This window comes from Variovorax sp. 01N425, from assembly GCF_056399465.1.
On the sequence record NZ_JBFTRJ010000015.1, the window covers coordinates 55,288 to 108,920 of the forward strand.

The following is a 53,633-nucleotide window of genomic DNA, read 5'->3' on the forward strand; positions in this document are numbered from 1 at the left end:
ACCTCGCCCGCCTCGGCCGCCAGGCGCGCCTCGGCCAGCGCGAGCGCCATCCAGTGCGCGTCGTCCATGGGCTTGGCAGCGGGCTCAGTTGTCATCCGGCATCTTGCGCGCCTGCGCCGCGGCGTCGAGCGCTTCCTTGACCTGCTTTTGCACCTGCTGGACCTGCGTGCGGGGATCGGCGGGCGCCTCGCCGGATGCGGGCGCGGCCACGCTGGTGAGCTGCTTCTTCGCCACCACCCCGGCGATCACGAGCGCCAGCAGCAGGCCGACCAGTCCGAACATGCGCATCTCAGCTTCCTTCCGCCACCGGTGCTTCGGCCGTCATGCCCAGGCGTTCCATCCACCCGGCCAGCGCCTTCTCGTCGGGCGTGCCGGCGCTGTAGATGGCATGCATGGCGGCGTGCGATTCGCGCCGGTGCTGGTTCAGCTTGACCTTGCATTGCAGTGCGCTCACGCGCAGCTCGAACCCGACGATGCCGGCCAGCATCTTGAGCTGGAACTCCTCGCCCAGGTCGCGCCATTGCTGCGCGTAGCCGGGCTCATGCTCGCCGATGAGCTTCTTGAGCAGCGCGTCCTTGGCCGCGGGCTCCTCGATCAGCCGGGCTTCGACGGTGCAGTGCACCACCAGGTAGTTCCAGGTCGGCACGCGCGCGAGGTCCGGATAGACCGAGGGCGACAGGTAGGCATGCGGACCGAGAAAAGTGGCCACCGCCTGCGGCCGCGCCTGCAAGTAGCGCCAATGCGGATTGGGCTTGGCGCAGTGGCCCAGCAGCACCAGCTGGCCGCCCTCCTGCTGCTCGGCCACCAGCGGCAGGTGCGTGACGTAAGGCAGGCCCTCGTCGTCGTTCGAGATCAGGCTGGCGAAGGGATGTGCACGCATCAGCTCCAGCGCGATGGCCGGGTCCTTGGCGTTGAATTGCGGCGGCATGTACATGGGGCAATTTCCTCGTGGTGAGGCTCCGATTGTCCCCGAGCCGTCCTATCTTGCGCGCGGCGCTTCCAGCAGCTTCACCATGGCCGTGTAGCCGCGGGCCCGCGCCAGCTGCAGCGGCGTGTTGCCCTGCCGGTCGGCCAGCGCAAGGTTGGCGCCGGCGTCGACCAGCGCGGCCAGCGTGCGCTGGTGGCGCGGGCCGCCGTCGCCCAGCACGATCGATTCGATCACCGCGGTCCAGTGCAGGTTGTTGACGTGGTCGAGCGGCGCGCCGGCCGCGATCAGCTGGCGCACCACTTCGTCATGGCCCAGGTGCGCCGCGGCAATGAGCGCGGTGCCGTCGTAGCGGCTGGTCACCTGCCCGGCCTTCGCGCCGAGCGACAGCAGCAGCGCGAGCGTCGCGGCATCGTCGGCCACCGCGGCGATGGTGACCGCGTCGTAGCGGTCGTCGTCGAGCAGGTCGAGGTTCGCGCCGGCCTTGGCAAGCAGCTTCACCGCCTCGCGCTGCCGTGCATGGGTGGCGACGTGCAAGGGCGTGCGGCCCCGCGGATCGCGCGCATCCAGATTGGCGCCCGAGGCGATCAAGCCCTTCAGCTTGACCAGGTCGCCCTGCCAGGCCGCCCGGTGCAGTCCTTCATAGGCCAGCAGCTCGGCAGCCTGCGGCGGCACCTGGGCCGACACGCCGGCCGATGCGCCCAGTCCAAGCGCAACCGCCAGCAGCCCGGACCCGATGCCGCGCTTCATCATCAGCCCAGCTGGCCCTTGACCTTCTCGATGGCCGCGTTGGCGCACTGGTCGTCCAGGTGGCCGCCCGGCGCACCGCCGACGCCCACGGCGCCGATCACTTCGTTGCCCGACTTCACCGGCACGCCGCCGCCCAGCAGCAGGAAGCCCGGCAGGTACACCAGGTTGGCGGCGCCGGGGTTCTTCTGCGCGCCTTCCATCATGGCCTGCGTCGCGCTCTTGGCCGATGCCGAGGTCCATGCCTTGCGCTCGCTCGAAGCCAGCGTGTGCGGGCCGGCGTTGTCGGCGCGCTGCACGGCGCGCACGGTGCCGGCGCGGTCGACCACGGTGGCGGCCACGTTGTAGCCGTTGGCTGCGCAGGCGGCCACGGCTTCGGCCGCGATCTGGTTGGCCAGCGCGAGCGAGATGTTCTTCTCGGTGCGCACCGCGGGTGCAGGCGTCTGGGCCTGGACGGCCGATGCGGCAAGCAGGATGGCGAGAGCGCCGAGGCGAAGGTTGGAACGCATTTTTCGTTTTCTCCAGTGGATGCAGGGTGATGGCACCGGCTGTCTGCCGGCGGCTGCGCCACTGTAGGAAACACCGTCCGCCAAGGCCATTCGTACGGCTACGCCCGGTGCTCCGTAGTTCTACGGAGCGCCCGCTTTCAGTCTTGCCCCGCGACCAGCACCGCGTAGCGCCGGATCAACTGCGCGAGCGAAACGCAGTCGAGCTTGGCGAACAGGTTGGCGCGGTGCGTCTCGACCGTTCGCGGCGACAGCGCGAGCGTGCGCGCGATCTCCTTGTTGGTGAGGCCCTGCACGATGAAGGCAAGCACCTCGCGCTCGCGCTCCGACAGCTGCGCCACGCGCTCGCGCGCCGCGTTGTCGGCCTGCGAGCGTTCGCGCGAGCGCACATGCTGGCGCACCGCCTGCTGCAGGGCCTCGAGCAGCTGCTCGTCGTCCACCGGTTTCTCCAGGAACTCGGCCGCGCCGGCCTTGAAGGCGCGGCGGCACATCTCGACCGTGCCGTGGCCGGTGAGCATGATCACCGGCTGGTCGACGCCCTGCGCCATGAGCCGGTCGAGCACCGTGAGGCCGCTGATGCCGGGCATGCGCACGTCGAGCACGATGGCGCCGACGCTCGCGCGGTCGAAGCCGTCGATGAAGGCCTGCGGATCGGCCCAGCCCTGCACCCGCAGGCCGACCGTGCCGATCAGGAGCGACAGGCTGTCGCGCACCGCCTGGTCGTCGTCGATGAGATGGATCAGCGGCGATTGCGGCTGGTGGGTGCCAGAGGCGGTGTTCATGCCATGCGCTCCGTGGACGCCGCCACCAACGGCAGCAGCAGCGTGAAGCGCGCGCCGCGCGGCGCCGCATTGGCTGCGGTGAGGCTGCCGCCCATGCCGCTCGCCAGCGTTTCGCTGAGGCTCAGGCCAAGGCCCAGGCCGCCCTCGCGCGTGCTGAAGAAAGGTTCGAAGAGGCGCGGCATGGCCTCGGGCGCGATGCCGCGTCCGTTGTCGGTCACGGTCAGCACGCCCTCCTGCCCATTGCGGCCGACCGAAACGGAAAGGCGGCGTTCGGACGCGGGCACCAGGTCGAGCGCCTGCAAGGCGTTCATCAGCAGGTTGTGCACGATCTGCTCGAGCGCCACCGCCTCGGCCTGCACGCGCACCGGCGCCTGCGCGGTGGCGTCGAACTGCGCCGCCACGCCGCGCTGCGCGAACTCGGGTGCCAGCAGGTGCATGGCGCTGCGCACCACCTCCTGCAGCACCAGCGGCTTCACGTCGCCGCCGGCTTCGGGGCGTTCGATGACACGGCGCAGCCGGCCGACCACGCCGGCCGCGCGGCGCGCCTGCTCCACGGCCTGGCCCATGGCATTGCGCGCCGTCGCCAGGTCGGGCGGATCCTCGTCGAGCAGCCGGCGCGCGGCCTGCGCATTGGCCAGCACGGCCGTGAGCGGCTGGTTCAGCTCGTGCGCCAGCCCTGCCGAAAGCTCGCCCAGGGCATTGAGCCGCGCCACCTGGCCGAGACGCAGCAGCTCCTCGGCCCGGCGCCGCGCGATGCGCTGGCGCTGCGCGGTCCACAGGCCGGACAGCAGCAGCGCCGCCGCCACGGCCCAGCCGGCGATGCCGCGCCACGGCAGTTCACCCCAGCCCACATGGCGCTCGGCCATCAGGTCGAAAGGCTGGCTCGGCGAGGCCAGGGCCTTGGTGAGGCCGAAGCGCCAGCCGCCCGCGTCCGATTGCGCCGTCCGCCCCGGCTGCAGCACGAACTGCTGCGCGCCGCGCTGCAGGCTCACGCGCACCGGGCTTTGCTTCGGGTCCATCGGCCAGTCGCGCCACGGCACCGAGCCGGCCAGGTCGATCTCGAGGGCGTAGCTGACGGGCGTCGCGCCCATCACGAGCTCGTAGCGGCCCTGCGCGAGGTCCAGTCCCGCCAGTTCGGCGCGGCGCTCGCTGCGCGAGCGCGCTTCCGCAGCGGCCAAGGCGCCGGCCTGCTTCTCGTCGGGCCAGGCCTGGTCGCGTTCGCGCCGCTGCACGCGCAGGATCGACGGATAGACCGATGGCAGGCGCTGCTCCGGGCGGTCCGCGCCGTCGCCGGGTTCGAGCAGCGCGAGCGTGGCCAGCACCGCGTCGTACTGCACCACCTGCTGGCTCATGAGCCGGTGCGCGATGCGCGCGTCGGTCTCGAAATCCTGCTGCAGCTGCGCGAGCTCGGCGCGCGCGAGCCACACCGCGCCCACGGCCGTGAGGGCCAGCCATGCCAGCCACCAGCCACCCTGCGTGCGCAACCACTGTTTCATGGCGCGGATTGTGCCCGTCGCGGCGCGGCCGCCCGATGTTGGTTGAGAATGCGGCCCCAACATGGCTGATGAAGTGCAGGACTCCCTTTTTCCCGATCTTCCGCGCCCGACCGAGGCTCCCTCCACTGTGCCGCCGGAGGCCGAGGCCGAGCCGCCCGCGAAGAAGAAGCCGCGCGGCGCCATCGTGGCGTCGGCGCCCGCCGGCCCGGCGCTGGTCGAACTGGCCGCGGCGCTCCCTCCCGGGCTGCGGCTCGGCACCTCTTCGTGGAGCTATCCGGGCTGGGCCAACCTCGTTTGGGATGGCGAATACGCCGAGGCGGTGCTGTCGAAGAGCGGCCTCGCCGCCCTCGCCCGCCATCCGCTCTTTCGCACCGTGAGCCTGGACCGCAACTTCTACCGCGCGCTCACGGCCAGCCAGTACGCGCGCTACGCGGCCATGGTGCCCGACGACTTCCGCTTCGTGGTGAAGGCGCCGAGCCTCGTGACCGACGCCACCGTGCGCGACGAAAGCGGCCGCGGCACGCAGGCCAATCCGGTGTTCCTGAACAGCGAGATCGCGATCCAGGAATTCGTGCAGCCGGCGCTCGAAGGGTTGGGCCACCGCATCGGCGCGCTGGTGTTTCAGCTGAGCCCGATCCCTGCGCAACTGCTGGCCGACCAGCCCGCGCTGCTCGCACGTATCGGCGAGATGCTCGAGGCCTTGCCCGGCCTGAAGCCGACCGCGCCCGATGCCGTGATCGCCGTCGAGGTGCGCGACCCGCAGCTGCTCTGCCCCGCCTTCGCCGACATGCTGCGCAGCGTGGGCGCCACCTTCTGCATGGGCCTGCACGCCAAGATGCCGCCGATCGAGGACCAGCTGCCGATGCTGCGCGCGCTCTGGCCCGGGCCGCTGGTGTGCCGCTGGAACCTGCACCGCCGCCACGGCCGCTTCGGCTATGAAGATGCGGAAAAGCTCTACGGCCCGTTCGACAGGATCGTCGATCCCGACCCCGAGACCCGCGAGGCCCTGGCCCGCGTGATCGCGGGCACCACCGGCGCGGGCCAGCTGGCCTACGTCACGGTGAGCAACAACGCCGAAGGCTGCGCGCCGCTGACGATCGCCTCGCTTGCGCGGGACATCGCCGGGCTGCCAAAGCGCTAACCTGCGTTGTCCTTGGCCGCCACCGTCATCTCCAGCTCCACGCTCGCATTCTTCGGCAGCGCAAAGACGCCGACGGCCGTGCGCACATGCACGCCGGCCTCGCCGAACACGCGGTGCAGCAGCTCGGAGGCCGCATCGGCCACTTCGCTCTGCTGCGCGAATTCGGCCGTGCACTGCACGAAGACGCCAACGCGCAGCACCTTCTCGATGCCGTCGAGCGAGCCGAGCTCGCGGCGCAGCAGCGCGAGGCAGCGCAAGGCGCAGATCTGCGCGGCCTCGCGGGCCTTGCCGAGCGGCACCTGGTCGCCCACGCGGCCGGTGACGACCACCGTGGTGCCCACGCGCGGCACCTGGCCGCTGGTGTAGAGCGTGCGGCCGTCGCGCACGACGGGGATGTAGTTGCCGCCGGCGACGAGCTCGCCCTCGAAGCTGTGGCCCAGCTCGGCGGCGATGCGGTCGGCAATCTGGTCTCGGGTCTGCGACGTCATCTTTGTTGGCTTCCGTTTAGTGAAGCCTCATTGTCGCCAGCCGCTCTTCGGCGAACAGATACAGATCGCACAAGCGCGATGCACAACAGACGATGCGTCACGCCTCAGGCCACCGCCCCAGCACCTCGTGGATGCCTTCGCCGACGTGGCTTTCGATCAGCGAGAACGAGTCGGCCATCCACCGGACCGGCTCGACCAGATGCGGCTCGATCTTGCGCGGCGTGTAGGCCAGCGTCATGTGGGGCGTGAAGCCGCGCTCGGGCTTGAAGCCCGCATCCGCCAGCGCCTCGCCCAGGCGCTGCCTGAATGCCGCAAGCGCCGAGGTGCCGCTGCCGCACAGCACAAAGGCCTTGCTCTGCTCGAAGCGCATGGCCTCGTCGAACACCACCTCGAACGACGGCGGCGCCACGGCGGCCGCGGCCTGCAGGGCGGCTTGCAGCTTCTCGCGCGGCACTGCCGGAAAATGCCCGAGGTGATGCAGCGTGACGTGCAGGCGATGCGCCTCGGTCAGCTTGCCTTTGAGCGCGTGCCGGTCCTTGAGGCGCGCCGCCAGCGCGGCAATCGATGCGGCATCTTCGGGGCGTGGAAAGATCGCGAAGAACAGCGAGCGCGGCAGGCGCTCCTTGGGTGGTACGGTGCGGCGCGGGCGGCGCAACGGCGGCGGCGCGGGATCGATGCCTGGGAGCAGCAGTTGTTCGGGCATGGGAGATATCGGATTCACCGGTGCATTCAAACACGGCCGGAGACCGTCGGTTGACCCGCACCCGGAACTCGGCGCATGCTGCACGGCTCTGACCTGCCATGAACGCCCTATCCGCACCCGGCCTTCCCCGGCGCACCGTCGCCGCAGCGCTCGTTGCCATGCCCGCGCTCTGGCTGGGCGCCCGCGCGCAGCCGGCGGCAAGCCGGCTCGCCACCCCTTCGCAGACCGAGGGGCCGTTCTACCCCGTGCGCCTGCCGCAGGATTCCGACGGCGATCTGCTGCGCAACGGCACGCTGGACTACCGCGGCGGCCAGCCGGCCTGGGTCGATGGCACGGTGACCGACCTGGGCGGCAGGCCGCTGCGCGGCGCGCAGGTCGAGATCTGGCAATGCGATCAGAACGGCCACTACCACCACCCCGGCGACGGCGACCGCGCCGACGCCGCCTTCCAGGGCTTTGGCCGCGTCACGGTCGGCGAAGACGGCAGCTACCGCTTCCGCACCATCCGCCCGGTGCCCTACAGCGGCCGCACGCCGCACATCCACGTCAAGGTGAAGCTCGGCACGCGCGAGCTGCTGACTACGCAGCTCTACGTGGCCGGCGACCCGGGCAATGCGCGCGACTTCATCTGGCGCAATCTTCCGCAGGCCGCAAGGGAGGCTGTCACAGTGCCTTTCGAGCGCGGGCCGGATGGCCTGCAGGCGCGCTTTCCGATTGCCGTTGCGGCCTGAAGGCGCTCAACCACGGACGCGCGGGGAATCAGGTCCGGCCTGCAAGGACGGCTTACGGCGCCGGCGCCAGGCATTGTTCGAGTCCCTGCACCAGCACATCCCTGGGCAGCTGCTTGCCGATGAAGACGATGCGGCTGTGGCGCAGCTCGCCCTCTTTCCAGCTGGAGCCGGCCTCGGTGCCCATCAGCATGTGAACGCCCTGCAGCACCACGCGGGTGTCCAGCCCGGACACTGCGATCACGCCCTTGTAGCGCATCAGGTGGGTGCCGTAGATGCGCAGGATGGCGCCGAAAAAGTCCTCCAGCCGCGCCGCATCGAAGGGCCGTTCGGCGCGAAACACGAAGCTGGAAACGTCGTCATCGTGTTCGTGGTCCACATCGGTCAGGAAGTCGGGTTCGATCTCCAGGATCGCATTCAGGTTGAACCCGCGGATGTCGAGCAGCTGGTCGATCGGCGCCTGGCCGAAATGCGCTGCGGTGATCGGCGCGCGCGCATTCATGCGCAGCAGGCGCTGCTCGAGCGCCTTCACCTCGTCGACTGGCACCAGGTCGGTCTTCGAAAGCAGGATGCGGTCCGCAAAGCCCACCTGCTCCTGGGCCTCATGGTGCTCGTCCAGCTGCGCCATCGCATGCTTGGCGTCGACCAGCGTCACGATCGCATCGAGCAAATAGGTCTGGCTGATCTCTTCATCGACGAAGAACGTCTGCGCCACGGGCGCGGGGTCGGCCAGCCCGGTGGTCTCGATGATCACGCGATCGAAGCTCGCGCTGCCGTTCTTGCGGCGCGCCGCAAGCTCGCCGAGGATGCGCACCAGATCGCCGCGCACGGTGCAGCAGATGCAGCCGTTGTTCATCTCGATGATCTGCTCGCCCTCGTCCTGCACCAGCAGTTCGTTGTCGATGCCGGCTTCGCCGAACTCGTTTTCGATCACGGCAACCTTGTGGCCGTGCTGCTCCTTCAGGATGCGGTTCAGCAGCGTGGTCTTGCCGCTGCCGAGGAAGCCGGTGAGGATGGTGACGGGAATGAGGCTCATGGATGACTTTGAGTGAAGATTGATCGGGCGCTCGGCAAGCTCAGCGCTTTGCCGAGAGCGCCGAGGCAATGGTTGTGGCGTTGTGCGCGAACAGCTTCAGGTAGGTGTCCGCCTCGGTCCCCGGTGCCGACAGCGCGTCGGAATAAAGCCGGCCGCCGACGATGCCCCCGCCCTCACGCGCAATGCGCTGGACCAGGCGCGGGTCGGAGATATTCTCGACGAACACCGCGCGCACATCCTCGCGCCGGATCTGGCCGATCAGGCGCGCAACCGAGGCGGCCGAGGCTTCGCTGTCGGTGTTCATGCCCTGCGGCGCAAGAAACTCGATGCCGTAGGCCGCGCCGAAATAGCCGAATGCATCGTGCGAGCTGATCACGCGGCGATGCTGGCGAGGCACCGCGTCGAAACGCGCGCGAATCTCGCGGTCGAGCGCCTGGAGCCGCTCGATGTAGCTCGCGCAGTGCTGCCCGATCTCGCCCGCGAATGCCGGCCGTGCCCGCGTCATTGCATCGCGCAGGTTAGCCGCATAGCGCTGCGCGTTCGCAAGGTCCTGCCATGCATGCGGATCGGGCTCGCGGCCCATGCGGCGCACCGGCACGCCCTCGCTGGCCACGGCGACGGGACCGCGGTAGCCGGATGAGCGCACCAGGCGGTCCATCCAGCCTTCGAACCCCAGTCCGTTGACGACGACCAGTTCGGCATTGGCGAGGCGCCGCGCATCGGCCGGGCTCGGCTGGAAGACGTGCGCGTCGGAGTCCGGACCGACCAGGGCCGCGACTTCGACGGCGCTGCCGCCGATCTCGCGCGCCATGTCGGCAAGGATCGAGAAGCTCGCGACGACGCGCAGCGGCCGTGGTGCGGTGGATTGCGCAAGCACTGGCAGCGGCAGCGCAACGAGCGACGCGGCGAAGAACCGGCGGCGCGCGGGGTTCGATGGAAAGTTCATGTCAGGTCTCCCGCTGGGCCGCCCCAAGGGAGGCCTGCGCCCCCTCGGGGGGCAGCGAATACACGAAGTGATGAGCGTGGGGGTTCATGTCAGGCATTTCGATGAGAACGTGGGCGCAGGAGCCGGGCGAGCAGTCCGCCGTGCGGTCCGAACACGAGCGACAGCAGGTAGGCCGCGCCCGCCACCAGCACGATCGCGGGGCCCGAGGGCCACTGCGCATGGAAGGACAGCAGCAGCCCGGCAAAGCCGGACAGCAGCGCCATGCCGGCTGCAACCAGCGCAAGGCTCCAGACTTCGGCGGCCCAGAAGCGCGCCGCGGTGGCCGGCAACATCATCAAGCCGACCGCCATCAGCGTGCCCAGCGCCTGGAAGCCCGCCACAAGATTGGCAACCGTAAGAACCAGAAAGATGCCGTGCACCAGCGAACCGGGCCCGCCCACATTTCGCAGGAAGCCCGGGTCGAGGCATTCCACGAGCAGCGGCCGGTAGATCACCGCCAACACGACCAAGGTCAGGCTCGCGACGCCGGCCATCAGCAGCAGCGCCGCGTCGTCCACCGCAAGGATGGTGCCGAAAAGCATGTGCATCAGGTCGACGCTGCTGCCGTGGGTCGACACCAGCAGCACACCCAGCGCGAGCGCGATCAGGTAGAAGGCCGCAAAGCTCGCGTCTTCGCGCTGCGAGGTGACGCGAGTGACGAAACCCGCCGCCAGCGCCACCGCGAGCGCCGCGAAGAATCCGCCCACGCTCATCGCGGCCAGCGAGAAGCCGGCAAACAGAAAGCCGAGCGCCGCGCCCGGCAGCAGCGCGTGCCCCATCGCATCGCCCATCAGGCTCATGCGCCGCAACACCAGCAAGGTGCCGATCGGCGCACTGCCCAGGCCGAGCGCCAGCGTGGCCACCAGCGCGCGGCGCATGAAGCCGTACTCCACGAAGGGCTGGACCAGCAAGGCACCTGCGGTCATGCAGCTTCCTTGCAGACAGGCGCATCCTCGTCCCACGCCTCGGCCATCTGGCGCGCGCGGAACAGGTTCTCGGCATGCAGCACTTCGGCCGTCGGCCCCCAAGCCACGCAGCGCCGTGCCATGAGCAGGGTGCGGTCGAAATGAAGGCGCACCTGCTCGAGGTCGTGCAGCACGGCAATCACGGTGCGCGCCTCCGCATGCCAGCGCGCGACCACGGCCAGCAGGTCGGCAGTGGTGCGCGCATCGATCGCGTTGAAAGGTTCGTCCAGCAGGATCACCGGTGCGTCCTGCAGCAGCACGCGCGCAAAGAGCACGCGCTGGAACTGCCCTGCCGACAGCTCGGCGATGCCGCGGCGCTGGAAGCCAAGGCCGACGGCCTCGAGCGCCGCCCCCACGGCATCGCGCTGCCGCGCGGCGATGCCCTTGAAGCAGCCGAGCCGTCCCCAGTGTCCGAGCGCCACCAGGTCGAACACCCGGATCGGAAAGCTCCGGTCGATCTCGGCCTGCTGCGGCAGCCACGCGATGCGGTCGCGCGAGGCGCCATCGAAAGAGACCCCGCCCTCGGCCGCCCGGATGCGTCCCATGATTGCGGCGAGCAAGCTGGTCTTGCCCGCACCGTTCGGCCCGACGATGGCAGTGAGCGAGCCCGGCGCAAACTCTCCCGACAGGTGATGCACGGCCGGGTGGCCGCGATAGGCCACCGTGAGGTTGTTCAACCGGATGGCGGGAGGAGGCATCGGCGCCCCGCTCATTTCAGCGCCCAGCCAACAGCCAGCCACAGTGCCGCGGCAAGCATCAGCGCGCCCGCCACACGCACCCATGCGCTGGCCATCAGCAGGCTCGGCGGGCTTTGCGGCCAGGCATTGGGCGCGGCTTCAGTTTGGCGGGCTGGGTGTTTCATGCCCTGACTATATATTGCAATTGCGAATGCATTAGCAATAACTACTTTGATCCTCTCGCAATCTTGATGTCAAAGATGGTTTCGCCTTAGACTGGATCGAAGCCTTGAATGGAGTTGAGTGATGCCTGAAACAAAAACGTGGCGAGACGGTGTAACGGTCGTGCGGGGACGGAAACTGGACCTGGTCTTGCGTGACCCATCGGGAACTGGACGTGCAACAGCGCTCGATTTCGCCGGAACCGGGGGGCAAAAGACCTGGATTGGCACAGTGACTGTCCAACCCAGTGTGAAGACGGGGCTGCACCATCACGGTCGCCATGAGGTCGCCATCTATGTGCTCAAAGGCCGCAGTGAAATACGGTGGGGCGACAGGCTCGAATTTGCGGCTGAGGTGTCTGATGGTGACTTTGTCTACTTCGCCCCCTATGTGCCACACCAGGAGTTGAACCTCAGCGACCGCGAGGCCGTTGATTTCTTGGTTGTGCGCAGCGATAACGAAAGAATCGCCATCAAAATCGACGGCGTGCCCGTCGATCGGCCGGAGATGGTGTTTTAGCGGTTCGAGAGGATCAAGAACCCGGCATCGGATCATCGCTATGCGCGCTTTTGTGGGGATGACTTTTCCGCCGCGTCCTCTTGGGTCACTGACACAGTGACCACGGCTTAGTGGACGCTGTTGGTGACTCGGACGATCGTTTGTTCCCCGTCACGATCTACGCCCGCTTGATCGAAGGCGAGGATGACACGCATCGTCTGATCTGGTTACGCAGCACTACTGACTGATCTTCGTCCTCGTCGCCCTGCCCCGAGTCGAGAGATGTGAGCATATTCGCAATAACATCTTCCAATCTCTCGCCTTCTTGCGATGTCGACGATATGATTAGCCACCATACAATATGGTGACTATGAAAAAGCTAGAACAGAAGTACCTTGCCCTTCTGGGTGAAGCCGAGCGGCGCCAGTTGCCCGATCTGGACAGCATCCGGCTTTGCTTTCAGGTGCTGTCGCTCGCCTCGTCCATCGACCGCGACTGCGCCGCGCTGCTGGCCCCGTTCGGCCTGTCCGAAGGCCGCTTCGTGCTGTTGTTCGTGCTCGATGCGGCCGACGACGGACTGGCTCCCAATGCACTGGCCGAGCGGGCAGGCGTCACGCGCGCCACCGTCACCGGCCTGCTCGATGGGCTGGAGCGCGAGTCGCTGATCGAGCGGCATGCCGATGGCAACGATCGGCGCTCCTTGACCATTCGACTCACGCGCAAGGGCAAGCAGATGGCCAGGAAGGCGTTCGATCAACATGGCCGCTGGATTGCCAGCCTGTTCCTCCATCTGTCCGCGCAGGAGCGAAAGACGCTCGGCGGCCTGCTGCAGAAAGTAGCGGCAGGCATGGCCGACCGCAGTGATGCGGCGGGAGGCCCGCCATGACCAACAACACCGCGCATCACACAACCTCGAGCAAAGGAGCTTCCATGTCCCACTACCTCGTTGAACTCTATTCGCCCAAGCCCGGCTGGCTGGCGTTGCCGGCGGTGCAGCGCAGCCAGTTCCTGGACGGAATCAAGGCAGGCATGGGCGGCCTGGGCGAACTCGGCGTCGAAATCCTGATGCTGGGCCAGACCGAGCCAGGCATCGACCAGGCCAGCGGCCACCGCTTCCTCGGCATCTGGCGCTTTCCCGATGCCAGGGCCCGCGATGCCCTGCTCGCAGGCATCAAGGCATCGGGTTGGTACGACCATTTCGAGCATGTGAATGCCGCTGGTGCCGGGAGCGACTTTTCAAGCCATCTTGCCGAGTTGGCGAATGCTTGACGCCTGCCCTACCGGCGGCGACAAGAGCTCGCGAGGCAATAGCCGATCTCCGTTGGCTTGATCGCCAGGGCGCCGCCGATGCCCCGCCTCAATCAATCTTGATCCCGGCCGCCTTCACTACATCCGCGTACTTCTTCAAATCCGCCTGGATCTGTTGCCCGAACTCCGCCGACGTATTGCCCACCGACGTGATGCCGAGCTTGGCCAGGCGCTCCTTGACCGCAGGCTCGTTCACCACGGCATGCAACTCGCGCTGAATGCGGTCGATGATGGGCGTGGGGGTCTTGGCGGGCGCGAGGATGCCGATCCAGGAACTCGCTTCGAAGCCCGACACGGTTTCGCCCACGGTGGGCACGTCGGGGAGCGATGGCAGTCGCTGCGCGCTCGAAATCGCGATGGCGTGCACCTGCCCTCTCTCGATGAAGGGCAGCGCGCCGGCCACGGCGGTGTAGAGCATCGGCAGCTGGCCGCCGACCACGTCGGTCATGGCCTGGCCGCCGCCCTTGTAGGGCACATGGACGAAGTTGGCGCCGGTCTTCACCTTGAGCATTTCAGCGGCGACGTGGGGCGTGCCACCCGTGCCAGAGCTGCCGTAGGACAAGCCGCCCGGGTTGCTCTTCGAGTACGCAATCAGCTCGGGCAAGGTCTTCGCGGGCACCGACGGATGCGTGACGATGACGAGCACTGCATCGCCGATCTTGCTGACGGGCACGAAGTCTTTCACGGTGTCGAACGGCACTTTCGCGAACACGTGCGGATTGATGACCAGCGTGCCGTCGAAGCCCAGCACCAACGTGTAGCCGTCGGGCGCGGCGGCAGCGACCATCTGCGTGCCGATGTTGCCGGAGGCGCCGGGCCGGTTGTCGACCACCACCTGCTGACCCAGCCGGGCCCCGAGGCGCTCGGCCACGACGCGCGCGCCGGTGTCCGTCACGCCGCCGGGTGTGAAAGGCACGATGAGGCGAATCGGCTTGTTCGGGTAGTCCTGCTGAGCGTGCGCCGGCGTTGCTGCGATGGCGAGCGCACTGGTAGTGGCTATTGCCAGCGCCAGCAAGCGGCGGCGCGAAGCGTTGTAGGTGTTCGTCATGGGTTTTGTCTCCGTCCTTTTGTTGATTGAATCTTCAGCGCGCCCAGCGCTTGTCGAAATCCCACACTTCTTGAAAGCCGATGAGACCGCAGAACTCGTTGAAGTCGAACAGCGGCACCTCGGGCGCCTGGCTCAGGCCGCTGTCCTTGAGGTGGCTCAGCGCGCGCTCCATCGCGGCTGCGGCCGACAGGCTGGTGAGCGAGGGGTAGATGGCCAGCGCAAAGCCGATCTCCTCCAACACCTTCGCGGGCAGGATCGGCGTCGTGCCGCCATCGGCCATGTTGGCCAGCATCGGCGTGTCGAATGCGGCGCAGGCCCTGCGCATCTCTTCTTCGGACTGCGGCGCCTCGAAGAACAGGATGTCGGCCCCGGCCTCGGCATACGCCTCCAGGCGGCGCATCGCCTCGTCGACGCCTAGCGATGCGCGCGCATCGGTGCGGGCGATGATGAGGAAGTTGTCCTTGTCCTCGCGCGCCTCGGCGGCCACCTTGATCTTCTCGACCATGTCCTGCATGGGCACGCAGCGCTTGTTGGGCGTGTGGCCGCACTTCTTTGGAAACTCCTGGTCCTCGAGCTGGATGGCCGTGACGCCGGCCGCCTCGTAGCCGCGCACCGTGTGGTGCACGTTCAGCAGCCCGCCGTAGCCGGTGTCGGCATCGGCGATGACTGCCCCCTTGCTCGTGCGCACCAGCGTCGCCATGCGGTCGAGCATCTGCGTGTAGGTGGCGATGCCCGCGTCGGGCAGGCCCAGGCTGGAGGCGGTGAGCCAGTAGCCCGTGCCGTAGACGATGTCGAAGCCGACCTTGTTCGCCACCGTGGCGGCAATCATGTCGTGCAGGCCGGGCGCGACGATGAATTCACCGCGGTCGAGCTTCTGCCGGAGGATGGGATTCGCCATGCCCGCTTACTCCGCCGTGATGCCGCCGCGCTGCGCGACGAGCGACCACTTCTTCGTCTCGCTCGCCAGGAAGGTGCGGAACTCGGCCGGTGGCGTGAGCGTGATGTCGGCGCCCTGGTCGTGCATCTGTTTTTGCACAGTGGGATCGGCCGTGACTTTCTTCAGGTCCTGGTTGATCTGCGCAACGATCGGGGCCGGCAGGCCGGCCGGTCCGAACAGGCCATACCAGCTCAGCGACTCGACACCGTTCAAGCCCGCCTCCTTGAAGGTCATCGCATCGGGGAACAGCGGCATGCGGCGATCGGCCGCAACGCCCACCACGCGCAGCGCGCCCGAGCGCACGTGCGGCAGCGCGGTGAGCACGCTGGTCACGCCCATCGGCAGGTGGCCGCCGATGATGTCGACCATGATCGGCGCGCCGCCCTTGTAGGGCACGCCGGTCAGCTTGAGGTGGCCGACCTGGCGGATCAGTTCGCCGGTCAGGCGCGTCTGCCCTTCCGAGTAGCCGCAGCCCAGCTCTTCCTTGCGTGCCGCGGTCAGCAGGTCGGCCAGCGTCTTGTAGGGGCCGTTGGCCTGCACGACCAGCACCGACGGCGAGCTCGCGATGTTGGTGATGGGCGTGAAGGCCTTGTCGGTGTCGTAGGGCAGCGACTTCATCAGCACCGGGTTGACCGCATGCGAGCCCACCACCAGCAGCAGCGTGTGGCCATCGGGCGCCGAGCGTGCCACGGTGCTGGAGCCGATCACGCCGTTGGCGCCAGTGCGGTTGTCGACCACCACCGACTGGCCCCACAGCTCCGACAGGCGCTGCGCCATGAGGCGGCCCACGATGTCGGTGCCGCCGCCGGCCGAGTAAGGCACCACGAGCGTGACGGCCTTGCTCGGGTACTTGGCGCCTTGCGCGAAGGCAGTGCCGGCCGTGCCGACGGCCGCGAGCGAGGCGAGGCCGGCGAGCATCTGGCGGCGGTTGGGATGAGGAAGGGTGAAGGTCGGGTTCATGCAAGTCTCCTGGTGTTGTCTTGTGTGTCCTTGTCACGCTGGCGGCGCAGCCAGGTGATGGCGCGGCCGCCAAGCGGCCGTTGCAATTCGTCCTGCGCGAAGTCCACCGCCGCGAGTAGGCCGGCGAGCGAGATGCCGGTGGCGAAGCCGCTGCGCTCGGCCACGAGCACGAGGTCTTCCGTCGCCACGTTGCCTGCAGCGCCGGGCGCGAACGGGCAGCCGCCGATGCCGCCGACGCTCGCATCGAAGCGGCGCACGCCGGCTTCGAGCGCCGCCCATGCATTGGCCACGCCCATGCCGCGCGTGTCGTGCAGGTGCACCGCGAGGCGCTCGATGGGCACCACGCCGCGCAACGCCAAAATGCGCTCCTTCACCTGGCCCGGCGAGGCCGAGCCGATGGTGTCGGCGATGACGATCTCGTCGGCCGCGGCGGCGTGCATGCGGGCCGACAGGCGCAGCACCTCGTCGAGTGGCGTCTCGCCCTCGAAGGGGCAGTCGAAGGCCACGGCCACGTAGGCGCGCGTGCGCAAGCCCAGCGCGCGCGCGGCGGCGATCGTCTGCTCGCTCACTTCGGTCGCCTGGTCCAGGCCCATGTTGATGTTCTTGCGGTTCATGGTCTCGGTGGCCGAAAGCACGACGGCGATCTCCTTCGCGCCGGCCGCGTGCGCGCGCTCCAGCCCCTTGAGGTTGGGCACCAGCACCGAGGTGCGCAGCGCCGCAAAGCGCGCCTGCACCTGCGGCAGGAGTTCGCCGGCGTCAGCCATCTGCGGCACGGCCTTCGGCGAGACAAAACTGGCCGCCTCGATGCTGCGCAGGCCGGCCTCGGCCAGCAGTTCGATCAGGCGCAGCTTGCCCTCGGTGCCGACGCGGATCGCCTGGTTCTGCAAGCCGTCGCGCGGTGCGACGTCGGTGATGTGGATCGCTTCCCTCGCGCTCATGCAATCGCCCCTTCGGCACGCAGCGCTTCGAGCTTGTCGGGTGCGTAGCCGACAAGCTCGCCGAGCACCTGGCGCGTGTTTTCGCCGAGCGCCGGCGGACAGGTGAACGCCCTGCCCTTGTCGGCTGCCGACAGCTTGATCGGGTTGCCCGGCATGCGCACGCGTTCGCCGGTCTTCAGCGGCACCTCGACCACCATGTCGCGCGCCAGCACCTGTGCATCGCTCAGCGCCTGCTCGAAGTTGTTGACCGGGCCGCACGGAATGCGCGCCTCGCGCAGACGCTCGAGCCAATGGGCGGTCGGTTGCTTGCGCATCGCTTCGCCGACCACCGCATCGATCTCGGCCTTGGCCGCGAAGCGCACCGGCTGCTGGCGGTACTCGGGCTTGCGCAGCGCCGGCAGGTCGATGAACTCGACGAAGCGGTCGAAGAACGGGTCGCCGATGCACGCGATGATCACGTGGCCGTCGGCCGTCGGGTAGCTGTTGTACGGCACATGCACGAAGTGCCCGTTGCCGATGCCTTCGGGCACGTGGCCCGACAGCAGATGCATCGTCGCCATGTAGTTGAGCAGCGATATCTGCGCGTCGAGCATCGAAATGTCGACATGCTGGCCCACGCCGGTATGGTCGCGCTGCACCAGCGCGGCCAGTACGCCCATTGCGCCGAACATGCCGCCGCCGAGGTCACCGATCGGGATGCCGCTGCGCGTCGGGCCCGTCTCGGGCGTGCCGGTGATCGACATGCCGCCACCCATCGCCTGCACCACCTGGTCGAAGGCCGGGCGCTGCGTCTGCGGGCCGGTCTGGCCGAAGCCGGTGACCGAGCAGGTGACGATGCGCGGGTTCACCTCGGCAAGCGAGGCGTAGTCGATACCGAGCCGCCCGGTCACGCCGACGCTGAAGTTGTCGAACACCACGTCGGCCTTGCGCACGAGGTCCAGAAACACCGCCTTGCCGGCCGGCGTCTTGAGGTCGACGCACACGCTCTCCTTGTTGCGGTTGAGCGTGAGGTAGTACGCCCCCATGCCGTCGCGCGAATAGTGCGGGTCGTTCTCCAGCAGCCGGCGGGTGCCTTCGCCGCTGCCGGGCGGCTCGACCTTGATGGTGCGTGCGCCGAGGTCGGCCAGCAGCATGGTGCCGTAGGGACCGGACAGCATGTGCGTCAGGTCCAGCACGGTGATGTGTTCGAGTGCCACGTTCAATGTCTCCGAAAGGTTGGCGAATGCCCAGCTATCGCAGGGGCCGTGCCAGCGTTCGAGACGCGCGCAAGTGATTGATTTGAAAGGGATTGTCGTTTCTCCGATCACCTCCTTGCGTTGCAATGCGACGCCCATGAAACATTGATATGTTTCAATGCGACATGCCCAGCGATCGCCCCTCCTCCCACTTCTTCCCGGCTCCCGTACGCAGCGGCGAGCTGCCACGCCTGTGCTTCCTGAGCTACCGGCAGATCCGCGGGTTCGCGATGCCGGTGGTGGCGGAATACACCGGCCGCGCCGAGATCGAGGTGGTCGACGGCACCTTCGGCGACGCACTCGCCATCGCGCGCGACCGGCTGGAGCGCGGCCTCGTCGACGCCTTCGTGAGCGCGGGCTCGAACGCGAGCATCCTGCGTGCCGGCCTGCAGGCGCCGGTCGCCACCATCCAGCTGAGCGGCTTCGACCTGCTGCAGGCGCTCATCAAGGCGCGGCGCATGTCCAGCCGCGTCGGCGTCGTCATGTACGGCCAGACCATCCCCGAACTCGACGAAGTGAAGGACCTGCTCAACATCGAGGTGGTGCAGCACGCCTACCAGACGCCCGACGACGCGCGCCAGCGCTTCGAGCAGCTGCGCCGCGAGGGCTTCGAGGTGATCGTCGGTTCCAGCCTGGTCGTCGAGCTCGCGGAGCAGGCCGGCCTGCACGGGCTGCTCGCCTACTCGCTGGGCAGCGTGCGCAAGGGCTTCGAAGATGCACTCGAACTCGCGCGCGTCGCGCGGCTCGAAGCCGGCCGCTACGAGCAGCTCAACGGCGTGCTGCACAACCTGCAGGAGGCGGTGCTGGCGGTGAACCGCGACAACCGCGTGATCGCGGTCAACCCGCCGATGCAGCAACTGCTCGGCCCGCCGCACGCGCGGCTCATCGGCCAGTCGCTGGAGGCGATCGAACCCGAGCTGTCGCTGCAGCCCACGCTCGACAGCGGGCAGGTCGAGCGCGCCGTGGTGCAGCGCTTTGCGCAGCGCGACTGGGTGGTCAACCGCACGCCGATCCGCGAGCACGGCGAGATCGTCGGTGCCGCCCTCACCCTGTACGACGCGCGCACCATCCAGGAAGCCGACACCAGCCTGCGCATCCAGCAGGGCCGGCGCCAGAGCGCGGCGCGCCACCGCTTCGCCAACCTCATCGGCCAGAGCCCGGCCTTCTTGCGCGCGGTGCAGACAGCGCGGCGTTTTGCGCGTACCGACCTCACGGTGCTGATCGCCGGCGAGAGCGGCGTCGGCAAGGAGCTGTTTGCACAGTCCATCCACAACGAGAGCGTGCGCGCGGGGCGGCCCTTCGTCGCCGTCAACTGCGCCGCCTTTCCGGAAGCCCTGCTGGAAAGCGAGCTGTTCGGCTACGAGGAAGGCGCCTTCACCGGCTCACGCCGCGGCGGCAAGCGCGGCCTGTTCGAGGCGGCGCACACGGGCACCCTCTTTCTCGACGAGATCGGCGACATGCCGCTGCAACTGCAGACGCGACTGCTGCGCGTGCTGCAGGAGCGCGAGATCACGCGGCTCGGCGCCACGGCCGCCATTCCGGTCGATGTGCGCGTGATCGCCGCCACGCACCAGCCGCTGAACGACATGATTGCCGAGCGCCGTTTCCGGCAAGACCTGTTCTACCGCCTCAACACGCTGCGCCTGCCGCTGCCGCCCTTGCGCGAGCGCCGCGAAGACATCGCGCCGCTGGCCGAAGCGCAGGTCGGGCGCTGCCTGCAGCGCCTGGGCACGCGCCTGGACCCGGCGCGCGCGCTGGCGCCGCTGCTGCCGCGTCTGCGCACCTACGACTGGCCCGGCAACATCCGCGAGCTGGAAAACCTCGGCGAGCGCATCGCGGTGTTCCTCATGCAGTTCGACCGCCTCGAGGACGTTCGCTACGACGACCTGCGGCACGATCTGCCGGAGCTTTTCGCCGATGCCACCGCAAGCGAGGTGGCCGACGACACTGGGCTGAGCGCTGCACGCGTGGCCGCGGCGCTGCAGGCGCAGGGCGGCAACCGCCAGGCCGCGGCCCGGCAACTCGGCGTGAGCCGCTCGACGCTTTGGCGCTGGATGCGCGAACGCGGCGCCGATGCACCGGGCAGCTGATGCAGCGTTCGCCCCTGGACCGAACCCACGCACCTGATCTATCCTGCCGCGGTTCCGCCGATTCAAGATGACTTCGCCCTTTCCCATCAGTTCTACCCTTCAGACCGCGATCGACGAGATCGTCGACGCCGCCGCAAAAGCCGATCGCCTCGATCGCGTCGCCGCGGTGCTGCGCGACATCACCGCCCGCTTCCACGCGCTCGGCGAGCTGGTCCATGAGGCAAGCGACGATGAAGTCCTGCTGTGCGCGAACGACACGCTGACGATCTATCACATCACCCTCACGCCGGGCCTGCAGTACCCGCCTCACAACCACTTGATGGATGCCCTCATCGGCATCTACCGGGGCAGAGAGACAAACTTGATCTACCCGCTGTCCGACGGTCGGCTGCAGGTGCCGGAGCGGCGCGAAGCCATCGCACCCGAGGTGGTTCACCTGCCTCCCGATACCGTGCACGCGGTGGCGAACCCGGGCACGGCGCGTTCGGGCGCATTGCATGTGTACCTCGGCAATCTGCTGCACACGAAGAGGCAGATGTGGCGCTTCGCGGGGGATCGGCCCGGCGTGTTCGACAACCAGCGGTATCTGGCCGAGGCGCGCGCCATCGCGCCCTGATCAACAGGTCCCCAATGCCCGCAGGGTCAAGGGCTTGGCTGCGGTCTGCAGGAGGTGGAACATGGCGCCATGTCTTCGCCAAGGCACCGATACATCAGCGTCGGCGGCACGCAGATCTTCTACCGCGAGGCGGGGCCGCCGGATGCGCCGGCGCTTCTTCTGCTCCATGGGTTTCCGTCGTCGTCCGTGCAGTTCCGCCATCTCTTGTGGACGCTGGCCCATCGATGGCGGCTCGTCGCACCCGACTTGCCGGGCTTTGGATTCAGCGCCGTCCCCGACCACCGCCATTTCGCCTACACCTTCGCTCATCTTGCCGAGGTGATCGAAGGCTTTGTCCGGGCCATGGGCATCGAGCCTCGCGCCCTCTACCTTCACGACTATGGAGCGCAGGCCGGATTCCGGCTGCTGGCAAGCGCGGCCCTGCGGCCGGCGGCTCTCGTCATCCAGAACAGCGAGGCTTATTTCGATGCGGGCCGTACCGATGCATGGTCGTCCGCCGAAGCCTATTGGCGCGATCCCTCGGACGCCAACCGCGAGAGGATGCGTGCTTCGCTTCTCAACGAAGATGGCATCCGCCGCGAGTTCGTCGAGCAGCTTCCCGCGCACATCGCCGAGCGCATCGATCCCGCGGTCATCCGCCTGGCATGCGACCACGTCCAGCGGCCGGGCGTGGCCGATGCGCTGCTCGATCTTCATCGCGACTATGGGAGCAACGTCGCGTTCTATCCTGCGATCCAGGCGCACCTGCGCCGCTCTCGCCTTCCGACCCTGATCCTCTGGGGACGGTGCGATCAGTACTACCGGCCAGCGCAGGCGGAGGCCTTTCGCCAGGACCTGCCGGACGCCGCGATCGAATACTTCGACGGCGGCCACTGGCTTCTCGAGACGCACCCTGGCGAGGTGGCTGCGGCCGTGCAGGACTTTTTGCAGCGGCACCTCGCGCCGCCGGCCCTTCGTCCACTTCACGAAATGCGAGGCGTCCAATGAAAGAACCCATCTTGCCGTGGAGCACCTGATGCCGACCCGACGCTATGCCATTCTTGAAGCGCCCTCCACGCTCGGCCTGTCGACCGACGGTGTGGAGCGCCTGCCCGGCCGGCTGCTGGAACTGGGCCTAGCAGACCGCATCCATGCGCGCCGTGCCGGGCGACTGGCCGTTCCGCCGAAAGACCCGAAGCCCGATCCATCCACCCTGGTGCTGAATGCCGATGCGATCGCGTCATGGTCGCCCACGCTCGCCGATGCGGTGGAGAAGGTCCTGGACGCGGGCGAGTTTCCGATAGTGCTCGGCGGCGACTGCACGATCGTGCTGGGTTCGATGCTCGCGCTGCGCCGGCGCGGCCGCTACGGCCTGTTCTTCATCGACGGCAACGCGGATTTCTTCCAGCCCGAAGCCGAACCCAACGGCGAAGGCGCGTCCATGGACCTGGCCTTCGTCACCGGCCACGGGCCGGCGCTGCTGACCGACCTGGAGGGCCGCCGTCCGCTGGTGCGGCCCGAGGACACCGTCGCCTTTGCATTCCGCGACCACGAAGACCAGGCCCAATTCGGCAGCCAGCCTTTGCCGGCGGAGCTCATGGCCTGCGATCTCCCCGCCATCCGCCGCCTGGGTGTCGAAGCCGCAACCCGTGCGGCCATCGACCACCTGACGCGGCCCGAGCTCGACGGCTTCTTCATCCACCTGGACGCCGATTGCCTCGACGATGCCCTCATGCCGGCGGTCGATTTCCGCGTACCGGGCGGGCTGTCATGGGACGAACTGTCGACCGCGCTCCGGCTCATCCTGGCGAGCGGAAAGGCCGTCGGCATGGAGGTCACCATCTACAACCCGCGCCTCGACGGGGACGGCAGCGCCGGCAGCGGCCTTGCTGCGGTGCTGGCCGAGGCGCTGGGGACGGCCGCGCCTGCTTGAGGGGGTGGGGCCTCCTGGCGAATCGTGGCCGCCCCTTATCCACGAGGCGGGATCGCACCGAAATTTGCGATCCCGATTCATCATCAATCGAACTTGACCAAGTCCTTGAAGATCAGCTGACCCCAGCTATTTCCGCGCGCCTGCACAAGCAGTCCACCTTCCGAAAGCCCGCCAAGCTTGATCGGCGCGAAACCGAGGTTTTCCGCAAGCGCACCGATCTCCGCCGCGGCGCCGTCATCGTCGCTCGCCAGGAACACGACTCTCCTGCCGCCATGTACGGCCGGGTCTTGTTCAAGGACTGCGGCGGCCAGATGGTTGAAACCCTTGACCAGCCGTCCACCAGAGAAGGCCTGCGCGACGGCCTTGGAAGAAGGCTGTCCTCCCAGTTCCTCGGGGGACACGCCGTAGGCATTGGTCACGTCGACGATGGTCTTTCCTTGCCAGCTGGGCAGCGCCTTCGCGACATCCTTGTGCGACTCGAATCGGACAGCCAGAAAGACGACGTCCGCCTTGACGGCTTCCGCCAGGGTTTTGGGAATGACCTCGGGCCCGATCGCGGCCGCGGCGGATGCAAAGCTTTCCGGGTCGCGCGTGGTTGCAACGGATACCTCGATGCCGCTTCGGGCAAACGCCTTGGCCAGGGCCTGGCCGATGCTGCCGAAGCCGATGATTGCGTAGCTCATGAATTTTCCTTTTGGTTTTGGCGTCAGATCTGCGCCAGGCCGCCGTCGACCGCGACCTCGCTGGCGGTCATGAAGCTGCTGTCCTGCGACGCGAGAAAGGCAGCCGCCGCGCCGATCTCCGCCGGATCGGCCATGCGCTGGAGCGGATTCATCGAGGCAAAGACCTTCATGCCCTCCTCGCCCAGCACTGCCCTCGCGAGGTCGGTCGCTGTCGGCCCGGGTGACAGCACGTTGACCCGGATGCCGGTGCCCTTCAGGTCCTCCGCCCAAGTCCGCGCGAGGTTGCGCACGGCCGCCTTGCTCGCGCTGTAGGTGCTGAAGGCCGGGGCACCCGTGGTGCCGGCGCTCGAACCGGTCAGGATGATCGAGCCGCCCTTGCTCATCAGCGGCAGCGCCTTCTGGACCGTGAAGATCGTGCCCTTCACATTGGTGTCGAAGGTTTCGTCGATGTGCTCGGCGGTGATCTTGCCGAGCGCAAGCGGGCTTCCCGCCCCGGCATTGGCAAAGACGACGTCGAGCGTTCCGCGCTCGGCCTTCACCGCCGCGTAGAGCCGGTCGAGGTCGGCCTCGTCGGAGACCGAGCCCTTCACGGCGCGGGCATTGGGCCCGAGTTCGGCCACGGCGGCGTCGAGCGCTTCCTGCCGGCGGCCGAAGATGAAGACGAAGGCGCCCTCCTCGATGAAGCGCTTTGCCGCGGCGCGGCCGATGCCGGTGGCGCCGCCGGTGATCACGGCGGTCTTTCCATTCAGTCTGGTCATGTCATGGGATCCATAGTTGAAGTTGCACGGAAGCAGGGAACTGCTTGAGAACAAGTATGGAGTTCTGATAACCTAAGGACAAGTATGCACTTTTTGGTAAGTATGAAAAAATGACGACGCCTTCTTCTCATCCAACCTGCGGTACCGGTGGCTTCTCCTGCGGGCTCGACGCCACGCTGCGCATCATCTCGGGCAAGTGGAAACCGTTGATCCTGTTTTTCCTGCGCGACGGCCCGAGGCGCTACGGCGAGCTCAAGCGCTTGATCGAAGGCGTCAGCGACAAGGTGCTGATCCAGCATCTGAAGGATCTGGAGGCCGATCGCGTGCTGGCGCGGACCGACTACAAGGAGGTGCCGCCGCGCGTGGACTACGCGCTGACCCCGCTGGGCCGCAGCCTGGCCGAAGCGATCGTTCCGCTGTGCACCTGGGGAACCGAGCACATGGCGGAAGTGGCAAGCATCTTCGCCAAGCGCGAAACTTTGTCCTAGCGGGATGGAGAAGAGCCGCTGAGTCGGAAGACCCTCCGCATTCGCGGGAGGGCGGCTGGTCGAATTCTTCCGATCAGAGTGTCAGGCTGCGCGGCAGCGGCCGGACGCGGCATCGTTCTTCACTCCCACTCGATCGTCGCCGGCGGCTTGCTCGACACGTCGTAGGTCACGCGATTGATCCCGCGCACTTCATTGATGATGCGCCCCGACACCTTCTTGAGCAGCGCATACGGCAGCTCGGCCCAGTCGGCGGTCATGAAGTCGCTGGTCTGCACGGCGCGCAGCGCCACCACGTAGTCGTAGGTGCGGCCGTCGCCCATCACGCCGACGCTCTTCACCGGCAGGAACACGGTGAAGGCCTGGCTCGTGAGGTCATACCAGCTCTTGCCGCTCTCGTCCTTGAAGTTGCGCAGCTCTTCGATGAAGATCGCGTCGGCGCGGCGCAGCAGGTCGGCGTATTCCTTCTTCACTTCGCCGAGGATGCGCACGCCCAGGCCCGGGCCGGGGAACGGGTGGCGGTACACCATTTCGGGCGGCAGGCCGAGTGCCACGCCGAGTTCGCGCACCTCGTCCTTGAACAGGTCGCGCAGCGGCTCGAGCAGCTTGAGGCCGAGCTGCTCGGGCAGGCCGCCCACGTTGTGGTGGCTCTTGATGGTGACGGCCTTCTTGCTCTTGGCGCCGCCCGATTCGATGACGTCGGGGTAGATGGTGCCCTGCGCGAGGAAGGTGGCGCCCTTGACGGCCGGTCGGCCGTCAACTCCATTTTTGCCGCCGTCGCCTGCGGCCTTGAGCTTGGCGGCCTCCTGCTTGAACACAGTGACAAACTCGCCGCCGATGATCTTGCGCTTGGCTTCGGGGTCGCTCACGCCCGCCAGCTTGCCGAGGAACAGCTCGCTCGCATCGACGCGGATCACCTTCGCGTGCAGCTTGCCCTCGAACATCTCCATGACCATGTCGCCTTCGTTCAAGCGCAAGAGGCCATGGTCGACGAACACGCAGGTCAGCTGGTCGCCGATGGCGCGGTGGATGAGCGCGGCCGCCACGCTCGAATCGACGCCGCCCGAGAGGCCGAGGATGACTTCCTCATCACCCACCTGCTCGCGGATCTTGGCCACGGCTTCGGCGATGTGGTCGCGCATGACCCAGTCGGGCTTCGCCTCGCAGATGCCGAGCACGAAGCGCTCGAGGATCGCCTTGCCCTGCACCGTGTGCGTGACTTCGGGGTGGAACTGCAGCGCGTAGTAGCGGCGCGCCTCGTCGGCCATGCCGGCGATGGGGCAGCTGTCGGTGCTGGCCATGAGCTTGAAGCCGGGCGGCAGCTCGGTGACCTTGTCGCCATGGCTCATCCACACGTTGAGCATGCCGTGGCCTTCGGGCGTGGTGAAGTCGGCAATGTCCTTCAACAGCGCGGTGTGGCCATGCGCGCGCACGGACGCAAAGCCGAACTCGCGCTTGTGGCCACCCTCGACCTTGCCGCCGAGCTGGTGCGCCATGGTCTGCATGCCGTAGCAGATGCCGAGCACCGGCACGCCCAGGTCGAACACGGCCTGCGGGGCCTTGTCGGTGGTCTCTTCGTACACGCTCGCGTGGCTGCCCGAGAGGATCACGCCCTTCAGGTGGCCGTCGGCTGCGTATTCGCGCACCCATTCGTCGCTGACGTCGCAGGGATGCACTTCGCTCAGCACATGCGCCTCGCGCACGCGGCGCGCGATGAGCTGCGTGACTTGCGAGCCGAAATCGAGAATGAGGATCTTGTCGTGTTGCATGGCGAAAGGACTCAGAGCGTTGAAATGTCGAACAGCTTGACGCCCGCCTTGGGCGCGGCCTGGAGGAGTTGCTCGTCGAAGGTCGCGAGCGGGAGATTGAGCGAGCGCGCGAGCCAGAGGTAGCCCGCATCGTAGAGCGACACCCCGGCGTCGATGGCCACGGCCAGCACCGCCTTGTGCTGCGCGGGTGCGAGTTCGTGCAGCTCGACGCGATGGCGGATGGCGTCGAGCACGCTCCACAGCCCCTCGACCGCGGACGCCGGAATGCGGCCGCTGCGCACGCCGTTGGCAAGGATGTTGGCGCACTCCCACTGCCAGGCGTTGGGCGCCTGCGGCTCCACCTCGTCGCGGCGGATGGCGGCGTAGAGCTTGCGGGTGTGTTCGCTGGCCTGGTCGGGCAAGAGCCAGGCGGCGGTGACGGAGGCGTCCATGACGAAGGCTGTCACGATTGGCGCCCTTCGTCGAGGAGTGCCCGCACCGGGTGGCCGGGCTGGATGGTGGCGTGCAGCGCGTCGATCTGGCCGAGTTCGCGCTCGATCTGCTCGTCGGTGATGACCGGCTTGCGCCGCACCGGCAGCATGCGCACCACCTCCTTGCCGTGGCGGGTGATGCGAACCTCCTCGCCCTTTTCGACCAGCTCGATCAGGGCCGAGAAGTTGTTCTTGGCTTCAGCGATGCCGATGGATTGCATTTGGGCCAGAAAATTTGAATCTGGCCTGAATTCTAATGCCAATCTGGCCTGACTTTCAAGGTCTGGCCAGATTGGGCTTGCTCATCACTTATTCAGCCCGGTAGTTCGGCGCTTCTTTCGTGATCTGCACGTCGTGCACGTGGCTTTCGCGGATGCCGGCCGTGGTGATCTCGACGAACTCGGCCTTGTTCTTCATCTCTTCGATGGTGGCGCAGCCGCAGTAGCCCATGCTCGCGCGCAAGCCGCCCGACATCTGGTAGACGATCGATACCATCGAGCCCTTGTACGGCACGCGGCCTTCGATGCCCTCGGGCACCAGCTTGTCGGCGTTGGGATTGCCGGTGGTCGATTCCTGGAAGTAGCGGTCGGCGCTGCCCTGCTGCATGGCGCCAATGGAGCCCATGCCGCGGTAGCTCTTGTAGCTGCGGCCCTGGAACAGCACGATCTCGCCGGGCGCCTCTTCGGTGCCTGCGAACATGCCGCCCATCATCACGGTGCTCGCGCCCGCGGCAATGGCCTTGGCGATGTCGCCCGAATAGCGGATGCCGCCATCGGCAATCAGCGGAATGCCGGTGCCCTGCAGCGCGGTGGCCACGCTGTCGACCGCCATGATCTGCGGCACGCCCACGCCTGCCACGATGCGCGTGGTGCAGATCGATCCAGGGCCGATGCCGACCTTGACCGCGTCGGCGCCGGCATCGGCCAGCGCGCGGGCCGCATCGCCGGTGGCGATGTTGCCGCCGATCACGTCGACCTGCGGATAGTTCTTCTTGACCCAGCGCACGCGCTCGATCACGCCGGCGCTGTGGCCATGCGCGGTGTCGACCACGATGGCGTCGACGCCGGCCTTCACCAGCGCCTCGACGCGCTCCTCGGTGCCCGCGCCCACGCCGACCGCCGCACCCACGCGCAGGCGGCCGCTCGGATCGCGCGCGGCGTTGGGAAAGCTGGTCTGCTTGGTGATGTCCTTGACGGTGATCAGGCCCTTGAGCTCCCATGCGCTGTTGATGACGAGCAGGCGTTCGAGCTTGTGCTTGTTGAGCAGCGCCTTGGCCTCGGCCAGCGTGGTGCCGTCGGGCACGGTGATGAGCTTGTCGCGCGGCGTCATGATCTCGCTCACCGGCACGTCGTAGCGGTTCTCGAAGCGCAGGTCGCGCCCGGTCACGATGCCCACCACCTTGCCGCCGTCGAGCACCGGGAAGCCCGAGATGCCGAGTTCGTCGGACAGTTGCATGACCTGCAGCACGGTGTGCGTGGGGGTGATCACCACGGGATCGCGCAGCACGCCCGATTCGTAGCGCTTCACCTTGGCCACCTGCGCGGCCTGCTCGGCGGCGGTGAAGTTCTTGTGCACGATGCCGATGCCGCCTTCCTGCGCGATCGCGATCGCGAGGCGTGCTTCGGTCACCGTATCCATCGCGGCGGAGACCAGCGGCAGATTCAGCGTGATGTTGCGGGAGAAACGGGTGGCGAGGGAGGTGTCCTTGGGCAGGACCTGGGAGAACGCTGGCACCAACAACACGTCGTCGAAGGTGAGCGCTTTGCCGAGAAGGCGCATGGGTGAAGCTCCAAAAGACGGATTGTAGCGACCGTCGGTACTTACCCGCCCTGCCAGGGGCTTCAGCCGGCCGTGGCCGGGCCGGCAAGGCGGCGAAAACGTAGCCAAATCCCAACTCGCCGGCAACGAAAGCCGGGCGCTCTCATGTTGCAAAACGTAAGGAAGGCTAAACTCGCCGCATGAAATTCGCGCATTGGCTCGTACTGGGATGTGTTTGCCTGCTGCCGCTCTCGGCCAGCGCGCAATGGCAATGGATCGACAAGAGCGGCAAGAAGGTCTTCAGCGACCAGCCGCCGCCCACGGACGTGCCGGAAAAGAACATCCTGCGCCGCGCGGGCTCTCCGCCGCCCCGAGGCGGTTCGGCGCCGGCCGCTGCCGATGCCGATGCGCCCGACGCCGCGGTACCCAAGGCCGCGGCCGCGCCCAAGCCCGCGGGCGTCGACAAGGAACTCGAGGAAAAGACGAAGAAGGCGCAGGCCGAGGAAAAGGCCAAGCAGGCCGCCGAGGCAGAGAAGAACGCCAAGGCCAAGGCCGACAACTGCGATCGCGCGCGCCAGGGCAAGGCCACCTTCGACAGCGGCATCCGCGTGGCCAAGATCAACGCCAAGGGCGAACGCGAAATCATGGACGACGCGGCCCGGGCCGCCGAGCAGAAGCGTCTTCAGTCGATCATCGAAAGCGACTGCAAATAAGCAGCCCGCGCCGGTTCAGTAGCCGGCCTTGCCGCCCTTGCGGCGGTTCGCGAAAAGACCGGTGCCGCGCGCACCCTGGCGCTGGAAGCGCTCGCGGCGCGCCACCTTCGGATCGACCGCCAAGGGCCGGCACAATTCGACGCGGTCGCCGTCCTCGAGCGGCTGCTCCCAGCCGACTTCCCTGCCCCAGATTCCCGGCGTCATGGCCTCGCGCCAATCGAGCTGCGGAAAGCGCTGCAAAAGATCGCTGGCCTTCACGGCATCGGCCACGGTGGCTTGGGACGCGAGCCGCAGCACCTGCTCGAACACCTCGCGCGGCGCGGGCGAGCAGCAGAGCGTGACTTCGATCATCAGGACGTGCCGTAGACCTGCTCGGCGCGCTTGACGAAGGCTTCGACCAGGCTGGAGGCCACGGTGTCGAACACCGGCCCCACCAGCGCCTGCAAAGCAAAGTTGCTGAAGCCGTAGCTCATGTGCAGCTCGACGCGGCAGGCGCGCTCGCCGGGTTCGCCCACGGGTGCAAACTTCCAGAGACCGTCGAGGTTGGAGAAGGGTCCATCGACCAGCTTGAGGTGCACCTCGCGCCCCGGCACGTGCGTGTTGCGGGTGGTGAAGCTCTGGTGCAGGCCGGCAAAGGCCAGGCCCACTTCGGCGGTCATGCCGGCCTCGTCTTCCTCGATGACCCTGGACTTGTCGCACCAGGGCAGGAACTGCGGATATTTCTCCACGTCGGTGACGAGCGCGTACATCTCTTCGGCGCTGTACCAGATGAGGACGGACTTGTTGACGGTTTTCATAGAATCGGGACAGCGTGCGCGACGGATTGTATTGAAGCCATGCGCCCCCACCTTTCCGAGCCATGGCCACCAAGAAACAAGATACCTCCTCCCGCATTGCCGACAACAAGAAGGCCGCGTACAACTATTTCTTCGAAGAACGCTTCGAGGCCGGCATCGTGCTCGAAGGCTGGGAGGTCAAGTCCCTGCGCGAAGGCAAGGTCCAGCTGACCGACGGCTACGTGGTGATCCGCGACGGCGAACTCTTTGTCGTGGGCCTGCAGATCAACCCGCTCAAGAGCGCCTCGACCCACGTCAACCCTGACTCCATCCGCACCAAGAAGTTGCTGCTGCACAAGGAAGAGATCCGCCGCCTGGTCGGCAAGGTCGAACAAAAGGGCTACACGCTGGTGCCGCTCAACCTGCACTGGAAGGCCGGCAAGGTGAAATGCGAAATTGCGCTCGCCAAGGGCAAGGCCGAGCACGACAAGCGCGACACCATCAAGGACCGCGAAGGCAAGCGCGAGGTCGAGCGCGCGATGAAGAGCCGCAGCCGCTAGTTCTTTTTTTGCGCGGCATGGAATAAAACGCCGCTTGCAGGCGTTTGTGCGGTGTCATCGGATCCTCGGTGCCGCCAACTTCCAGGAGTCTTCCATGTCGCCTCTTCGCCTTTCCTGCGCCGGCCTTGCCGCCGCGCTGCTTTCCGGCCTGCTCGCGCTTCCCTCGTTCGCACAGCCCAAGGCCGCCGACGGTGCGCTGGTCGGCCCCAACGGCATGACGCTCTACACCTTCGACAAGGACACGGCCGGCAGCGGCAAGTCGGCCTGCAACGGCGGCTGCGCGGCCAATTGGCCGCCCTTCATGGCCACCGACAGCGACAAGCCCTCCGGCGACTTCACCATCGTCACGCGCGACGACGGCAAGAAGCAATGGGCCGCCAAGGGCTGGCCGCTCTACTACTGGTCCAAGGACAGCAAGCCGGGCGACAAGACCGGCGACGGCGTCGGCGGCGCCTGGAAAACCGCCAAGCCCTGATCCTCGCGCGCGCTCCCGCTCCCCATGGACGCCCGCCTGCTGGCCGACCAGATCCCGAGCCTGCGCCGCTATGCGCGCGCGCTCACGGGCAACGCCTGGGCGGCCGACGACCTGGTGCAGGACACGCTCGAGCGGGCCTGCAGCAAGTGGCGGCTCTGGGTGGTGGGCAGCGACCTGCGCGCCTGGTTGTTCACGGTCATGCACAACATCTTTGCGAGCCAACTGCGGCGCACGCCGCCGCCGCACAGCGTGGTGCCGCTGGAGGACGCGGTGCAGGAGCTGCATGGCGCCGCCGATCCGGGCCGCGACCCCGGCATGGGCCTGGACCTGCAGCGCTGCCTGATGCAGCTGCCTGAAGAGCAGCGCGCCGTGCTGCTGCTCGTCACGCTCGAAGACCTTTCCTATGCCGAGGTGGCCAAGGTGCTCGGCATCCCCGCCGGCACCGTGATGTCGCGCCTGTCGCGCGCCCGCGTCCGGCTGCAGGAGCTGATGGACGGCGCCGCTGCGCCGCATCGCCCCGGACTGCGCCGCCTCAAGTGAAACCTGCCGCTCCATCATGAATCGCCCTGCCCCGCCCCCCACCGACGACGAGTTGCATGCGCTCATCGATGGCCAGTTGGCACCGGAACGCCGCACCGAGCTCGAGGACGCCGTCGCGCACGATCCGGCCCTTGCGGCGCGGGTGGCGGCCTGGCGCACCCAGCGCGACGCACTGCGCCGGCTGCATGGAGAGCTGCTGGTAGAGCCCGTGCCCGCGCCCCTGATGAACGCGCTCGATCGCAGCCAGGCCCGGCGAGGCCATTGGATGCGATGGGGCGGCATGGCGGCCGGCGTGCTGGTCGCCTTTGCCGCCGGCTGGCTCGGCAATGCCCAGTGGTCGATGCAGCGCGCCGCTTCGGCCCAGTTGGCCAGGGCGCCTGCGATGCGCGAGTTCGTGCACGACGCCTCCATTGCCCACGCCGTCTATGCGCCGGAAAAAAGGCACCCGGTCGAGGTGGCTGCCAGCGAGCAGCAGCACCTCGTGCAGTGGCTGTCCAAGCGCCTGGACAGGCCGCTCAAGGTGCCGGACCTGACCGCCATGGGCTACACGCTCGTCGGCGGCCGCCTCTTGCCCGGGGAAAGCGGCGCGCGCGCCCAGTTCATGTTCGAGGACGCGGCCGGCGAACGCATCACGCTCTACATCGGCACCCTCGACAGCCAGGCCGCCGCCGGCACCGCCGCATCGCGCGAAACAGCCTTCCGTTTCGCGTCCGAAGGACCGGTGCCCAGCTTCTATTGGATCGACCAGGGCTTCGGCTATGCCGTTGCCGGCAAGCTACCGCGTGAAGTTTTGCTGAAACTCGCGACGCTCGCCTACCGCGATTTGTCGTGAGGCCGGCATAAACTGCCGTGTCGCGCAACCACTGCCTTGTTTTCGCGATTTTTCAACTGAAGGAGAAACTGCATGAAATTGCTCAGCGCCTCGATCCTCGCGGCGGCATTGCTCGCCGGCTGCGGCGGCATGTCCAACAAGACCGCCAGCGCCCCCGACACCCCCACCCGCACCGCCGATGGCGTGCTGGTCGGCCCGAATGGCATGACGCTGTACACCTTCGCCCGCGACACGGCCGGTGCAGGCACCTCCGCCTGCAACGCCCAGTGCGCCGCCAACTGGCCGCCGCTGCCGGTGGCCGAAACGGCCAAGCCGATGGGTGGCTACACCATCATCGTGCGCGAAGACGGCAAGAGGCAGTGGGCCTACAAGGGCTGGCCGCTCTATTACTGGACCAAGGACAGCAAGCCGGGCGACAAGACCGGCGACGGCGTCCTGAACGGCGCCTGGAAGGTGGCCCGCCCCTGATCCCGTGATCGCCTGATCGCGCTCCAACTCGAAGGCCCCGGCAGATGTCGGGGCCTTTTCTTTTTTGGCTCGCGCAAGCGGCTCAGTGGGCGGTGGGAAGCGCGTCGTCGGCCACGGTGGCGCGGCGCCCGCGCAGCGCCAGCAGCTCGTTGAAAACCAGCGCACCGATGACCAGCGCGCCGCCGGTCAGCACGCTCGCAGCCGGCTCCTCGCCCGCGCCGATCCAGGCCAGTGCAATGCCGAAGATCACCTCGAGCAGCGCGAGCAGCGCCACCTCGGGCGCCTTGAGCACCTGCGCGCACAGGACCGCCAGCACGCAGGGAATGGCCAGCTGGAAAACACCGAGGAAAGCGAGCAGGCCGAGATCGTGCGCATTGGCCTGGAACGGCAAGGCAAAAGGCAGCGTGAGCAGCGCGCTCAGCGCCGCGCCGATCAGCACCGCGGGAACCAGGTCGATGTCATGTCCCTTGGCGCGCGCATGCTGGACCACCGTCCAGTTGGTGGCGCCCGCGAGCGGCACGCACAGCGCCACCAGCGTTCCGAGCAGCGATCCGCCCGCCGCTCCGCCCTGCATCAGTTGCGTGCCGTACATCCACGCGATGCCGAGGCCCGCCACCACGATGGCCACCCAGGTCCGCACGGGCAGGCGGTGGCCGATGAACAGGCGCGCGGCCAGCGCGGTGAGCAATGGGCCCAGCGACATCGTGACCAGCACGCTGGCCGTCGAAGCCAGCGTGAGCGCCACCATGAAGGCCGTGAACATCACGGTCCAGCAGACGCCCGAGATCCAGAGCTCGCGCCCGCCCGAGCGGATCTGCGAGAACACCGCCCGGCCCCGCCAAAGCGGCAAGATCACCAGCAGCGCAAGCATCGTGAAGAAGCTGCGCCAGAAGGTGATCTCGAAACTGTGGGCCTGCGCCAGGTGCCGCGTGACAACGCCCGCCGTGGCCCACATCAGGGTCACGGCAACCATCAGCCACACGGCTCCGCCGTGGGTCAGGCGCAGCAGCACGGCTGGATGGCGATCAGCTCGCCATTTCGCGGCTGGCGCGCTTGCGCTCGTTTTCCTTGAGGAAACGCTTGCGCAGTCGCACGCTCTTGGGCGTGATCTCGACCAGCTCGTCGTCCTCGATGAATTCCACGCCGTATTCCAGCGTGAGTTCGATCGGCGGCGTGATCTTGATCGCGTCTTCCTTGCCCGAGACACGGAAGTTGGTCAGCTGCTTGGTGCGCGTGGCGTTCACCACCAGGTCGTTGTCGCGGCTGTGGATGCCCACGATCATGCCTTCGTACACCGGATCGTTCGCCTTCACGAACATGCGGCCGCGGTCGTCCAGCTTGCCCAGGGCGTAGGTGAAGATTTCACCGTCGTCCATGGAAATCAGCACGCCGTTCTTGCGGCTGCCGATCTCGCCCTTGTGCGGCTCGTAGCTGTCGAAGATGTTGCTGATGAGGCCCGAGCCGCGCGTCAGGTTCAGGAATTCGTTGGTGAAGCCGATCAGGCCGCGCGCCGGAATGCGGTACTCCAGGCGCACGCGGCCGCGGCCGTCCGGTTCCATGTTGACCAGCTCGCCCTTGCGCTCGCCGAGAGCCTGCATCACGCCGCCCTGGTGCTGCTCTTCGATGTCGGCCGTCACCAGCTCGATCGGCTCGTGCTTCTCGCCGTTGACGGTGCGGAACACCACGCGCGGCTTGGACACGGCCATTTCATAGCCTTCGCGGCGCATGTTTTCCAACAGGATGGTCAGGTGCAGTTCGCCGCGGCCCATCACCTCGAAGATGCCTTCTTCGTCGGTCTCGTTCACGCGCAGCGCCACGTTGTGCTGCAGTTCCTTCTGCAGGCGGTCCCAGATCTGGCGGCTGGTGACGAACTTGCCTTCGCGGCCGGCCAGCGGGCTGGTGTTGACGCAGAAGTTCATGGTCAGGGTCGGTTCGTCGACCTTGAGCATGGGCAGCGGCGACGGATTGGCCGGATCGGTCACGGTCACGCCGATGCCGATGTCGGCAATGCCGTTGATCAGCACGATCTCGCCCGGGCCGGCTTCGGTGGCCTGCACGCGGTCCAGGCCCTGGAAGGTCAGCACCTGGTTGACGCGGCCCTTGACGGTCTTGCCGTCCGGACCTTCCATCACCAGCACGTCCATCATGGGCTTGAGCGTGCCCTGGCTGATGCGGCCCACGCCGATGCGGCCGACGAAAGTCGAGAAGTCGAGCGCCGAGATCTGCAGCTGCAGCGGTGCGTCCGGATCGCCCTTCTGCGCCGGCACATGCTTCAGGATGGTGTTGAACAGCGCCGACATGTCGGGGCCCCACTGCTCGCCGGGCGCACCCTCTTCGAGCGACGACCAGCCATTGATGCCCGAGGCGTACACCACAGGGAAGTCCAGCTGTTCGTCGGTGGCGCCGAGCTTGTCGAACAGGTCGAAGGCGGCGTTCACCACCTTGTCGGGGTTGGCACCCGGCTTGTCGACCTTGTTCACGACCAGGATCGGCTTCAGGCCCAGGGCCAGCGCCTTCTTGGTCACGAAGCGCGTCTGCGGCATCGGGCCTTCCTGTGCGTCGATCAGCAGCACCACGCCGTCGACCATCGACAGCGCGCGCTCCACTTCGCCGCCGAAGTCCGCGTGGCCGGGGGTGTCGACGATGTTGATGTGCGTGCCTTCCCAGGTCACGGCGCAGTTCTTGGCCAGGATCGTGATGCCACGTTCCTTTTCGATGGCGTTGTTGTCCATCACCGTGTCGACCACTTTTTCGTGCTCGGCAAAGGTGCCCGACTGCCGCAGCAGTTGGTCGACCATCGTGGTCTTGCCATGGTCGACGTGGGCAATGATGGCGATATTGCGGATTTGCTTGGTACTCATGGTGTCGCTTCGGTCTGTTGTGCGTTCAAAAGAATTTGCTGGATTTCGATGGGGTTCAGCAAGCGCCCCGGGATCAATTCATTGGCGGCAATGTGCGCCGTGCCCAGGAAGGCCGGAGGCGCTTCGCCGAACACCGCCACATGGTCGGCATCGGGCCAGGTACCGCGGCGGCGCAGGCCGGACAGAAAGCGCCCTGCATCTTCGCTGCCGAGCGTGACGACCGTATGGCCCTCGACCAGGGATTCGGCAGGCAACAATTGCGCCAGCCGCTCTTCCTCGCCCATGGCCTCGAGCGCTTCGAGCGTGATGCACTGCGCCACGCCGAAACCACCGGTGGCCGTGCGGCGCAGCGACGTGAGGTGCGCGCCGCAGCCCAGCGCCTCGCCGATGTCTTCGCCCAGCGTGCGGATGTAGGTGCCCTTGCTCACGGAAGCCACGATCTTGATGGCAAGGCCTGCCGATTCGGCGGCAGCCTGCGTGATCTTCAAGGCATGAATGACCACGTCGCGCGGCGCCCGCTCGATCTCGATGCCTTCGCGCGCGTACTCGTACAGCGCCTTGCCGTCCTTCTTGAGCGCGCTGTGCATCGGCGGAACCTGGCGGATCGGGCCGGTGAACTGCGCCTCGACGCGGGCCAAGTCTTCAGGCGTGACATGCACCGGGCGCTCGGCAATCACCTCGCCCTCGGCGTCGCCGGTGGAGGTCTTGATCCCAAGGCGTGCCGTGGCCTCGTAGGTCTTGTCGGCATCGAGGTGCAGCTGGCTGAACTTGGTGGCCGCGCCAAAGCACAGCGGCAGCACGCCTGTGGCCAGCGGATCGAGCGTGCCGGTGTGGCCCGCTTTTTCGGCGCGCAGCAACCACTTGGCCTTCTGCAAGGCCTGGTTGCTGGAGAGTCCCAGCGGCTTGTCGAGCAACAACACCCCATGCACAGGGCGCCGCTGCACCCTTGTGCGTGGCGCATTCATCGCTAGTCGTCTTTCGAACGCGAAGCGACGGCCTGCGCGATGAGCGCATTCATGTCGGCCGCACGCTCGGTGGTGCGGTCGAACAGGAAGTGCAGCGTCGGCACGGTGTGGATGTGCAGGCGCTTGAACAGGCCGTTGCGCAGGAACCCCGCGGCCTGGTTCAGCGCTTCGGTGGTCTCGGTCACGTCGCCCGTGAGCATGCTGAAGTAGATCTTCGCGTGCGCATAGTCGGGCGTGACCTCGACCGCCTGGATCGTGACCATGCCCACGCGCGGGTCCTTCAACTCGCGCGCGATCAGCTCCGTCAGATCGCGCTGGATCTGGTCGGCAACCTTGAACGCGCGGTTGGGGGCGGCGGCTTTTCTCTTGGGCATGGATACGGTCGCATCGAACGCTTGTTACAGCGTACGGGCGATCTCCTTGATTTCAAAGAACTCGAGCTGATCGCCCTCTTTGATGTCGTTGTAGTTCTTGAGCTTGATACCGCACTCGAAGCCTTCGCGCACTTCGCGGACGTCGTCCTTCATGCGCTTGATCGAGTCGACTTCGCCGGTGTAGATCACCACGTTGTCGCGCAGCAGGCGGAAATGCGCACTGCGGTTGACCGAGCCCGAGGTGATGTAGGAACCCGCGACCGTACCGATCTTCGAGGCCACGAACACCGTGCGGATCTCGGCCGAGCCGATGATTTCCTCGCGGCGCTCCGGTGCCAGCATGCCCGACATCGCGACCTTGATCTCGTCCACGGCGTCGTAAATGATGCTGTAGTAGTTCAGCTGCACGCCATTGCCTTCGGCCAGCTTGCGCGCGCCGGCATCGGCACGCACGTTGAAGCCGATCACGATGGCCTTGGAGGCGATCGCCAGGTTGATGTCGCTTTCGCTGATGCCGCCCACGCCGGCGTACACGATCTGCACCTTGACCTCGTCGGTCGCCAGCTTGAGCAGCGACTGGGCCAGCGCTTCCTGCGAGCCCTGCACGTCGGCCTTGATGATGATGCGCAGCGTCTGCACTTCGCCGGCCGAGAGGTCGGTGAACATGTTCTGCAGGTTCGCGGCCTGGGCCTTTGCCAGCTTGGTGTTGCGGAACTTGCCGGCACGGTAGGTGGCGATTTCGCGCGCACGGCGCTCGTCGCTCATCACCATGAACTCGTCGCCCGCCTGCGGCACTTCGGTCAGGCCCTGGATCTCGACCGGGATCGACGGGCCGGCCGACTTGATGGTCCTGCCGTCTTCGTCGAGCATGGCGCGCACGCGGCCATAGGTCGAACCCGCCAGCACCACGTCGCCGGTCTTGAGCGTGCCGGACTGCACCAGCACGGTCGCGACCGGGCCGCGGCCCTTGTCGAGCTGCGCTTCGATGACCAGGCCCTTGGCGGCGGCATCCACCGGCGCCTTGAGTTCCAGCACTTCGGCCTGCAGCAGCACCTGCTCGAGCAGGTCGTCGATGCCCTGGCCCGTCTTGGCGGACACCGGCACGAACGGCACGTCGCCGCCGTACTCTTCGGGCACCACCTCTTCGGCCACCAGTTCCTGCTTCACGCGGTCCGGGCTGGCATCGGGCTTGTCGATCTTGTTGATGGCAACCACGATCGGCACACCCGCAGCCTTCGCGTGCTTGATGGCTTCCTTGGTCTGCGGCATGACGCCGTCGTCGGCCGCCACCACGAGGATGACGATGTCGGTGGCCTGCGCACCGCGGGCACGCATGGCCGTGAAGGCCTCGTGGCCCGGGGTGTCGAGGAAGGACACCATGCCGCGTTCGGTCTGCACATGGTAGGCACCGATGTGCTGCGTGATGCCGCCGGCTTCGCCCGCTGCAACCTTGGCGCGGCGGATGTAGTCGAGCAGCGAGGTCTTGCCGTGGTCGACGTGGCCCATGACGGTCACGACCGGTGCGCGCGGCAGGGCTTCGGCGGTTTGCGCCGACACGTCCTCGTCGGTGAAGGCTTCGGGGTCGTCCAGCGCGGCAACGACCGCGTTGTGGCCCATTTCCTCCACCAGGATCATGGCGGTGTCCTGGTCCAGCGACTGGTTGATGGTCGCCATCTGGCCCAGCTTCATCAATTGCTTGATGACTTCCTGTGCCTTGACGGCCATCTTGTGCGCGAGCTCGGCCACCGTGATGGTTTCGGGCACGTGCACTTCGAGAATGCGCGCCTCCACCGGTGCGGCCTGCACGTGCTCTTCGTGGCCTCCGCGGTCATTGCTGCCACGGCGGCCGCGCGGGCCTCCGCGCCAGTTGCCGCGGCCGACACCGCCGCTGGCATCGCCGCGGGTCTTGATTTCCTTCTTCTTGGCAGGATCGCCCGCCCAGCTCGAGGAGAGCTTGGCCGACTTGACTTCCTTGCCGGCACCGGCGGCGCCGGGGGCTGCGGCAGCACCCGGTGCGGCCGGCGCGCCGGGGCGCGCTGCGGGCGCGGCCGGCTTGTGCAGCGTGCCCTTGACCGCGGCCTTTTCGGGCTGCGGCTTCTCGGGCGCCTTGTGCGGCACCAGCACGCGCGCCGGTGCGTTCATCATGGCGCGGATGGCTTCGGCTTCGGCCAGGGCCTTGCGGCGGCGCTCGTCCAGGTCCTTGGCGCGGGCGGCTTCCTCGTCGGCACGGGCCTTCGATTCGGCGGCGGCCTTGGCCTTGGCGTCTTCCTTGGCTTGCGTGGCGGCGGTCTGGGCAGCCAGCTTGGTGTCGGCGGCCTGCTGTTCGGCGGCGGCTGCAGCGGCTGCAACAGGCGCTGCGGCCGGCTTGGCCGCTTCCTTGGCGGGCGCGGCCGCGGCTTCGGCGGCAGCCTTCTTCTCGGCGGCAGCGCGCGCGGCTTCCTGCTCGGCCTGCTCTGCGCGCTCGGCCTTCTCGGCCTGTTCGCGTTCGCGGGCTTCGGTTTCTTCACGCAGGCGGCGCTTCTCGGCCAGTTCTTCTTCCTGGCGGCGGATCAGCTCGGCCTGGCGGCGCGCCTCTTCCTCGCGGCGGGCCAGTTCGGCTTCGTCGATGCGGGGTGCGGCAGGTGCCGCGGCGGGCGCTTCGGCCACCGGTTGCGCTTCGGGCGTGGCCGGGTGGCCGTCGTCGCGCTGGATGAAGGTGCGCTTCTTGCGCACCTCGACCTGGATGGTGCGGGCGCGGCCGGTGGCGTCGGCCTGCTTGATCTCGCTGGTCGACTTCTTCGTCAGCGTGATCTTCTTGCGCTCGGGCTCGGCGGTGCCATGGCTGGCTTTGAGAAAGCCGAGCAGGCGCTGCTTGTCAGCCTCGGTGAGTGCATCGGTGGGTGCCGCCTTGGGCACGCCTGCGCTCTTGAGCTGGTCAAGCAAGGTTTCGGGAGTCTTCTTGAGCTCGTTCGCGAACTCGGCGACAGTGGTACTGGACATATTGGTTTCGTGCCTCCATGACCATCACTCTTGGCCGGCGAACCAATGTTCGCGGGCTTTCAAGATGAGGGCTTTGGCGTCATCGGCGCTGTGGCCGGTGATCTCGGTGAGTTCATCGACCGCGAGGTCGGCGAGGTCGTCGCGGGTGTGCACACCCGCCTCGGCCAGCTTGGGAATCAGCTCGGGGTCGAGGCCTTCGAGGTCGCGCAGATTCTGCGAGACGGTCTCGACGCCCTCTTCCTTGGCGATTTCCATGGTCAACAGCGCATCCTTGGCGCGCGAACGAAGCTCGTTGATGGTGTCTTCGTCGAAGGCTTCGATCTCCAGCATTTCGGAGATCGGCACATAGGCGACTTCCTCGAGGCTGTTGAAGCCCTCGGAGATCAGGATGTCGGCGATTTCCTCGTCGACGTCGAGCTTTTCCATGAACAGCTTGCGGCTGGCGTCGGTTTCGCTCGCCTGCTTCTGGGCCGATTCATTGGCGTCCATGATGTTGATCTTCCAGCCGGTCAGATCGGAGGCGAGCCTCACGTTCTGGCCGCCGCGGCCGATCGCGATGGCGAGGTTTTCCTCGTCGACCACCACGTCCATGGCGTGCTTTTCTTCATCGACCACGATCGACGACACGTTGGCCGGAGCCAGGGCGCCGATCACAAACTGGGCCGGGTCTTCGCTCCACAGCACGATGTCCACGCGCTCGCCGGCGAGCTCGTTGGTCACGGCATTGACGCGGGTGCCGCGCACGCCGACGCAGGTGCCGATCGGGTCGACACGCTTGTCGTGCGAGAGCACGGCGATCTTGGCGCGCGAACCGGGGTCGCGGGCGCAGCTCTTGATTTCGAGCAGGCCCTGTTCGATCTCGGGCACTTCCTGGCGGAACAGCTCGATCATGAACTCGGGCGCCGAGCGCGACAGGATGATCGGCGCGCCGCGCAGCGTCAGGTCGACCTCCATGATCATGGCCCGCACGCGGTCGCCGTTGCGCAGGTTTTCCTTGGCGATCATTTCGCTGCGGCGCAGGCGCCCTTCGACGCGGCCGGCCTCCACGATGATGTCGCCCTTGTCCAGGCGCTTGACGGTACCCACGAAGATCTTGTCGCCGCGCGACATGAAGTCGTTGAGCAGCATCTCGCGCTCGGCGTCGCGGATCTTCTGCAGGATGACCTGCTTGGCCGCCATGGCGCCGATGCGGCCGATCGGCACCGAGTCCACCGCTTCCTCGATGTACTCGCCGACCTCGATGTCGGGCATTTCTTCCTTGGCTTCGAACAGGAGGATTTCCTGGTCGGGCAGCTGCAGGCCGGCTTCGTCGGGGACGACGTGCCAGCGGCGGAAGGTTTCGTAGTCGCCGCTGTCGCGGTCGACCGAGACGCGGATGTCCACGTCGCCCTGGTGGAGCTTCTTGGTGGCTTGCGCCAGCGCGGATTCGACCGCGCCGAAAACCACGTCGCGCTCGACGTTCTTCTCGCGCGAGATCGCATCCACCAACATCAACATTTCGCGATTCATGCCACCCACTCCTCTAGTCAGTCCGGAACGTTGGTTCCGTCGTCAATATCCGAAAAACCCGGTTGGGTTTTGGCCTTGCGGCCCTTGAAATCCACAATTGGCGCGAGCCGCGCATCGCGCAGCTCATCCAGCACGAAACCCAGCGCATGCAACTTTGCAGGCGCGCGCTTCTTGCTGACTTTTTGACCCGGTTTGGGCTCCGGCGCATCGCTCCAGACGATTTGCCAGCCCGGGGCCCCGTCGGCCCCCGCCACGCGCTCCAGCGTGCCGCGAAACTTCTTGCGGGTGGCAGACACCTGCCCCGCCGCCGCGGCACCCATGGGCGCCTTGAGCGTGATGTCGATCACCTCGCCCACGAAACGCTCGAAATCCTGCTCATTGCGAAGCGGACGGTCAATACCCGGCGAGGAAACCTCGAGCCGCTTGTAATCGACACCATCGACCTCGAGCGCAAACTGCAACTGCCGCGTGACCTTCTCGCAATCCTCGACCGTCACGAAGGGTTCGGGAATGCCTGCAGCCACAGCTTCCGATGTGGGGGCAGTCCAGGGCAAATCAATTGTCACGCGCAGCAATCCCCCGGCCGAGCGTTCGATCTCGACCAGGTCGTAGCCGAGACCGGCAACGGTTTGTTCCACTGTCTGCTGCAATGCCACGTGTTTGAATTTGCCTTGTAAAAATGCTTATGCGTGCCACCCGCCCGCCACGGGTGTCACGCATCGAAATTGCATAGACCAAAAAAAACGGGCGGTTGGTACCCGCCCGTTTGGTCGTGAGCCTCGAATTATATGCTATTCCCGTGATAAATGAAGTGGCTTGGGCTGCTCAAAGCGCCACTTTGCGCCGGGATTTTGACCAGACGACGGCAAACAGCACCGAACCGAGCGCCAAGGCGGCGGCCGCCACCAGCAGCGGGAGCTCGAAAGACCCGGTCCGCTGGGCCAGCGGCGCCGCAAACAGCGGGCCGATGATCTGCCCGACGCCATAGGAAGCGGTCGCATAGCCGATCAGCCCGGCTGCGGCATTGCCGCGCAGCCGGCGCGCATCCCGCATCGCAAAAAGTGTGATGGCCGTGAAAGGCATGCCCAGCAGCAGGCTGCCGAGCGCAAAGCCGGTGATGGTGGGCCAGGCCACCGACAGCACCACGCCCAGCGCCTGCAGCGCATAGGCCGCGGCCAGCAGCAGCCGGTTGTCCCAGTGCACGGGCGCGCGGGCGCCGATCAGCGCGCCGGGGATGATCGCCAGCCCGAACAGCGGCCAGAAGAAGTCGGGCCACGGCGAGCCCGGCAGTGCCTGGCGCGCGATCACCGGCAGGAAGGTGGCGGTGATGATGTAGCCGAAGCCGGCCAGCCCATAGAGCGCGACCAGCCAGACGGCGTCGCTGCGCGCGGAAGGCGACGCGGCCGCACCGGCCTGGGCGGAAGGCGCGCCCGCGGAGCCTTGCCCCGAGGGCAGTTCGCCATCGTCGAACACGCGCCAGATCAGCGCCACCAGCACCACCGCCAGCAGGCCCAGGCCGATCCATCCCGCCTCGGAACCCCAGCGCCCCAGGGCGCCGCCGAGCAGGCCGGTCATCGCGATGCCGATGCCGGGGCCGGTGTAGATCACGCCGGCCAGCGCCGGGGAATGGGTTTCGGCGAGCCGCCGCAGCCCCCATCCCGACGCAAAGACGAAGACCCAGGCGCTCATCACGCCGGCCGCGGTGCGCAGGATGCCCCAGCTCGTGAAGCTGTGGAGCACCCCCATGCCCACCAGCAGCGCCGCCGTGGCCACCAGGCCGCCGCGCACCATGCGCTTGGCCTGGATGCCGATGGCCGCGCAACTGACCGCGCCCAGAAAGTAACCGAGGTAATTGAGCGAAGCCAGCACGCCGCCGGCCTCGAGCTGGAGCTTTCCCTCGTGCAACATGATCGGCAGCATGGGCGTGAAGGCAAAGCGCCCCAGGCCCATGGCAACGGCCAAGGTCACCATGCACGCCAGTGCCGCGCGCCAGGCACCGCGCCTGTCCCGTCCGATATCCGACATTTCCTGCGATTCCGTTGTTCTATTCCAGCAGCGCGGCGGCCACCAGTTTCTTGGTGTAGGGGTGCTCGGGCGCGTCGAGTACGCGCTCCACGGCGCCGGCTTCGAGGATGGCGCCGTCCTTCATCACGATGACCTGGTGCGCCATGGCGCGGATCACCTCGACGTCGTGCGTGATCAGCAGGTAGCTCAGGCCGCGCTCGCGCTGCAGGCGCTGCAAGAGGCCCAGCACCTGCTTCTGGATCGTCACGTCGAGCGCGCTGGTGGGTTCGTCGAGCACCAGCAGCTGCGGATCGACGATGAGCGCGCGCGCGATCGCGAGCCGCTGGCGCTGTCCGCCCGAGAACTCGTGCGGATAGCGGTCGAGCAGCGAGGGAAACTGCGCCTCGCCCAGGCCCACGTCGGCCAGCGCCGCCAGCGCCCGCGCGCGGCGCTGCGCCGTGTCGAGCTCAGGCGCGTGCACGCGCAACCCCTCGCCCACGATCTGCTCGACCGTCATGCGCGGCGAGAGCGAGGAGAACGGGTCCTGGAAAACCACCTGCATGACCCGGCGCAAGGCCAGGTCGGAGCTTCGGTCCACCGCCCAGCCCTTGCCATCCACCTTGAGCGCACCCTGGTGCTTCAGCAGCCCGAGGGCGGCCAGCGCCAGCGTGGACTTGCCCGATCCGGACTCGCCGACCACGCCCAGCGTTTCGCCCGGTGCGATGCGGAAATCCGCGTTCTGCACCGCAATGAATTCGCCCTTGCGGAACCAGCCGGCAAAACCGGGCCGCGGCACGGGGTAGCTCACACGCAGGCCCGTGGCCTCGAGCACCGGCCGCGCGCCGGCACCCGCGGGCACGGCGATGACATCGCGCTGCGGATGGCTGTCGATCAGCTTGCGGGTGTAGGCGTGCTGCGGCGCCTCGAACACGGCCGCCACGGCGCCCTGCTCCACCACGTGGCCGTCTTCCATCACGGCAATCCGGTCGGCGAAGCGGCGCACCAGGTTGAGGTCGTGCGTGATGAGCAGCACGGCCATGCCATGCTTGCGCTGCAGATCGGCGAGCAGCTCGAGGATCTGCGCGCGCACCGTGACGTCGAGCGCGGTGGTCGGCTCGTCGGCCAACAGCAGGCGCGGCTTGCAGGCGAGCGCCATGGCGATCATCGCGCGCTGGCGCTGGCCGCCCGAGAGCTGGTGCGGAAACGCCCTCGCCCGCCGCGCCGGCTCCGGAATGCCGGTGTCGGCCAGCAGCTGCACGGCGGCCGCCTGGGCCGCGCGCGCCGACAGGCCCTCGTGCAGTTCGAGCACCTCGGCGATCTGGTCGCCCACGGTGTAGAGCGCGTTGAGGGCGGTCATCGGCTCCTGGAAGATCATCGCGATCTCCTTGCCGCGGATGCCGCGCAGCGCCCGTTCGGGAATCGAGAGCAGGTCGCGCCCGCTTGGCGCATCTGCGGAGCCGAACAAGGTCGCGGTGCCGGCCACGTCGGCGTTCTGCGCCAGGCGCAGCAGCGACAGCGCCGTCACGGTCTTGCCCGAACCCGATTCGCCGACCAGCGCGAGCTTCTCGCCCGCGGCAATGCGGAAGTCGATGCCATGCACCACCTCCTTGCCGCCGAAGGCCACGCGCAGGTCTTTCACGTCCAGCAGCGGCTGGAGATGCTTGATTTGGCTCACTTGTCGGCCTTCCGCGGATCGAGGGCATCGCGCAGCGCGTCGCCCATGAAGGTGAGCAGCATCAGCGTCACGACCAGCACGCCGAAGGTCGAAAGAGAGATCCACCAGGCGTCGATGTTGGCCTTGCCCTGGCTCAGCAGTTCGCCGAGCGACGGCGTGCCCGGCGGCACGCCCAGGCCCAGGAAATCGAGCGAAGTGAGCGCCAGGATGGCCGCGCTCATGCGAAACGGCAGGAAGGTGACGACCGGCACCATGCTGTTGGGCAGGATGTGGCGCCACATGATCTGCAGGTTGCCCACGCCCAAGGCGCGCGCGGCGCGCACGTAGTCCATCTGGCGGTTGCGCAGGAATTCGGCGCGCACGTAGTCGGCCAGGCCCATCCAGCCGAACAGGCTCAGCAGGATCAGCAGCAGCGCCACGCTGGGCGCGAAGATGGCGCTGAAGATGATCAGCAGGTAGAGCTCGGGCATCGAGGCCCAGATCTCGATGAAGCGCTGGAACGCGAGGTCGATCTTGCCCGCGAAGTAGCCCTGCACCGCCCCCGCCGCCACGCCCAGCACGGTGCCAATGACGGTCAGCGCCAGGCCGAACAGCACGCTCACGCGAAAGCCGTAGATCAGCTGCGCGAGCAGGTCGCGGCCGCGGTCGTCGGTGCCGAAGAAGTTCTCGCGCGAAGGCGCCGCGGGATTGGGCTGGGAGGCGAAGTAGTTCAGCGTGCGCGGGCCGTAGCGGTTGGGTGCATAGAGCGCCCAGTTGGCGCCCTCGGTGATGCGCTTCTGGATGAACGGGTCGAGGTAGTCGGCGGGCGTTTCGAAGTCGCCGCCGAAGGTTTTCTCGGAGTAGTCGCGCAGCACGGGAAAGTAGGTCTGCCCGGCGTAGCGCACGACCAGCGGCTTCTCGGTGGACAGCAGTTCGGCGAACAGGCTCAGCACCACCAGGATCGAGAAGACGACCAGGCTCCAGAACCCCAGCGGATTGCGGCGGAAGCGGCGCCAGGCGCGGCGGCCCGGGCTCGCGGAAACAACGGCGGCGCTAGTCAAACTTGACCCTCGGATCGACCCAGACGTAGCAGAGGTCGGAAATCAGCTTGGTGACCAGGCCGATCAGCGTGAACAGGTAGAGCGTGCCCAGCACCACGGGATAGTCGCGGCGGATCACGCTCTCGTAGCTCAGCAGGCCCAGGCCGTCGAGCGTGAACAGCGTCTCGATCAGCAGCGAGCCGGTGAAGAACGCACCGATGAAGGCCGACGGAAAGCCCGTGATGATCGGGATCAGCGCGTTGCGGAACACATGCTTCCAGAGCACCTGCCGCTGCGACAGCCCCTTGGCACGTGCCGTCAGCACGTACTGCTTGCGGATTTCCTCGAGGAAGGAATTCTTCGTGAGCATGGCGGTGACGGCAAAGCTGCCGAGCACCATCGACGTCACCGGCAGCGCGATGTGCCACAGGTAGTCGACGATGCGCGCGCCCCAGTTCATGCTCTCCCAATTGGGCGACGTGAGGCCGCGCAGCGGAAACCACTGCAGCTGCCCGCCGAAGATCACGAGCAGCGCCACCCCCAGCACGAAGCCCGGAATGGCATAGCCGACCAGCACGATCAGCGTGGTGATGAAGTCGAAGCGCGTGCCGGCCCTCACCGCCTTGGCCACGCCGAGCGGCACCGCGATCAGGTAGCTGATGAAGAAGGTCCAGAGGCCGAGGCTGATCGACACCGGCATCTTCTCCTTGATGAGCTGCCAGACGTCCTTGCGCTGGTAGAAGCTGGTGCCCAGGTCGAAGCGTGCGAACGACTTCAGCATGGTCCACAGGCGCTCGTGGGCGGGCTTGTCGAAGCCGTAGAGCTTGCGGATGTCCTCGACGCGCTGCGGGTCGAGTCCCTGGCGGCCGCGGTAGCCGGCGCCGCTGGCCGCGGCCCGCTCGCCACCCGAATCGCGCCCCTGCAACTGCGCCACCATCTGCTCGACCGGGCCGCCCGGCACGAACTGGATCACGCCGAAGGTGATGACGAGCACGCCCAGCAGCGTGGGGATCATCAGCAGCAGGCGCTTGAGGATGTAGCTGGTCATTCGGTGTTCATGTCCGGTGCGGCCGCGTCATTTGTTGATGGGCGAAGCCCACCACGTGGTGAGCGCCCAGTCGCCGGCATCGTAGTACGGCGGAATGGTCGGCGGCAGCACGAACGGCGCCGGCCGGTAGCCGACCAGGAACGCATTGCCGTAGTACTGCGGAATCGAGTAGTAGCCGTTGGAGAGCACCCGGTCGAGCACGCGCATGGCCGTGGCCAGCTCGGGCCGCGTGGTGGCCGCCAGCACCTTGCCGACCACTGCGTCGACCGCCGGATCGGCAATGCCCCAGATATTGGACGAGCCCGTCGTGTCGGCCGCCTTGGAGCCGAACAGCTCGAGCAGTTCGCCGCCCGGCGCGCTGTTGCCGGGCAGGCGCAGCGAGGTCATCTCGAAATCGAAGTTCTGCATGCGCTGCTGCGAGAGCGAGAAATCGACCGTGCGGAACGTCATCTCGATGCCGAGCTTGCGCAGCGCCGTCTGCAGCGGTGTCACGACGCGGATCAGCCCGGGCTGGTCATTGAGGAACTCGATCGTGAAGGCCTCGTTCTTCGCGTTGCGCAGCGCGCCGCCGCGGTAGGTCCAGCCGGCCTCCTCCAGCAGCGCCCTCGCCTTGCGCAGGTTCTCGCGCAGGCTGTTGGGCGGCGCCGTGCTCGGCGGCTGCGGGGCCGGGCCGAACACCTCGGGCTTGAGCTTGCTGCGCAGCGGCTCCATCAGCGCCAGTTCGTCGGGCTTGGGCAGGCCCTCGGCGTGGAACTCGCTGTTCGGAAAGTAGCCCTGCACCCGCGTGTAGAGGCCGTAGAACAGCTGGCGGTTGAGCCACTCGAAATCCATGGCCAAACCAATGGCCTGGCGCACGCGCACGTCCTTGAATTTGTCCTTGCGGATGTTGAACACATAGCCCTGGAAATCGCCGGGGTTGTGGTTCTCGAAGGCGCGCTTGACGATCTCGCCGCTGTCGAACTGCCTGCCCTTGTACTGGCGCGCCCAGTTGCGCGAGGTGAATTCGCGCATGAAGTCGAACTCCCCGGCCTTCAGGCCCTCGAAGCGCGCGGTTTCGTCCAGGTAGACCCGGAAGGTGATGCGATCGAAGTTGTACAGCCCCTTGCGCACCGGCAGGTCGGCGCCCCAGTAGTCGGCGCGGCGCACGTAGGTGATGTCGCGGCCCAGGCGGTCGCTGGCCGGCTTGTAGGGGCCGGAGCCGATCGGCATCTCGGTGACGATCTGGTCGAAGGGCTTGCCCCCGCCCCATTGGCGGCTGAAGACCGCCATGCCGCCAATCACCAGCGGCAGCTCGCGGTTCGGACTCGCGAAGTCGAAGCGCACGACGCGCTCGCTGGTGGCTGTCGCCTTCTTCACTTCGGCGTAGATGGTGCGGTACTGCGGCGCGGCCAGCGGGCCGGTCAGGGTGTTGAACGAATGCACCACGTCGGCCGCCAGCACCGGCGAGCCGTCGTTGAAGCGCGCCTTGGGGTTCAGGCGGAAGGTGGCCGAAAGGCGGTCGGGCGCCACCTCGACGTCTTCGGCAAGCAGGCCATAGACCGTGGTCGGCTCTTCGGAATTGCCCGTCATCAGGCTCTCGAACATCAGCGAGCCGATGCCCGAAGGCGCCGTGCCCTTGAGCGTGAACGGGTTGAGCTTGTCGAAGTTGGTGGGCCGCGTGGGCGGCACCATCCGGATCTCGCCGCCCTTGGGCGCGTTCGGATTGACGTAGCTGAAGTGGGTGAAGCCGGGCGGGTACTTGATGTCGCCGAACTGCGCGTAGGCATGGGCGGCCCATGAAGGAGCCGCCGAGAGCGCCAGAAAAAGAAGCAGCCAAACCCGCATGCGAGAATTCTGCCCAAGATTTTCACGAGGCAACTTCATGGGCTTTCTTTCCGGCAAAAAACTGTTGATCACCGGCGTGTTGAGCAATCGCTCCATTGCCTACGGCATAGCCAAGGCCTGTCACGAACAAGGCGCCGAGCTTGCTTTCAGCTACGTCGGCGAGCGATTCAAGGACCGTATCACCGAATTCGCCGCGGACTTCGGCTCCAAGCTTATTTTTGACTGCGACGTGGGCGACGACGCGCAGATCGACAAGCTCTTTGCCGATCTGGCGCAGGCGTGGCCCAGGTTCGACGGGTTCGTGCACAGCATCGGCTTTGCGCCGCGCGAGGCCATTGCGGGCGACTTCCTCGAAGGCTTGTCGCGCGAGGGCTTCAAGATTGCGCACGACATCAGCGCCTACAGCTTCCCGGCCATGGCCAAGGCGGCCCTGCCCTATCTCAACGACAAGTCGGCGCTCCTCACGCTGACCTACCTGGGCGCCGAGCGCGCGCTGCCCAACTACAACACCATGGGGCTGGCCAAGGCCTCGCTCGAGGCCTCGGTGCGCTACACCGCGGCTTCGCTCGGCCCCAAGGGCATGCGGGTCAACGGCATCAGCGCCGGGCCGATCAAGACGCTGGCGGCCAGCGGCATCAAGGGCTTCGGCAAGATGCTGTCCGCCGTGGCCGACGCCTCGCCCATCCGCCGCAACGTGACCATCGAGGAAGTCGGCAACGTGGCTGCCTTCCTGCTGAGCGACCTGGCCAGCGGCGTCACCGCCGAGATCACCTATGTGGACGGCGGCTTCAGCAACGTCGTGGCGGGCATGGCCGAGTAATCCTCGGCCGAGTAATCGATCGGCAGCGGCCTCTTGCTGAACAGACGTTCCCTCCTGCTCGCCGGCCTCGGCGCGCTGGCGGCCCGCGTGGCCGCCGCGCGCGAGACCGCGCCGGCCTTGATGCTGGCCGAGGTCTACCGCCCCGGCATGTCGCTGGACGACTACTGGGTCAGCGAAAAATTCGACGGCGTGCGCGGCTACTGGGACGGCAAGCAGCTGTGGACGCGTGGCGGCGAACCGGTGGTGGCGCCCGCCTGGTTCATCGCGCCGTTGCCCAAGCAGCCGCTCGACGGCGAGCTGTGGGCCGGCAGGGGCCAGTTCGCGCATGCGGTTTCCACCGTGCGCAGCCAGACGCCCAACGACACCGCCTGGCACAGCATGCGCTTCATGGTGTTCGACCTCCCGGCCCAGGGCGGCGATTTCACGGCGCGGCTGGCCGTCTTGCGCAAGCTGCTGCCGATCACCGATGCGCCGTGGGTGGTGCCCGTGCCGCAGGAGCGCGCCACCACCCATGCGGATCTGCAGGCCCTGCTCGCCAAGACCGTGAAGATGGGCGGCGAGGGCCTGATGCTGCACCGGGGCGGATCGCTCTACCGCGCCGAGCGCAACAGCGACCTGCTCAAGGTCAAGACCCACGATGACGCCGAGGCCCGCGTGGTCGGCCACATGCCCGGCAAGGGCCGGCACAGCGGCCGGTTGGGCGCGCTGCTGGTCGAAACTCCCGAGGGCAAGCGCTTCAAGCTCGGCAGCGGCCTGACCGATGCCGAGCGCGAGAACCCGCCCGCCATCGGCAGCTGGGTGACCTACCGCTACAACGGCACCAACCCGGGCGGCTTGCCCAGGTTCGCGCGCTTCATGCGGGTGCGCAGCGACCGGCCCTCCTGAAGCGCGGCGCGCGCCCTCCCCGCTTCTTGCCGCCTACTTCTTCGGCGCGGCCACGCAGTCCGCGTAGTAGCGCTTCTTACCGGTTTCGTCGATGCGCGCCACCAGGCCGTGGATGTCGGTCTCGAAGCCCGGGCACTGCGAGTTGAACTCGCGCGAGAACCGGAGGTAGTCGACGATCTTCTTGTTGAACACCTCGCCCGGAATCAGGAGCGGAATGCCCGGCGGGTACGGCGTGATCAGGCTCGTGGTGATGCGGCCTTCGAGCTCGTCGATCTCCACGCGTTCGGTCTTGCGGTGCGCAATGTGGGCGAAGGCGTCGCTCGGCTTCATGGCGGGCGTGAGGTCGCTCAGGTACATCTCGGTCGTCAGGCGCGCCACGTCGTAGCGTGCGTAGAGCTGGTGGATGTGCTGGCACAGGTCGCGCAGGCCCAGGCGTTCGTAGCCGGGGTGCTGCTGGCAGAACTCCGGCAGGATGCGCCACATCGGCTGGTTGCGCGCGTAGTCGTCCTTGAACTGCTGCAGCGCCGTGAGCAGCGTGTTCCAGCGGCCCTTGGTGATGCCGATGGTGAACATGATGAAGAAGCTGTAGAGCCCGGTCTTCTCCACGATCACGCCGTGTTCGGCCAGGAACTTGGTCACCACGCTGGCGGGAATGCCGGTCTCGGCAAAGTTGCCTTCCAGGTCGAGGCCCGGCGTCACGATGGTCGACTTGATCGGGTCGAGCATGTTGAAGCCGTCGGCCAGTTCGCCGAAGCCGTGCCAGTTGCGCGGCGACTTCTTGTTCTTGCTCTGCTTGCCGTTCTTCTCGCCCGTCATGATCCAGTCTTCGGCGCGGCCGATGCCTTCGTCGACGAGCTTCTCGGGGCCCCAGACCTTGAACCACCACTCGTCCTTGCCGAATTCGTCTTCCACCTTGCGCATGGCACGGCGGAAGTCGAGCGCCTCCAGGATGCTCTCTTCCACCAGCGCGGTGCCGCCGGGCGGCTCCATCATGGCGGCGGCCACGTCGCAGCTCGCGATGATCGCGTACTGCGGGCTGGTCGACGAGTGCATCAGGTAGGCCTCGTTGAACAGGTCGCGGTCGAGCGCACGGTTCTGCGAGTCCTGCACCAGCACGTGGCTGGCCTGGCTGATGCCCGCGAGCAGCTTGTGGGTCGACTGCGTGGCAAACACCAGCGACTCCTTGGGCCGCACGCGGCGCTTGCCCATCGCGTGATAGGCGCCGTAGAACGGGTGGAAGGCCGCATGCGGCAGCCAGGCCTCGTCGAAATGCAGCGTGTCGACGTAGCCGTCGAGCATGTTCTTGATGGTCTCGGTGTTGTAGATCACGCCGTCGTAGGTCGACTGGGTGAGCGTCATCACGCGCGGCTTGACCTTGTTGGGATCCACGTCGGCCAAGAGCGGGTTGGCCTTGATCTTGGCCTTGATGGCGCTCTGCTCGAACTCGCTCTTCGGAATCGGTCCGATGATGCCGAAGTGGTTGCGCGTGGGCTTCATGAACACCGGGATCGCGCCGGTCATGATGATCGCGTGCAAGATCGACTTGTGGCAGTTGCGGTCGACCACCACCACGTCGTCGGGCGCCACCGTGTGGTGCCAGACCATCTTGTTGCTGGTGCTGGTGCCGTTGGTCACGAAGAAGCAATGGTCGGCGTTGAAGATGCGCGCGGCGTTGCGTTCGCTGGCCGCCACCGGGCCGGTGTGGTCGAGCAGCTGGCCGAGTTCTTCCACCGCGTTGCAGACGTCGGCGCGCAGCATGTTCTCGCCGAAGAACTGGTGGAACATCTGGCCCACGGGGCTCTTCAGGAACGCCACGCCGCCCGAATGGCCCGGGCAGTGCCACGAGTACGAGCCGTCTTCGGCGTAGTCGATCAGCGCCTTGAAGAACGGCGGCTGCACGCCTTCGAGGTAGCTCTTGGCCTCGCGGATGATGTGGCGCGCCACGAACTCCGGCGTGTCCTCGAACATGTGGATGAAGCCGTGCAGCTCGCGCAGGATGTCGTTGGGAATGTGGCGCGAGGTCTTGGTTTCGCCGTAGATGTAGATCGGCACGTCGGCGTTCTTGCGCCGCACCTCGCCGATGAAGTTGCGCAGGCTCAGCACCGCGGGATCGAGGTCGGGGCCGACCGTGAATTCCTCGTCGTCGATCGACAGGATGAAGGCGCTGGCGCGGCTTTGCTGCTGCGCGAACTGGCTCAGGTCCCCGTAGCTCGTGACGCCCAGCACCTCGAAGCCCTCCGTCTCGATGGCCTGCGCAAGCGCGCGAATGCCGAGGCCCGAAGTGTTTTCGGAGCGGAAGTCCTCGTCGATGATGACGATGGGGAAGCGAAATTTCATGGGCAGGGCTCCGGACAGGCAATGAGGCGCGAAGTGTACGGAATTCGGATGAAGGATTGAGTCAGGTTTTGACACAGAATGTCGTGCATTCACCAAAGAGGAG

58 protein-coding genes and 1 pseudogene (1 of these 59 running past the window's edge) are annotated in these 53,633 nt (G+C 67.1%); 19 read left to right on the forward strand and 40 right to left on the reverse strand.

Annotated elements, in window-relative coordinates; translation table 11 throughout:
* The 7 genes from tadA to AC1DSC_RS24715 all read right to left on the reverse strand — a co-directional run.
* Positions 1-95: the start of a tRNA adenosine(34) deaminase TadA gene (tadA, locus tag AC1DSC_RS24685; protein WP_369662979.1), read on the reverse strand. The gene continues 1,015 nt to the left of window position 1, outside the view; the window shows 95 of its 1,110 coding nt (coding positions 1-95); its start codon is at positions 93-95; its stop codon lies off the left edge, out of view.
* Positions 85-288: a hypothetical protein gene (locus tag AC1DSC_RS24690; protein WP_278878785.1), complete on the reverse strand. Its 204-nt coding sequence runs from the start codon at positions 286-288 to the stop codon at positions 85-87. The genes tadA and AC1DSC_RS24690 overlap by 11 nt, the downstream gene beginning before the upstream one ends.
* 1 nt (position 289) lies before the next feature.
* Positions 290-934, reverse strand: a complete 645-nt coding sequence (locus AC1DSC_RS24695; RefSeq protein WP_369662978.1) for an FMN-binding negative transcriptional regulator — start codon at positions 932-934, stop codon at positions 290-292.
* A gap of 45 nt (positions 935-979) precedes the next feature.
* A complete protein-coding gene (locus tag AC1DSC_RS24700) occupies positions 980-1,678 on the reverse strand; it encodes an ankyrin repeat domain-containing protein (protein ID WP_369662977.1) in 699 nt (232 codons plus the stop codon).
* On the reverse strand, positions 1,678-2,181 hold the full coding sequence (locus AC1DSC_RS24705) for a GlcG/HbpS family heme-binding protein (protein WP_369662976.1): 504 nt from the start codon (positions 2,179-2,181) through the stop codon (positions 1,678-1,680). The genes AC1DSC_RS24700 and AC1DSC_RS24705 overlap by 1 nt, the downstream gene beginning before the upstream one ends.
* Before the next feature lie 137 nt (positions 2,182-2,318).
* A complete protein-coding gene (locus AC1DSC_RS24710) occupies positions 2,319-2,960 on the reverse strand; it encodes a response regulator transcription factor (RefSeq protein ID WP_369662975.1) in 642 nt (213 codons plus the stop codon).
* Positions 2,957-4,456 carry a sensor histidine kinase gene (locus AC1DSC_RS24715; RefSeq protein ID WP_369662974.1) on the reverse strand — a complete coding sequence of 500 codons (1,500 nt, stop codon included), beginning with the start codon at positions 4,454-4,456 and terminating at the stop codon, positions 2,957-2,959. Before AC1DSC_RS24715 ends, AC1DSC_RS24710 begins: the two co-directional genes overlap by 4 nt.
* Positions 4,457-4,517: 61 nt before the next feature.
* Between AC1DSC_RS24715 and AC1DSC_RS24720 the strand changes: the two genes are divergently transcribed.
* A complete protein-coding gene (locus AC1DSC_RS24720) occupies positions 4,518-5,597 on the forward strand; it encodes a DUF72 domain-containing protein (RefSeq protein ID WP_369662973.1) in 1,080 nt (359 codons plus the stop codon).
* Here AC1DSC_RS24720 and AC1DSC_RS24725 read toward each other — a convergent pair.
* Positions 5,594-6,085 carry a RidA family protein gene (locus tag AC1DSC_RS24725; RefSeq protein ID WP_369662972.1) on the reverse strand — a complete coding sequence of 164 codons (492 nt, stop codon included), beginning with the start codon at positions 6,083-6,085 and terminating at the stop codon, positions 5,594-5,596. The genes AC1DSC_RS24720 and AC1DSC_RS24725 overlap by 4 nt on opposite strands.
* A 97-nt stretch (positions 6,086-6,182) precedes the next feature.
* Complete coding sequence (gene thpR, locus AC1DSC_RS24730; RefSeq protein WP_369662971.1) at positions 6,183-6,788, reverse strand: RNA 2',3'-cyclic phosphodiesterase; 606 nt, start codon at positions 6,786-6,788, stop codon at positions 6,183-6,185.
* Positions 6,789-6,886: 98 nt separating this feature from the next.
* On the opposite strand from thpR, the gene AC1DSC_RS24735 reads away from it, so the two are divergent.
* On the forward strand, positions 6,887-7,519 hold the full coding sequence (locus AC1DSC_RS24735; protein ID WP_478131936.1) for a dioxygenase family protein: 633 nt from the start codon (positions 6,887-6,889) through the stop codon (positions 7,517-7,519).
* A gap of 52 nt (positions 7,520-7,571) precedes the next feature.
* On the opposite strand, the gene AC1DSC_RS24740 is transcribed toward AC1DSC_RS24735, so the two are convergent.
* The 5 genes from AC1DSC_RS24740 to AC1DSC_RS24760 form a co-directional block, all read right to left on the reverse strand.
* The gene (locus AC1DSC_RS24740) at positions 7,572-8,552 is read right to left on the reverse strand and encodes a CobW family GTP-binding protein (protein WP_369662970.1); all 981 of its coding nucleotides are present in this window, start codon (positions 8,550-8,552) and stop codon (positions 7,572-7,574) included.
* A 40-nt stretch (positions 8,553-8,592) separates the two neighbouring features.
* Positions 8,593-9,498 (reverse strand): metal ABC transporter substrate-binding protein, encoded by a 906-nt coding sequence (locus AC1DSC_RS24745; RefSeq protein WP_369662969.1) that lies wholly within the window; start codon positions 9,496-9,498, stop codon positions 8,593-8,595.
* 89 nt (positions 9,499-9,587) lie between these two features.
* The gene (locus tag AC1DSC_RS24750; protein WP_369662968.1) at positions 9,588-10,463 is read right to left on the reverse strand and encodes a metal ABC transporter permease; all 876 of its coding nucleotides are present in this window, start codon (positions 10,461-10,463) and stop codon (positions 9,588-9,590) included.
* Positions 10,460-11,200 carry a metal ABC transporter ATP-binding protein gene (locus AC1DSC_RS24755; RefSeq protein ID WP_369662967.1) on the reverse strand — a complete coding sequence of 247 codons (741 nt, stop codon included), beginning with the start codon at positions 11,198-11,200 and terminating at the stop codon, positions 10,460-10,462. Before AC1DSC_RS24755 ends, AC1DSC_RS24750 begins: the two co-directional genes overlap by 4 nt.
* Positions 11,201-11,211: 11 nt before the next feature.
* Positions 11,212-11,364, reverse strand: coding sequence for a hypothetical protein (locus tag AC1DSC_RS24760; RefSeq protein ID WP_369662966.1), 153 nt, complete (start codon positions 11,362-11,364; stop codon positions 11,212-11,214).
* Positions 11,365-11,485: 121 nt separating this feature from the next.
* On the opposite strand from AC1DSC_RS24760, the gene AC1DSC_RS24765 reads away from it, so the two are divergent.
* The 4 genes and pseudogenes from AC1DSC_RS24765 to AC1DSC_RS24780 all read left to right on the forward strand — a co-directional run bounded on the left by AC1DSC_RS24765 (position 11,486) and on the right by AC1DSC_RS24780 (position 13,168).
* Entirely contained in the window at positions 11,486-11,920 is a 435-nt protein-coding gene (locus AC1DSC_RS24765; RefSeq protein WP_369662965.1) for a cupin domain-containing protein, read from the forward strand.
* 131 nt (positions 11,921-12,051) lie between these two features.
* A pseudogene (locus tag AC1DSC_RS24770) lies at positions 12,052-12,147 on the forward strand (DUF736 domain-containing protein); the annotation flags it as partial.
* A 122-nt stretch (positions 12,148-12,269) separates the two neighbouring features.
* On the forward strand, positions 12,270-12,785 hold the full coding sequence (locus tag AC1DSC_RS24775) for a MarR family winged helix-turn-helix transcriptional regulator (RefSeq protein ID WP_369664489.1): 516 nt from the start codon (positions 12,270-12,272) through the stop codon (positions 12,783-12,785).
* Positions 12,782-13,168 (forward strand): DUF6616 family protein, encoded by a 387-nt coding sequence (locus tag AC1DSC_RS24780; protein WP_369662964.1) that lies wholly within the window; start codon positions 12,782-12,784, stop codon positions 13,166-13,168. Before AC1DSC_RS24775 ends, AC1DSC_RS24780 begins: the two co-directional genes overlap by 4 nt.
* An 88-nt stretch (positions 13,169-13,256) precedes the next feature.
* Here AC1DSC_RS24780 and AC1DSC_RS24785 read toward each other — a convergent pair whose 3' ends face one another.
* From AC1DSC_RS24785 to AC1DSC_RS24805, 5 genes are read right to left on the reverse strand one after another with little or no spacing between them, the layout of a single operon-like run.
* Positions 13,257-14,255, reverse strand: coding sequence for a Bug family tripartite tricarboxylate transporter substrate binding protein (locus tag AC1DSC_RS24785; RefSeq protein WP_369662963.1), 999 nt, complete (start codon positions 14,253-14,255; stop codon positions 13,257-13,259).
* Between the two features lie 34 nt (positions 14,256-14,289).
* Positions 14,290-15,153, reverse strand: coding sequence for an isocitrate lyase/PEP mutase family protein (locus AC1DSC_RS24790; protein WP_062366945.1), 864 nt, complete (start codon positions 15,151-15,153; stop codon positions 14,290-14,292).
* Between the two features lie 6 nt (positions 15,154-15,159).
* Entirely contained in the window at positions 15,160-16,152 is a 993-nt protein-coding gene (locus AC1DSC_RS24795) for a tripartite tricarboxylate transporter substrate binding protein (protein ID WP_369662962.1), read from the reverse strand.
* Complete coding sequence (locus tag AC1DSC_RS24800) at positions 16,149-17,090, reverse strand: hydroxymethylglutaryl-CoA lyase (protein WP_369662961.1); 942 nt, start codon at positions 17,088-17,090, stop codon at positions 16,149-16,151. Before AC1DSC_RS24800 ends, AC1DSC_RS24795 begins: the two co-directional genes overlap by 4 nt.
* Entirely contained in the window at positions 17,087-18,286 is a 1,200-nt protein-coding gene (locus tag AC1DSC_RS24805) for a CaiB/BaiF CoA transferase family protein (protein WP_369662960.1), read from the reverse strand. The genes AC1DSC_RS24800 and AC1DSC_RS24805 overlap by 4 nt, the downstream gene beginning before the upstream one ends.
* A 164-nt stretch (positions 18,287-18,450) precedes the next feature.
* On the opposite strand from AC1DSC_RS24805, the gene prpR reads away from it, so the two are divergent.
* The 4 genes from prpR (at position 18,451) to AC1DSC_RS24825 (ending at position 22,943) form a co-directional block, all read left to right on the forward strand.
* A complete protein-coding gene (prpR, locus tag AC1DSC_RS24810) occupies positions 18,451-20,415 on the forward strand; it encodes a propionate catabolism operon regulatory protein PrpR (protein WP_369662959.1) in 1,965 nt (654 codons plus the stop codon).
* Between the two features lie 67 nt (positions 20,416-20,482).
* The gene (locus AC1DSC_RS24815; protein WP_369662958.1) at positions 20,483-21,031 is read left to right on the forward strand and encodes an autotransporter; all 549 of its coding nucleotides are present in this window, start codon (positions 20,483-20,485) and stop codon (positions 21,029-21,031) included.
* 69 nt (positions 21,032-21,100) lie between these two features.
* On the forward strand, positions 21,101-22,018 hold the full coding sequence (locus AC1DSC_RS24820) for an alpha/beta fold hydrolase (protein WP_369662957.1): 918 nt from the start codon (positions 21,101-21,103) through the stop codon (positions 22,016-22,018).
* A 28-nt stretch (positions 22,019-22,046) separates the two neighbouring features.
* Positions 22,047-22,943: an arginase family protein gene (locus AC1DSC_RS24825; protein ID WP_369662956.1), complete on the forward strand. Its 897-nt coding sequence runs from the start codon at positions 22,047-22,049 to the stop codon at positions 22,941-22,943.
* Positions 22,944-23,026: 83 nt separating this feature from the next.
* Here AC1DSC_RS24825 and AC1DSC_RS24830 read toward each other — a convergent pair whose 3' ends face one another.
* On the reverse strand, positions 23,027-23,626 hold the full coding sequence (locus AC1DSC_RS24830) for an NADPH-dependent F420 reductase (protein ID WP_062366958.1): 600 nt from the start codon (positions 23,624-23,626) through the stop codon (positions 23,027-23,029).
* A 23-nt stretch (positions 23,627-23,649) separates the two neighbouring features.
* A complete protein-coding gene (locus AC1DSC_RS24835) occupies positions 23,650-24,384 on the reverse strand; it encodes an SDR family NAD(P)-dependent oxidoreductase (protein ID WP_369662955.1) in 735 nt (244 codons plus the stop codon).
* A 110-nt stretch (positions 24,385-24,494) separates the two neighbouring features.
* On the opposite strand from AC1DSC_RS24835, the gene AC1DSC_RS24840 reads away from it, so the two are divergent.
* Entirely contained in the window at positions 24,495-24,872 is a 378-nt protein-coding gene (locus AC1DSC_RS24840; protein ID WP_012747869.1) for a winged helix-turn-helix transcriptional regulator, read from the forward strand.
* Between the two features lie 119 nt (positions 24,873-24,991).
* Here AC1DSC_RS24840 and guaA read toward each other — a convergent pair whose 3' ends face one another.
* The 4 genes from guaA to guaB form a co-directional block, all read right to left on the reverse strand.
* A complete protein-coding gene (gene guaA, locus AC1DSC_RS24845; RefSeq protein ID WP_369662954.1) occupies positions 24,992-26,638 on the reverse strand; it encodes a glutamine-hydrolyzing GMP synthase in 1,647 nt (548 codons plus the stop codon).
* An 11-nt stretch (positions 26,639-26,649) separates the two neighbouring features.
* A complete protein-coding gene (locus AC1DSC_RS24850) occupies positions 26,650-27,069 on the reverse strand; it encodes a type II toxin-antitoxin system VapC family toxin (RefSeq protein ID WP_012747867.1) in 420 nt (139 codons plus the stop codon).
* Positions 27,070-27,080: 11 nt separating this feature from the next.
* Positions 27,081-27,329 (reverse strand): type II toxin-antitoxin system Phd/YefM family antitoxin, encoded by a 249-nt coding sequence (locus AC1DSC_RS24855; protein WP_369662953.1) that lies wholly within the window; start codon positions 27,327-27,329, stop codon positions 27,081-27,083.
* A gap of 88 nt (positions 27,330-27,417) precedes the next feature.
* Positions 27,418-28,887 (reverse strand): IMP dehydrogenase, encoded by a 1,470-nt coding sequence (gene guaB / locus AC1DSC_RS24860; RefSeq protein ID WP_012747865.1) that lies wholly within the window; start codon positions 28,885-28,887, stop codon positions 27,418-27,420.
* Between the two features lie 179 nt (positions 28,888-29,066).
* Between guaB and AC1DSC_RS24865 the strand changes: the two genes are divergently transcribed.
* On the forward strand, positions 29,067-29,579 hold the full coding sequence (locus AC1DSC_RS24865; protein ID WP_369662952.1) for a DUF4124 domain-containing protein: 513 nt from the start codon (positions 29,067-29,069) through the stop codon (positions 29,577-29,579).
* A gap of 15 nt (positions 29,580-29,594) precedes the next feature.
* On the opposite strand, the gene AC1DSC_RS24870 is transcribed toward AC1DSC_RS24865, so the two are convergent.
* A complete protein-coding gene (locus AC1DSC_RS24870) occupies positions 29,595-29,930 on the reverse strand; it encodes an RnfH family protein (RefSeq protein WP_278880626.1) in 336 nt (111 codons plus the stop codon).
* Positions 29,930-30,376, reverse strand: coding sequence for a type II toxin-antitoxin system RatA family toxin (locus AC1DSC_RS24875; RefSeq protein ID WP_062366972.1), 447 nt, complete (start codon positions 30,374-30,376; stop codon positions 29,930-29,932). The genes AC1DSC_RS24870 and AC1DSC_RS24875 overlap by 1 nt, the downstream gene beginning before the upstream one ends.
* Before the next feature lie 62 nt (positions 30,377-30,438).
* Here AC1DSC_RS24875 and smpB point away from each other — a divergent pair, with 62 nt between their 5' ends.
* The 5 genes from smpB (at position 30,439) to AC1DSC_RS24900 (ending at position 33,230) form a co-directional block, all read left to right on the forward strand.
* Positions 30,439-30,915: an SsrA-binding protein SmpB gene (smpB, locus tag AC1DSC_RS24880; RefSeq protein WP_012747861.1), complete on the forward strand. Its 477-nt coding sequence runs from the start codon at positions 30,439-30,441 to the stop codon at positions 30,913-30,915.
* 94 nt (positions 30,916-31,009) lie between these two features.
* On the forward strand, positions 31,010-31,390 hold the full coding sequence (locus AC1DSC_RS24885; RefSeq protein WP_012747860.1) for a COG4315 family predicted lipoprotein: 381 nt from the start codon (positions 31,010-31,012) through the stop codon (positions 31,388-31,390).
* A 24-nt stretch (positions 31,391-31,414) separates the two neighbouring features.
* On the forward strand, positions 31,415-31,930 hold the full coding sequence (locus AC1DSC_RS24890; protein ID WP_062366975.1) for a sigma-70 family RNA polymerase sigma factor: 516 nt from the start codon (positions 31,415-31,417) through the stop codon (positions 31,928-31,930).
* 16 nt (positions 31,931-31,946) lie between these two features.
* The gene (locus AC1DSC_RS24895; protein ID WP_369662951.1) at positions 31,947-32,762 is read left to right on the forward strand and encodes an anti-sigma factor family protein; all 816 of its coding nucleotides are present in this window, start codon (positions 31,947-31,949) and stop codon (positions 32,760-32,762) included.
* Between the two features lie 72 nt (positions 32,763-32,834).
* Positions 32,835-33,230 carry a COG4315 family predicted lipoprotein gene (locus AC1DSC_RS24900; protein ID WP_012747857.1) on the forward strand — a complete coding sequence of 132 codons (396 nt, stop codon included), beginning with the start codon at positions 32,835-32,837 and terminating at the stop codon, positions 33,228-33,230.
* Positions 33,231-33,312: 82 nt separating this feature from the next.
* On the opposite strand, the gene AC1DSC_RS24905 is transcribed toward AC1DSC_RS24900, so the two are convergent.
* The 12 genes from AC1DSC_RS24905 to AC1DSC_RS24960 form a co-directional block, all read right to left on the reverse strand.
* Complete coding sequence (locus AC1DSC_RS24905) at positions 33,313-34,236, reverse strand: DMT family transporter (RefSeq protein ID WP_026284059.1); 924 nt, start codon at positions 34,234-34,236, stop codon at positions 33,313-33,315.
* A 19-nt stretch (positions 34,237-34,255) separates the two neighbouring features.
* Positions 34,256-36,091, reverse strand: coding sequence for a translational GTPase TypA (typA, locus tag AC1DSC_RS24910; RefSeq protein WP_012747855.1), 1,836 nt, complete (start codon positions 36,089-36,091; stop codon positions 34,256-34,258).
* Positions 36,088-37,056, reverse strand: a complete 969-nt coding sequence (truB, locus tag AC1DSC_RS24915) for a tRNA pseudouridine(55) synthase TruB (RefSeq protein ID WP_369662950.1) — start codon at positions 37,054-37,056, stop codon at positions 36,088-36,090. The genes typA and truB overlap by 4 nt, the downstream gene beginning before the upstream one ends.
* A gap of 2 nt (positions 37,057-37,058) precedes the next feature.
* Entirely contained in the window at positions 37,059-37,430 is a 372-nt protein-coding gene (rbfA, locus tag AC1DSC_RS24920; protein WP_012747853.1) for a 30S ribosome-binding factor RbfA, read from the reverse strand.
* Positions 37,431-37,454: 24 nt separating this feature from the next.
* Entirely contained in the window at positions 37,455-40,409 is a 2,955-nt protein-coding gene (gene infB / locus AC1DSC_RS24925; RefSeq protein ID WP_369662949.1) for a translation initiation factor IF-2, read from the reverse strand.
* A 24-nt stretch (positions 40,410-40,433) separates the two neighbouring features.
* Positions 40,434-41,918 carry a transcription termination factor NusA gene (nusA, locus tag AC1DSC_RS24930; RefSeq protein WP_012747851.1) on the reverse strand — a complete coding sequence of 495 codons (1,485 nt, stop codon included), beginning with the start codon at positions 41,916-41,918 and terminating at the stop codon, positions 40,434-40,436.
* A gap of 17 nt (positions 41,919-41,935) precedes the next feature.
* Complete coding sequence (rimP, locus tag AC1DSC_RS24935) at positions 41,936-42,574, reverse strand: ribosome maturation factor RimP (RefSeq protein ID WP_012747850.1); 639 nt, start codon at positions 42,572-42,574, stop codon at positions 41,936-41,938.
* 169 nt (positions 42,575-42,743) lie between these two features.
* The gene (locus AC1DSC_RS24940; RefSeq protein WP_307595480.1) at positions 42,744-43,943 is read right to left on the reverse strand and encodes a YbfB/YjiJ family MFS transporter; all 1,200 of its coding nucleotides are present in this window, start codon (positions 43,941-43,943) and stop codon (positions 42,744-42,746) included.
* Positions 43,944-43,962: 19 nt separating this feature from the next.
* Positions 43,963-45,597 (reverse strand): ABC transporter ATP-binding protein, encoded by a 1,635-nt coding sequence (locus AC1DSC_RS24945; RefSeq protein WP_369662948.1) that lies wholly within the window; start codon positions 45,595-45,597, stop codon positions 43,963-43,965.
* Positions 45,594-46,637: an ABC transporter permease gene (locus tag AC1DSC_RS24950; protein ID WP_124959587.1), complete on the reverse strand. Its 1,044-nt coding sequence runs from the start codon at positions 46,635-46,637 to the stop codon at positions 45,594-45,596. The genes AC1DSC_RS24945 and AC1DSC_RS24950 overlap by 4 nt, the downstream gene beginning before the upstream one ends.
* Complete coding sequence (locus AC1DSC_RS24955) at positions 46,630-47,664, reverse strand: microcin C ABC transporter permease YejB (protein ID WP_369662947.1); 1,035 nt, start codon at positions 47,662-47,664, stop codon at positions 46,630-46,632. The genes AC1DSC_RS24950 and AC1DSC_RS24955 overlap by 8 nt, the downstream gene beginning before the upstream one ends.
* A gap of 27 nt (positions 47,665-47,691) precedes the next feature.
* Positions 47,692-49,488, reverse strand: a complete 1,797-nt coding sequence (locus AC1DSC_RS24960; RefSeq protein WP_369662946.1) for an extracellular solute-binding protein — start codon at positions 49,486-49,488, stop codon at positions 47,692-47,694.
* A 37-nt stretch (positions 49,489-49,525) separates the two neighbouring features.
* On the opposite strand from AC1DSC_RS24960, the gene fabI reads away from it, so the two are divergent.
* Together fabI and AC1DSC_RS24970 are read left to right on the forward strand one after the other, a co-directional pair.
* Complete coding sequence (gene fabI, locus AC1DSC_RS24965) at positions 49,526-50,308, forward strand: enoyl-ACP reductase FabI (RefSeq protein ID WP_012747844.1); 783 nt, start codon at positions 49,526-49,528, stop codon at positions 50,306-50,308.
* Between the two features lie 33 nt (positions 50,309-50,341).
* Positions 50,342-51,193, forward strand: coding sequence for a DNA ligase (locus AC1DSC_RS24970; protein WP_369662945.1), 852 nt, complete (start codon positions 50,342-50,344; stop codon positions 51,191-51,193).
* Between the two features lie 33 nt (positions 51,194-51,226).
* On the opposite strand, the gene AC1DSC_RS24975 is transcribed toward AC1DSC_RS24970, so the two are convergent.
* Entirely contained in the window at positions 51,227-53,530 is a 2,304-nt protein-coding gene (locus AC1DSC_RS24975; RefSeq protein ID WP_369662944.1) for an Orn/Lys/Arg family decarboxylase, read from the reverse strand.
* Positions 53,531-53,633: the final 103 nt, after the last annotated feature.

Excerpts from the sequence above, each read along its gene's own strand:
- AC1DSC_RS24710 (WP_369662975.1), bottom strand. The coding sequence starts at position 2,960 with ATGAACACCGCCTCTGGCACCCACCAGCCGCAATCGCCGCTGATCCAT.
- AC1DSC_RS24700 (WP_369662977.1), bottom strand. The coding sequence starts at position 1,678 with ATGATGAAGCGCGGCATCGGGTCCGGGCTGCTGGCGGTTGCGCTTGGA.
- AC1DSC_RS24940 (WP_307595480.1), bottom strand. The coding sequence starts at position 43,943 with ATGTCGGATATCGGACGGGACAGGCGCGGTGCCTGGCGCGCGGCACTG.
- AC1DSC_RS24765 (WP_369662965.1), top strand. The coding sequence starts at position 11,486 with ATGCCTGAAACAAAAACGTGGCGAGACGGTGTAACGGTCGTGCGGGGA.
- nusA (WP_012747851.1), bottom strand. The coding sequence starts at position 41,918 with ATGAATCGCGAAATGTTGATGTTGGTGGATGCGATCTCGCGCGAGAAG.
- typA (WP_012747855.1), bottom strand. The coding sequence starts at position 36,091 with ATGAGTACCAAGCAAATCCGCAATATCGCCATCATTGCCCACGTCGAC.
- AC1DSC_RS24955 (WP_369662947.1), bottom strand. The coding sequence starts at position 47,664 with ATGACCAGCTACATCCTCAAGCGCCTGCTGCTGATGATCCCCACGCTG.
- AC1DSC_RS24785 (WP_369662963.1), bottom strand. The coding sequence starts at position 14,255 with ATGACGAACACCTACAACGCTTCGCGCCGCCGCTTGCTGGCGCTGGCA.
- AC1DSC_RS24960 (WP_369662946.1), bottom strand. The coding sequence starts at position 49,488 with ATGCGGGTTTGGCTGCTTCTTTTTCTGGCGCTCTCGGCGGCTCCTTCA.
- AC1DSC_RS24800 (WP_369662961.1), bottom strand. The coding sequence starts at position 17,090 with ATGAGCGCGAGGGAAGCGATCCACATCACCGACGTCGCACCGCGCGAC.
- AC1DSC_RS24825 (WP_369662956.1), top strand. The coding sequence starts at position 22,047 with ATGCCGACCCGACGCTATGCCATTCTTGAAGCGCCCTCCACGCTCGGC.
- AC1DSC_RS24885 (WP_012747860.1), top strand. The coding sequence starts at position 31,010 with ATGTCGCCTCTTCGCCTTTCCTGCGCCGGCCTTGCCGCCGCGCTGCTT.
- AC1DSC_RS24690 (WP_278878785.1), bottom strand. The coding sequence starts at position 288 with ATGCGCATGTTCGGACTGGTCGGCCTGCTGCTGGCGCTCGTGATCGCC.
- AC1DSC_RS24720 (WP_369662973.1), top strand. The coding sequence starts at position 4,518 with ATGGCTGATGAAGTGCAGGACTCCCTTTTTCCCGATCTTCCGCGCCCG.
- infB (WP_369662949.1), bottom strand. The coding sequence starts at position 40,409 with ATGTCCAGTACCACTGTCGCCGAGTTCGCGAACGAGCTCAAGAAGACT.
- AC1DSC_RS24745 (WP_369662969.1), bottom strand. The coding sequence starts at position 9,498 with ATGAACTTTCCATCGAACCCCGCGCGCCGCCGGTTCTTCGCCGCGTCG.
- AC1DSC_RS24750 (WP_369662968.1), bottom strand. The coding sequence starts at position 10,463 with ATGACCGCAGGTGCCTTGCTGGTCCAGCCCTTCGTGGAGTACGGCTTC.
- AC1DSC_RS24835 (WP_369662955.1), bottom strand. The coding sequence starts at position 24,384 with ATGACCAGACTGAATGGAAAGACCGCCGTGATCACCGGCGGCGCCACC.
- thpR (WP_369662971.1), bottom strand. The coding sequence starts at position 6,788 with ATGCCCGAACAACTGCTGCTCCCAGGCATCGATCCCGCGCCGCCGCCG.
- rbfA (WP_012747853.1), bottom strand. The coding sequence starts at position 37,430 with ATGCCCAAGAGAAAAGCCGCCGCCCCCAACCGCGCGTTCAAGGTTGCC.
- prpR (WP_369662959.1), top strand. The coding sequence starts at position 18,451 with ATGCCCAGCGATCGCCCCTCCTCCCACTTCTTCCCGGCTCCCGTACGC.
- AC1DSC_RS24740 (WP_369662970.1), bottom strand. The coding sequence starts at position 8,552 with ATGAGCCTCATTCCCGTCACCATCCTCACCGGCTTCCTCGGCAGCGGC.
- AC1DSC_RS24695 (WP_369662978.1), bottom strand. The coding sequence starts at position 934 with ATGTACATGCCGCCGCAATTCAACGCCAAGGACCCGGCCATCGCGCTG.
- AC1DSC_RS24870 (WP_278880626.1), bottom strand. The coding sequence starts at position 29,930 with ATGATCGAAGTCACGCTCTGCTGCTCGCCCGCGCCGCGCGAGGTGTTC.
- AC1DSC_RS24735 (WP_478131936.1), top strand. The coding sequence starts at position 6,887 with ATGAACGCCCTATCCGCACCCGGCCTTCCCCGGCGCACCGTCGCCGCA.
- AC1DSC_RS24875 (WP_062366972.1), bottom strand. The coding sequence starts at position 30,376 with ATGAAAACCGTCAACAAGTCCGTCCTCATCTGGTACAGCGCCGAAGAG.
- AC1DSC_RS24865 (WP_369662952.1), top strand. The coding sequence starts at position 29,067 with ATGAAATTCGCGCATTGGCTCGTACTGGGATGTGTTTGCCTGCTGCCG.
- AC1DSC_RS24830 (WP_062366958.1), bottom strand. The coding sequence starts at position 23,626 with ATGAGCTACGCAATCATCGGCTTCGGCAGCATCGGCCAGGCCCTGGCC.
- AC1DSC_RS24815 (WP_369662958.1), top strand. The coding sequence starts at position 20,483 with ATGACTTCGCCCTTTCCCATCAGTTCTACCCTTCAGACCGCGATCGAC.
- smpB (WP_012747861.1), top strand. The coding sequence starts at position 30,439 with ATGGCCACCAAGAAACAAGATACCTCCTCCCGCATTGCCGACAACAAG.
- AC1DSC_RS24890 (WP_062366975.1), top strand. The coding sequence starts at position 31,415 with ATGGACGCCCGCCTGCTGGCCGACCAGATCCCGAGCCTGCGCCGCTAT.
- AC1DSC_RS24775 (WP_369664489.1), top strand. The coding sequence starts at position 12,270 with ATGAAAAAGCTAGAACAGAAGTACCTTGCCCTTCTGGGTGAAGCCGAG.
- AC1DSC_RS24855 (WP_369662953.1), bottom strand. The coding sequence starts at position 27,329 with ATGCAATCCATCGGCATCGCTGAAGCCAAGAACAACTTCTCGGCCCTG.
- AC1DSC_RS24780 (WP_369662964.1), top strand. The coding sequence starts at position 12,782 with ATGACCAACAACACCGCGCATCACACAACCTCGAGCAAAGGAGCTTCC.
- AC1DSC_RS24715 (WP_369662974.1), bottom strand. The coding sequence starts at position 4,456 with ATGAAACAGTGGTTGCGCACGCAGGGTGGCTGGTGGCTGGCATGGCTG.
- AC1DSC_RS24755 (WP_369662967.1), bottom strand. The coding sequence starts at position 11,200 with ATGCCTCCTCCCGCCATCCGGTTGAACAACCTCACGGTGGCCTATCGC.
- AC1DSC_RS24790 (WP_062366945.1), bottom strand. The coding sequence starts at position 15,153 with ATGGCGAATCCCATCCTCCGGCAGAAGCTCGACCGCGGTGAATTCATC.
- AC1DSC_RS24975 (WP_369662944.1), bottom strand. The coding sequence starts at position 53,530 with ATGAAATTTCGCTTCCCCATCGTCATCATCGACGAGGACTTCCGCTCC.
- AC1DSC_RS24895 (WP_369662951.1), top strand. The coding sequence starts at position 31,947 with ATGAATCGCCCTGCCCCGCCCCCCACCGACGACGAGTTGCATGCGCTC.
- AC1DSC_RS24760 (WP_369662966.1), bottom strand. The coding sequence starts at position 11,364 with ATGAAACACCCAGCCCGCCAAACTGAAGCCGCGCCCAATGCCTGGCCG.
- AC1DSC_RS24795 (WP_369662962.1), bottom strand. The coding sequence starts at position 16,152 with ATGAACCCGACCTTCACCCTTCCTCATCCCAACCGCCGCCAGATGCTC.
- guaB (WP_012747865.1), bottom strand. The coding sequence starts at position 28,887 with ATGCGCCTTCTCGGCAAAGCGCTCACCTTCGACGACGTGTTGTTGGTG.
- AC1DSC_RS24820 (WP_369662957.1), top strand. The coding sequence starts at position 21,101 with ATGTCTTCGCCAAGGCACCGATACATCAGCGTCGGCGGCACGCAGATC.
- AC1DSC_RS24900 (WP_012747857.1), top strand. The coding sequence starts at position 32,835 with ATGAAATTGCTCAGCGCCTCGATCCTCGCGGCGGCATTGCTCGCCGGC.
- AC1DSC_RS24705 (WP_369662976.1), bottom strand. The coding sequence starts at position 2,181 with ATGCGTTCCAACCTTCGCCTCGGCGCTCTCGCCATCCTGCTTGCCGCA.
- truB (WP_369662950.1), bottom strand. The coding sequence starts at position 37,056 with ATGAATGCGCCACGCACAAGGGTGCAGCGGCGCCCTGTGCATGGGGTG.
- AC1DSC_RS24850 (WP_012747867.1), bottom strand. The coding sequence starts at position 27,069 with ATGGACGCCTCCGTCACCGCCGCCTGGCTCTTGCCCGACCAGGCCAGC.
- guaA (WP_369662954.1), bottom strand. The coding sequence starts at position 26,638 with ATGCAACACGACAAGATCCTCATTCTCGATTTCGGCTCGCAAGTCACG.
- AC1DSC_RS24840 (WP_012747869.1), top strand. The coding sequence starts at position 24,495 with ATGACGACGCCTTCTTCTCATCCAACCTGCGGTACCGGTGGCTTCTCC.
- AC1DSC_RS24725 (WP_369662972.1), bottom strand. The coding sequence starts at position 6,085 with ATGACGTCGCAGACCCGAGACCAGATTGCCGACCGCATCGCCGCCGAG.
- fabI (WP_012747844.1), top strand. The coding sequence starts at position 49,526 with ATGGGCTTTCTTTCCGGCAAAAAACTGTTGATCACCGGCGTGTTGAGC.